The sequence below is a fragment of the Caproiciproducens sp. NJN-50 genome (assembly GCF_004103755.1).
GTDB lineage: Bacteria > Bacillota > Clostridia > Oscillospirales > Acutalibacteraceae > Caproicibacter.
The window spans coordinates 623,911-680,981 of record NZ_CP035283.1; the positions used below are offsets into that span (position 1 = coordinate 623,911).

The 57,071-nt window shown below is 55.7% G+C and carries 53 protein-coding genes (1 of these 53 running past the window's edge); 22 read left to right on the top strand and 31 right to left on the bottom strand.

Going from position 1 to position 57,071, the window contains the following annotated elements; translation table 11 throughout:
• Positions 1–1,538 carry the 5' portion of an MFS transporter gene (locus EQM14_RS03105; protein WP_128741573.1) on the bottom strand. The gene continues 178 nt to the left of window position 1, outside the view, so only the first 1,538 of its 1,716 coding nucleotides appear in the window; its start codon is at positions 1,536–1,538; its stop codon lies beyond the left edge, outside the window.
• A 172-nt stretch (positions 1,539–1,710) separates the two neighbouring features.
• On the opposite strand from EQM14_RS03105, the gene EQM14_RS03110 reads away from it, so the two are divergent.
• The 5 genes from EQM14_RS03110 to EQM14_RS03130 all read left to right on the top strand — a co-directional run bounded on the left by EQM14_RS03110 (position 1,711) and on the right by EQM14_RS03130 (position 7,444).
• Positions 1,711–2,187: a MarR family winged helix-turn-helix transcriptional regulator gene (locus EQM14_RS03110; RefSeq protein WP_128741574.1), complete on the top strand. Its 477-nt coding sequence runs from the start codon at positions 1,711–1,713 to the stop codon at positions 2,185–2,187.
• 36 nt (positions 2,188–2,223) lie between these two features.
• Positions 2,224–3,972: an ABC transporter ATP-binding protein gene (locus tag EQM14_RS03115; protein WP_128741575.1), complete on the top strand. Its 1,749-nt coding sequence runs from the start codon at positions 2,224–2,226 to the stop codon at positions 3,970–3,972.
• Positions 3,960–5,786 (top strand): ABC transporter ATP-binding protein, encoded by a 1,827-nt coding sequence (locus tag EQM14_RS03120; protein ID WP_128741576.1) that lies wholly within the window; start codon positions 3,960–3,962, stop codon positions 5,784–5,786. Before EQM14_RS03115 ends, EQM14_RS03120 begins: the two co-directional genes overlap by 13 nt.
• Before the next feature lie 234 nt (positions 5,787–6,020).
• Positions 6,021–7,046 (top strand): aldo/keto reductase, encoded by a 1,026-nt coding sequence (locus EQM14_RS03125; RefSeq protein ID WP_128741577.1) that lies wholly within the window; start codon positions 6,021–6,023, stop codon positions 7,044–7,046.
• A gap of 14 nt (positions 7,047–7,060) precedes the next feature.
• The gene (locus EQM14_RS03130; protein WP_128741578.1) at positions 7,061–7,444 is read left to right on the top strand and encodes an OsmC family protein; all 384 of its coding nucleotides are present in this window, start codon (positions 7,061–7,063) and stop codon (positions 7,442–7,444) included.
• Positions 7,445–7,519: 75 nt separating this feature from the next.
• On the opposite strand, the gene EQM14_RS03135 is transcribed toward EQM14_RS03130, so the two are convergent.
• From EQM14_RS03135 to EQM14_RS03150, 4 genes are all read right to left on the bottom strand, one after another.
• Positions 7,520–8,437, bottom strand: a complete 918-nt coding sequence (locus EQM14_RS03135; RefSeq protein WP_128741579.1) for a ketopantoate reductase family protein — start codon at positions 8,435–8,437, stop codon at positions 7,520–7,522.
• A gap of 173 nt (positions 8,438–8,610) precedes the next feature.
• On the bottom strand, positions 8,611–10,611 hold the full coding sequence (locus EQM14_RS03140) for a methyl-accepting chemotaxis protein (RefSeq protein WP_243112602.1): 2,001 nt from the start codon (positions 10,609–10,611) through the stop codon (positions 8,611–8,613).
• 287 nt (positions 10,612–10,898) lie between these two features.
• Positions 10,899–12,155, bottom strand: coding sequence for a diaminopimelate decarboxylase (locus tag EQM14_RS03145; protein ID WP_128741581.1), 1,257 nt, complete (start codon positions 12,153–12,155; stop codon positions 10,899–10,901).
• A 5-nt stretch (positions 12,156–12,160) separates the two neighbouring features.
• Positions 12,161–12,874: a TrmB family transcriptional regulator gene (locus tag EQM14_RS03150; protein WP_128741582.1), complete on the bottom strand. Its 714-nt coding sequence runs from the start codon at positions 12,872–12,874 to the stop codon at positions 12,161–12,163.
• A 167-nt stretch (positions 12,875–13,041) separates the two neighbouring features.
• Here EQM14_RS03150 and trxA point away from each other — a divergent pair, with 167 nt between their 5' ends.
• Entirely contained in the window at positions 13,042–13,353 is a 312-nt protein-coding gene (gene trxA / locus EQM14_RS03155) for a thioredoxin (RefSeq protein WP_128741583.1), read from the top strand.
• Positions 13,354–13,447: 94 nt separating this feature from the next.
• Positions 13,448–13,957: an O-acetyl-ADP-ribose deacetylase gene (locus EQM14_RS03160; protein ID WP_128741584.1), complete on the top strand. Its 510-nt coding sequence runs from the start codon at positions 13,448–13,450 to the stop codon at positions 13,955–13,957.
• A 394-nt stretch (positions 13,958–14,351) separates the two neighbouring features.
• On the opposite strand, the gene EQM14_RS16505 is transcribed toward EQM14_RS03160, so the two are convergent.
• Entirely contained in the window at positions 14,352–15,692 is a 1,341-nt protein-coding gene (locus tag EQM14_RS16505; RefSeq protein WP_205703194.1) for a copper amine oxidase N-terminal domain-containing protein, read from the bottom strand.
• A gap of 548 nt (positions 15,693–16,240) precedes the next feature.
• Between EQM14_RS16505 and EQM14_RS03170 the strand changes: the two genes are divergently transcribed.
• The 4 genes from EQM14_RS03170 (at position 16,241) to EQM14_RS03185 (ending at position 21,308) form a co-directional block, all read left to right on the top strand.
• Positions 16,241–18,361: a sodium-translocating pyrophosphatase gene (locus tag EQM14_RS03170; protein WP_128741585.1), complete on the top strand. Its 2,121-nt coding sequence runs from the start codon at positions 16,241–16,243 to the stop codon at positions 18,359–18,361.
• A gap of 358 nt (positions 18,362–18,719) precedes the next feature.
• Positions 18,720–19,433, top strand: coding sequence for an HAD family hydrolase (locus EQM14_RS03175; RefSeq protein WP_164918944.1), 714 nt, complete (start codon positions 18,720–18,722; stop codon positions 19,431–19,433).
• Positions 19,430–19,903 (top strand): YaiI/YqxD family protein, encoded by a 474-nt coding sequence (locus EQM14_RS03180; RefSeq protein WP_128741587.1) that lies wholly within the window; start codon positions 19,430–19,432, stop codon positions 19,901–19,903. The genes EQM14_RS03175 and EQM14_RS03180 overlap by 4 nt, the downstream gene beginning before the upstream one ends.
• A complete protein-coding gene (locus EQM14_RS03185) occupies positions 19,887–21,308 on the top strand; it encodes an NAD(P)/FAD-dependent oxidoreductase (RefSeq protein ID WP_128741588.1) in 1,422 nt (473 codons plus the stop codon). The genes EQM14_RS03180 and EQM14_RS03185 overlap by 17 nt, the downstream gene beginning before the upstream one ends.
• A 51-nt stretch (positions 21,309–21,359) precedes the next feature.
• Here the strand turns inward: EQM14_RS03185 and EQM14_RS03190 are convergent, their stop codons facing one another.
• The gene (locus EQM14_RS03190) at positions 21,360–22,055 is read right to left on the bottom strand and encodes an SGNH/GDSL hydrolase family protein (protein WP_205703195.1); all 696 of its coding nucleotides are present in this window, start codon (positions 22,053–22,055) and stop codon (positions 21,360–21,362) included.
• Between the two features lie 304 nt (positions 22,056–22,359).
• Between EQM14_RS03190 and EQM14_RS03195 the strand changes: the two genes are divergently transcribed.
• From EQM14_RS03195 to EQM14_RS03210, 4 genes are read left to right on the top strand one after another with little or no spacing between them, the layout of a single operon-like run.
• Positions 22,360–22,605 (top strand): FeoA family protein, encoded by a 246-nt coding sequence (locus tag EQM14_RS03195; RefSeq protein WP_128741590.1) that lies wholly within the window; start codon positions 22,360–22,362, stop codon positions 22,603–22,605.
• Between the two features lie 4 nt (positions 22,606–22,609).
• Positions 22,610–24,616 carry a ferrous iron transport protein B gene (feoB, locus tag EQM14_RS03200; protein ID WP_128741591.1) on the top strand — a complete coding sequence of 669 codons (2,007 nt, stop codon included), beginning with the start codon at positions 22,610–22,612 and terminating at the stop codon, positions 24,614–24,616.
• Between the two features lie 19 nt (positions 24,617–24,635).
• Positions 24,636–24,788: a FeoB-associated Cys-rich membrane protein gene (locus EQM14_RS03205; RefSeq protein WP_128741592.1), complete on the top strand. Its 153-nt coding sequence runs from the start codon at positions 24,636–24,638 to the stop codon at positions 24,786–24,788.
• 51 nt (positions 24,789–24,839) lie between these two features.
• A complete protein-coding gene (locus tag EQM14_RS03210; RefSeq protein ID WP_128741593.1) occupies positions 24,840–25,448 on the top strand; it encodes an HAD family hydrolase in 609 nt (202 codons plus the stop codon).
• A gap of 146 nt (positions 25,449–25,594) precedes the next feature.
• Here the strand turns inward: EQM14_RS03210 and EQM14_RS03215 are convergent, their stop codons facing one another.
• From EQM14_RS03215 to EQM14_RS03235, 5 genes are all read right to left on the bottom strand, one after another.
• Entirely contained in the window at positions 25,595–26,359 is a 765-nt protein-coding gene (locus EQM14_RS03215; RefSeq protein ID WP_128741594.1) for an amino acid ABC transporter ATP-binding protein, read from the bottom strand.
• A 13-nt stretch (positions 26,360–26,372) separates the two neighbouring features.
• Complete coding sequence (locus EQM14_RS03220; protein ID WP_128741595.1) at positions 26,373–27,014, bottom strand: amino acid ABC transporter permease; 642 nt, start codon at positions 27,012–27,014, stop codon at positions 26,373–26,375.
• A gap of 75 nt (positions 27,015–27,089) precedes the next feature.
• Entirely contained in the window at positions 27,090–27,965 is an 876-nt protein-coding gene (locus EQM14_RS03225; protein ID WP_128741596.1) for an amino acid ABC transporter substrate-binding protein, read from the bottom strand.
• A gap of 498 nt (positions 27,966–28,463) precedes the next feature.
• Entirely contained in the window at positions 28,464–28,814 is a 351-nt protein-coding gene (locus EQM14_RS03230; RefSeq protein ID WP_128741597.1) for a cupin domain-containing protein, read from the bottom strand.
• A gap of 14 nt (positions 28,815–28,828) precedes the next feature.
• Entirely contained in the window at positions 28,829–29,530 is a 702-nt protein-coding gene (locus EQM14_RS03235) for an ATP-binding protein (RefSeq protein WP_128741598.1), read from the bottom strand.
• 106 nt (positions 29,531–29,636) lie between these two features.
• Here EQM14_RS03235 and EQM14_RS03240 point away from each other — a divergent pair, with 106 nt between their 5' ends.
• On the top strand, positions 29,637–30,311 hold the full coding sequence (locus EQM14_RS03240; protein WP_128741599.1) for a Crp/Fnr family transcriptional regulator: 675 nt from the start codon (positions 29,637–29,639) through the stop codon (positions 30,309–30,311).
• A gap of 36 nt (positions 30,312–30,347) precedes the next feature.
• Positions 30,348–30,842 (top strand): GAF domain-containing protein, encoded by a 495-nt coding sequence (locus EQM14_RS03245; RefSeq protein ID WP_128741600.1) that lies wholly within the window; start codon positions 30,348–30,350, stop codon positions 30,840–30,842.
• Between the two features lie 59 nt (positions 30,843–30,901).
• Here the strand turns inward: EQM14_RS03245 and EQM14_RS03250 are convergent, their stop codons facing one another.
• From EQM14_RS03250 to EQM14_RS03275, 6 genes are all read right to left on the bottom strand, one after another.
• Positions 30,902–31,927 carry an ABC transporter ATP-binding protein gene (locus EQM14_RS03250; protein ID WP_128741601.1) on the bottom strand — a complete coding sequence of 342 codons (1,026 nt, stop codon included), beginning with the start codon at positions 31,925–31,927 and terminating at the stop codon, positions 30,902–30,904.
• 10 nt (positions 31,928–31,937) lie between these two features.
• Positions 31,938–32,948, bottom strand: coding sequence for an ABC transporter ATP-binding protein (locus EQM14_RS03255; protein WP_128741602.1), 1,011 nt, complete (start codon positions 32,946–32,948; stop codon positions 31,938–31,940).
• Between the two features lie 12 nt (positions 32,949–32,960).
• On the bottom strand, positions 32,961–33,866 hold the full coding sequence (locus EQM14_RS03260) for an ABC transporter permease (protein WP_128741603.1): 906 nt from the start codon (positions 33,864–33,866) through the stop codon (positions 32,961–32,963).
• A 12-nt stretch (positions 33,867–33,878) separates the two neighbouring features.
• On the bottom strand, positions 33,879–34,826 hold the full coding sequence (locus tag EQM14_RS03265; RefSeq protein ID WP_128741604.1) for an ABC transporter permease: 948 nt from the start codon (positions 34,824–34,826) through the stop codon (positions 33,879–33,881).
• A 104-nt stretch (positions 34,827–34,930) separates the two neighbouring features.
• A complete protein-coding gene (locus EQM14_RS03270) occupies positions 34,931–36,550 on the bottom strand; it encodes an ABC transporter substrate-binding protein (RefSeq protein WP_128741605.1) in 1,620 nt (539 codons plus the stop codon).
• Positions 36,551–36,676: 126 nt separating this feature from the next.
• A complete protein-coding gene (locus EQM14_RS03275; RefSeq protein ID WP_128741606.1) occupies positions 36,677–37,018 on the bottom strand; it encodes a P-II family nitrogen regulator in 342 nt (113 codons plus the stop codon).
• Positions 37,019–37,397: 379 nt separating this feature from the next.
• On the opposite strand from EQM14_RS03275, the gene EQM14_RS03280 reads away from it, so the two are divergent.
• The 4 genes from EQM14_RS03280 (at position 37,398) to EQM14_RS03295 (ending at position 43,093) form a co-directional block, all read left to right on the top strand.
• The gene (locus tag EQM14_RS03280) at positions 37,398–38,996 is read left to right on the top strand and encodes an N-acyl-D-amino-acid deacylase family protein (protein ID WP_128741607.1); all 1,599 of its coding nucleotides are present in this window, start codon (positions 37,398–37,400) and stop codon (positions 38,994–38,996) included.
• Between the two features lie 114 nt (positions 38,997–39,110).
• Positions 39,111–40,316 carry a diaminopropionate ammonia-lyase gene (gene dpaL / locus EQM14_RS03285; RefSeq protein WP_128741608.1) on the top strand — a complete coding sequence of 402 codons (1,206 nt, stop codon included), beginning with the start codon at positions 39,111–39,113 and terminating at the stop codon, positions 40,314–40,316.
• Positions 40,309–41,484: a YgeY family selenium metabolism-linked hydrolase gene (locus tag EQM14_RS03290; RefSeq protein ID WP_128744214.1), complete on the top strand. Its 1,176-nt coding sequence runs from the start codon at positions 40,309–40,311 to the stop codon at positions 41,482–41,484. The genes dpaL and EQM14_RS03290 overlap by 8 nt, the downstream gene beginning before the upstream one ends.
• A 34-nt stretch (positions 41,485–41,518) precedes the next feature.
• Complete coding sequence (locus EQM14_RS03295) at positions 41,519–43,093, top strand: N-acyl-D-amino-acid deacylase family protein (protein ID WP_128741609.1); 1,575 nt, start codon at positions 41,519–41,521, stop codon at positions 43,091–43,093.
• Between the two features lie 68 nt (positions 43,094–43,161).
• Here EQM14_RS03295 and EQM14_RS03300 read toward each other — a convergent pair whose 3' ends face one another.
• From EQM14_RS03300 to EQM14_RS03360, 13 genes are all read right to left on the bottom strand, one after another.
• The gene (locus tag EQM14_RS03300) at positions 43,162–44,172 is read right to left on the bottom strand and encodes a GGDEF domain-containing protein (RefSeq protein ID WP_128741610.1); all 1,011 of its coding nucleotides are present in this window, start codon (positions 44,170–44,172) and stop codon (positions 43,162–43,164) included.
• A gap of 243 nt (positions 44,173–44,415) precedes the next feature.
• Entirely contained in the window at positions 44,416–44,769 is a 354-nt protein-coding gene (locus EQM14_RS03305) for a DUF4183 domain-containing protein (protein WP_164918945.1), read from the bottom strand.
• A 191-nt stretch (positions 44,770–44,960) separates the two neighbouring features.
• Complete coding sequence (locus EQM14_RS03310; protein WP_164918946.1) at positions 44,961–45,944, bottom strand: glycosyltransferase; 984 nt, start codon at positions 45,942–45,944, stop codon at positions 44,961–44,963.
• Positions 45,941–47,869, bottom strand: coding sequence for a motility associated factor glycosyltransferase family protein (locus EQM14_RS03315; RefSeq protein WP_128741613.1), 1,929 nt, complete (start codon positions 47,867–47,869; stop codon positions 45,941–45,943). Before EQM14_RS03315 ends, EQM14_RS03310 begins: the two co-directional genes overlap by 4 nt.
• On the bottom strand, positions 47,866–48,204 hold the full coding sequence (locus EQM14_RS16270) for a hypothetical protein (protein ID WP_164918947.1): 339 nt from the start codon (positions 48,202–48,204) through the stop codon (positions 47,866–47,868). Before EQM14_RS16270 ends, EQM14_RS03315 begins: the two co-directional genes overlap by 4 nt.
• Positions 48,149–48,421 carry a hypothetical protein gene (locus tag EQM14_RS03325; RefSeq protein ID WP_128741615.1) on the bottom strand — a complete coding sequence of 91 codons (273 nt, stop codon included), beginning with the start codon at positions 48,419–48,421 and terminating at the stop codon, positions 48,149–48,151. Before EQM14_RS03325 ends, EQM14_RS16270 begins: the two co-directional genes overlap by 56 nt.
• 66 nt (positions 48,422–48,487) lie before the next feature.
• Positions 48,488–49,207 carry an acylneuraminate cytidylyltransferase family protein gene (locus EQM14_RS03330; RefSeq protein WP_128741616.1) on the bottom strand — a complete coding sequence of 240 codons (720 nt, stop codon included), beginning with the start codon at positions 49,205–49,207 and terminating at the stop codon, positions 48,488–48,490.
• Positions 49,204–50,274, bottom strand: a complete 1,071-nt coding sequence (locus tag EQM14_RS03335) for a nucleotidyltransferase family protein (RefSeq protein WP_128741617.1) — start codon at positions 50,272–50,274, stop codon at positions 49,204–49,206. The genes EQM14_RS03330 and EQM14_RS03335 overlap by 4 nt, the downstream gene beginning before the upstream one ends.
• Before the next feature lie 45 nt (positions 50,275–50,319).
• Positions 50,320–50,943, bottom strand: a complete 624-nt coding sequence (locus tag EQM14_RS03340; protein WP_128741618.1) for a PglD-related sugar-binding protein — start codon at positions 50,941–50,943, stop codon at positions 50,320–50,322.
• Positions 50,940–52,022 (bottom strand): N-acetylneuraminate synthase, encoded by a 1,083-nt coding sequence (neuB, locus tag EQM14_RS03345; RefSeq protein WP_128741619.1) that lies wholly within the window; start codon positions 52,020–52,022, stop codon positions 50,940–50,942. The genes EQM14_RS03340 and neuB overlap by 4 nt, the downstream gene beginning before the upstream one ends.
• A complete protein-coding gene (neuC, locus tag EQM14_RS03350; RefSeq protein ID WP_128741620.1) occupies positions 52,019–53,182 on the bottom strand; it encodes a UDP-N-acetylglucosamine 2-epimerase in 1,164 nt (387 codons plus the stop codon). Before neuC ends, neuB begins: the two co-directional genes overlap by 4 nt.
• Positions 53,179–54,390 (bottom strand): LegC family aminotransferase, encoded by a 1,212-nt coding sequence (locus EQM14_RS03355; protein ID WP_128741621.1) that lies wholly within the window; start codon positions 54,388–54,390, stop codon positions 53,179–53,181. The genes neuC and EQM14_RS03355 overlap by 4 nt, the downstream gene beginning before the upstream one ends.
• Positions 54,387–55,397, bottom strand: coding sequence for an NAD-dependent 4,6-dehydratase LegB (locus EQM14_RS03360; RefSeq protein ID WP_128741622.1), 1,011 nt, complete (start codon positions 55,395–55,397; stop codon positions 54,387–54,389). Before EQM14_RS03360 ends, EQM14_RS03355 begins: the two co-directional genes overlap by 4 nt.
• Positions 55,398–55,541: 144 nt before the next feature.
• Between EQM14_RS03360 and EQM14_RS03365 the strand changes: the two genes are divergently transcribed.
• Positions 55,542–57,017, top strand: coding sequence for a DUF4183 domain-containing protein (locus EQM14_RS03365; RefSeq protein ID WP_128741623.1), 1,476 nt, complete (start codon positions 55,542–55,544; stop codon positions 57,015–57,017).
• Positions 57,018–57,071: the final 54 nt, after the last annotated feature.

Here is a 57,071-nt window from a genome sequence, read left to right on the forward strand (position 1 = left end):
GCCAGAGTCGCCGGGTCCACCAGGGAACCCATGGGATTGTAACCGAGAAAGGCGGCGAACAGGGCGGAAGTGGGCGGAAGGGAAGCGATCTGCCGCGCGATTGCCTGCGGAACCCCCGCGCCCACCAGGCCCTGATAGAGAATGGGAGGCAGGTTATGCGCCAGGCCGACAATGATAATCGCAAAGTACAGCGTCATGCTCAGGGCCATTCCGGTATTCTGAAAAGTGGCCCGCATTCCGGACGTTGCGCCGCGCTGAGCGGGGGGGACGGAGTTCATGATCGCAGTGGTGTTCGGCGCGGCGAACATGCCCATCCCACAGCCTAAAAGGACAAGGATCACGGCGAAGGAGGCATATCCGAAGTTCGCCGGAAGAAGGGTGAGAAGCAGAAAGCCCGCTACGGAAAGCAGCATTCCGCCGGTTGAGAACCATCTGGCGCCGTAGCGGTCGGAAAGCTTCCCGCTGAGCGGCCCCATCACAAAGAACCCCGCCATCATAGGAATCATGTAGATACCGGCCCAAAGAGGCGTTTCCTCAAAGCTGAAGCCGTGAAGAGGCAGCCAGATACCCTGGAGCCAGATGATCAGCATGAACTGCAGGCCGCCGCGGGCGACGGAGGAAAGGAACAGGCTGATATTGCCGAACGCAAAGGCCCGGATGCGGAACAGCTCCAGGTGAAGCATGGGCATCTTGACCCGAAGCTCAATAAAAACAAAGGCCACAAGCAGAAGTACGCCGAGAGCGAGGCCGAGGAGGACGAGAGGGTTGGCCCAGCCCATGTTGGAGCTGCCGTAGGGCATAATTCCGTAGGTCAACGCCAGAAGCAAAAGAGTCAGTCCCACGGCAAAGGTCCCGTTCCCCAGCCAGTCGATCTTCTGGGTCTTGTCCGGCATGGTCTGCTCTTTCAGCTTCACGTAGGCCCAGACGGTGCCAAACAGGCCGACGGGCACGCTGACCAAAAAGACCAGCCTCCAATTGATGTCCGCGAGCAGCCCGCCCAGGATCAGTCCCAGCAGAGAGCCGCCGATCCCGGCAATCTGATTGAGCCCCATGGCCGCGCCGCGCTCGTTGGCGGAAAAGGCATCCGTCAGGATGGCCGTGCTGTTGGAAAACAGGAATCCGGCGCCGACGCCCTGAAGCAGCCGGAAAATAATCATGATGAAGATGCCGGACGAACCGCTGCTGGGGGTGAAATAGAGCAGGATAGAGGCCCCGGTAAAGACGGCAAAGCCCAGGTTGTACAGGCGCACCCGCCCGAAAATATCGGAGATTCTTCCAAAAGAGACCAGCAGCGTGGCGGTCACCACGGTGTAGCCCATCAGCATCCAGAGCATGTAGGAGACCCCGCCCGGGGCCATGGGGTCCACGTTCATCCCGCGAAAGATGGCGGGGAGCGAAATCAGAATGATATTGCTGTTCAGAGCGGCCATCAGAACTCCCAGCGTCGTATTGGAGAGCGCGACCCACTTATAGGGGAAATTTTTCTTCCCTTTTCTTCCGGCTTCTTCGGCCGTCTGGTTTTCCGTTGCATCCGACATATTGAAACATCCTTTCACCTTATTGCTGAAGCGGGCTGATTCGCCCGGCCCGGCTCAGCCGACTTCCTATTGACAAAAAGCGCTGGAAAGCGCAAGATATATTATAAAATGAAATAGTTGAGTATTCAACTTATTTTTCGATTTTTTTCATCGGCGGAAAGGATAAGGAAGATTGCATAAGGGAGTCAGTTCAATTGGGAAATGGATCTCTGTTCTCTATCGCTGCAGAAAAAGCTTTGCCGGCAGAACGCTGGAACCCTGCGGGATCGCGGGATGCCAGTATCTCTTTTTGCTGACGCTGAACTGTGAGGACGGGGCAAGTCAGGAAAAAATCTCCGACGATTTGAAGATCGATAAGACCACGACGGCAAAATCCATCAAAGTACTGGAAAAGAACGGATTCGTCACGCGGGTGACCGACCCCGGGGACAGGCGGGCTTACCAGGTGTTTCTGACTCAAAAAGCAAAAGAGATTCTGCCGCGCATCCAGGAGGCCATGGCCCAGTGGGATGAGTTTATTCAGGCTGATCTGACGGAGGAAGAACGCCGCCTGTTGGAGGGTGTTCTGGCAAAAATGGCCGCAAAGGCATACCAGAGCGAGTATCACCGCAATTCCGCCGCGTCCCGTTGCCGGGGCAAGAGCAAGTAAAAACTGCGAAGAATCCGGAAAGCGGGAAAATTTGGAATGAGCATTTACGGCAAATACTTTCAGAAATATAAGCTTCTGTTTCTTACAGGTGTGAGCTGCGTCGTCATGGAGGCTTTTTGCGACTTGATGCAGCCTGCGATGATGGCCCGCATCATCGACGACGGAGTAAAGAACGGCAAATTTGACACCGTCGTGAGATTCGGGCTGCTGATGCTTTTGATCACGGCGTTCGGGGCGTGCTTTGCGACTGCGAGGAATGTTCTGGCGAGCCGCGTTTCCCAAAACATGGGCGCCGACCTCAGAAGCGATCTGTTCGGGAAGATCATGAGATTTTCCGAAACGAGCGCCGACAAGATCCAGAGCGGTTCGCTCATCACCAGAATGACCAACGACACTTCACAGGTGACGCAGTTTGTCAACGGGCTGATGAGGATCTATGTGAAAGCGCCGATTACCTGCGTCGGCAGCATTGTTCTTGCGGTCATGCTCAGCCCGAACCTCAGCGTGATTTTACTTTTTGTCGTTGCGATTGTCACCGCTCTGATTGTAATCAGCATGAAAATGAGCTATGCCCGCTTTGCCAAGGTGCAGTACGCGATCGATCAGGTCAATACCGTCGTTCAGGAGTACCTGATGGGAGTGCGGCTCGTAAAGGCCTTCGGGCGCTTTCGGAACGAAGAGGGCAAATTTGAGGCGGCAAACGACAATCTGGCGGGCAGAACGGTGTCGTCCCAGCTTGTCATCTCCTATTTTTCACCGCTGATGTCGCTCACCGTTAATATCGGGGTCACAGTGATTATTTACTTAGGCAGCGTGCTTTTCCAGCAGGGAAATGTCGAGGTCGGCAGGGTTTCCGCGTTTATCAACTATATGGCGCAGATCCTTTCCTCGCTGATCATGATCACGAATATATTCAATACGCTTGTCCGCACGAAGGCTTCCACCGAGCGGATCAGGGAGATCCTGGCGAGTGAAGAGGATTTAACGGCACAGGGGCTTTCCGACGGGAAAACGGAGCCGGCCGCCGGATTGAGATTCGAAAATGTGACTTTTGCCTATCCGAACGGGAGCGGGCTTCCCGCTTTGAAAAATATCTCTTTTCAGGTAAACGCAGGGGAGACGCTGGCGGTCATCGGCCCGACAGGCTCCGGAAAATCGACCCTTGCGTGGCTGTGCCTTAGGTTTTACGACCCGGATTCGGGCAGAATCTTCATAGACGGCCGCGACGTCAAAGCGCTCGACAGCGGTTCGCTCCGGCAAAAAATTGCCCTGGCTCCGCAGAAAAGCATGCTGTTCGGCGGAACGGTCATGGAGAATATCTCCTGGGGAAATCCCGGGGCTTCCCGGGAAGAAATAATCGCGGCGGCCCGGGCGGCCCAGGCGGACGGCTTTATCAGTGAAATGTCCCGGAGCTATGACAGCGTGCTCGACCAGGGCGCGATCAATCTTTCCGGCGGGCAGAAGCAGCGCATTTCCATCGCAAGGGCGCTGGTGAGCCATGCGCGGATCCTGATTCTTGACGATTGTACGAGCGCTCTGGACGCGGTCACGGAAGCGAAGGTCCGGCAGGCAATATCGGCCAAGGGGGGCGGAGAGGGCAGAACGGTTGTTCTCATCACGCAGAGGATCGGGACGGCAAGGGGCGCCGATCGGATTCTGGTGCTTCAAAACGGGGAGAAAGCCGGTTTCGGGACGCACGACGAATTGATGTCCTCCTGTGGAATTTATAAGGAGATATACGACTCGCAAATCGGCGGCGACGGGGAGCGGAAATGGCGGAAATAAAAAGCAGTTCGACCATGCCCACTCTGGGCCGCCGGCCCGGCGGCGGCGCGCGGCGCTTCGCCCCGAAGGAAAAAGCCAAGAACGCGAAGGGCGTGCTGAAAAGGCTGCTCAGGCTGATGCTGCGGTTTCGAAAATCGCTGGTTATCGCCATGCTGTTAACGATCGCCACCTCATCGATTGCCGTTGTGGGGCCGCTGCTGATCGGGAACGCGATCAACACGTTTGACACAAAAACCGCAAGTGTGAATTCGCGGCTTCTTTTTGTCATCCTCGTTTCACTCGTCTCGTGTTATCTGGCCGGCTGGGTCATCGATACGGTCAACGGCGTTTTAATGACGAGGCTGACGCAGAGATTCATAAAGGATCTCCGCCGTCAGTTTTTTGCGAAACTCCAGAAGCTGCCGCTCAATTTCTATGATACGCGCCCGCACGGCGACACCATGAGCCGGATTACGAACGACGTGGACAATGTCAGCAGCACCATATCCCAGGCGACTACTCAGCTGATCGCGAGCGTTTTCACGATCTGCGGGACGTTTGTGATGATGCTTGTCCTCAGTCCTTTGCTGACCGCCGTCGCGATGGTCGCGATCCCGCTTTTTACCCTGCTTTCCAAAACGATCGCCGGCAGAAGCAGGCGGTATTTTCTCGCGCAGCAGCGGGAGCTTGGAACGCTCAACGCGATGATCGAGGAGAGCGTCGTCGGGCTTAAAATGGTGAAGGCTTTCAACCGGCAGGAAACGGTGCTGTCCGAGTTCCAAACCGTCAACGGCAGGCTCCGCGACGATTCCGCCAAAGCGCAGACCTGGGCGGGCTTCATGATGCCGTTCATGAACGTGATCAACAATCTGAATTTCGCGCTGATTGCGGGCGTGGGCGGCGTTCTGACGATCAAAGGGATGGCGACGGTCGGCCTCGTCGTGAGCTTTCTCACGTATTCCAAACAGTTTGGAACCCCGCTGAACAATCTTGCGGGTATGTTCAACAACATTCAATCCGCCCTGGCAGGCGCGGAAAGGGTCTTTGAAATCATCGACGAGACCGAGGAGCCGCCTGACCAGGAAACGGCGAAAAATCTGGAAAACGTGCGCGGAGCGGTCGAGTTTCAGAATGTGTCGTTTTCCTATCTGCCCGGGAAGCCGGTTTTGAAAGACGTCAGCTTTTCCATACAGCCCGGCGAGGTGGTTGCGCTTGTGGGAGAGACCGGAGCAGGCAAGACGACGGTCGTCAACCTGCTGACCCGCTTTTACGAGCTTGACAGCGGAAGGATCCTGATCGACGGAAACGATATTGCCGGCGTCGCGCGGGGGTCGCTGCACGACTGCTTTTCCGTTGTCCTGCAGGATACCTGCCTGTTCACGGGAACAATTTTTGACAATATCAGGTACTCCAAGCCAGCGGCGGCGGATGAAGAAGTCGTCCGGGCCGCGAAGCTCGCCCACGCGGACGAGTTTATTACCCGGCTGCCGCAGGGATACCAAACGGCTGTGACCGGCAGCGCAGATAATCTCAGCCTCGGCCAGCGCCAGCTGATCGCGATCGCGCGGGCTGTTTTATGCGGCGCGCCGATTCTGATCCTGGACGAGGCCACAAGCAGCGTGGATACGAAAACGGAAAAAGAAATACAGAAAGCGCTGCTTACACTGATGAGGAACCGGACCAGCTTCCTGATCGCCCACCGGCTTTCGACCATACGCGACGCAGACCGGATCATGGTCATAGACCATGGCAAAATCCTGGAAATGGGCAACCACAGCGAGCTGATGAGAAGGAGAGGCTTATATTATGATATGGTGATAAGCCAGCTTGGGTAACATGGCCTGCGGATCGCTTTTTAAGCCGTCAGCGCCCGCTGTCCCCGAAGTCCTGACCAAACGGCAGTCTCTCTGAGGATACCGGCTTTATGGATGATCGAAAAGAAAATTCCGTATTTTCGCCATTGGGAACTTGACTTGCAGCCGGCTCATAGTATTATACTTTTTGGAGGGGAACAAGAAAGCCGCGTTCTTTTCAGAAACAAAAAAATCGTGGGGCAGGGAGAAAAATATATGAATACCGTAAAATTGGGAAAAACAAATCTTGTTGTCAATAAAAACGGATTCGGGGCGCTCCCCATCCAGCGGGTGGACAAAAAGAATGCCGTCCGTATCCTGCGGAAGGCATTCGACGGCGGCATCAACTATTACGACTCGGCGCGGGCGTATTCCGACAGCGAGGAAAAGCTCGGCGCCGCCTTTTCCTGGGTCAGGGACCAGATTGTCATCAGCACAAAAACGGCGGCTGGCAATGCGGAAGGGTTCTGGAAGGATCTGGAGCAGAGCCTTAGGGATCTTCGGACGGATTACATCGACATCTATCAGTTCCACAACCCGGATTTCTGTCCGAGGCCGGGCGATGAATCCGGTCTCTACGATGCCATGCTCAAAGCGCAGGCACAGGGAAAAATACGGTTTATCGGCATTACAAACCACAGGCTGTCGGTTGCGAAGGAGGCGGCGGACTCCGGCCTGTATGATACGATCCAGTTCCCTTTCAGCTATCTTTCCACCGGCGCGGACCTGAAAATCGTGGAAGCCTGCAGGGACAACGGGATCGGCTTTATTGCCATGAAAGCCCTGTCGGGCGGCCTGATCACGGATTCCGCAATGGCTTACGCCTATCTGGAGCAATTTGACAATGTCGAGCCGATCTGGGGGATCCAGCGCGGAAGCGAATTGGATGAATTCCTTTCCTATCAGGACCGTCCTCCGGTCCTGTCGGAGGAGATGAAGCGGCGGGTCGAGTCCGACAGAAAAGAGCTTGCCGGAGAGTTCTGCCGCGGATGCGGCTATTGCATGCCGTGCCCGGCGGAAATATCCATCAATACCTGCGCAAGGATGAGCCTTCTGCTTCGGCGCGCTCCGCAGGAATCGTATCTGTCGGAAAAATGGCAGAAGGAAATGAAAAAAATTGAAAACTGTCTCCACTGCAACCAATGCATGAGCAAGTGCCCTTACGGATTAAATACACCGGATCTGCTGAAAAAGAATTATGAGGATTATCAGACATTTTTAAAGCCTGTTTGTCAGGAGTAAAGGAGAAAGCGGATATGGTTATTTCCAAAAGCAGAAGCGAAAATTACTGTACAGAAATTTCGAATCAGACCGCGATAATCTTCTCGGATGTCAAAGAGGACAAGGGCGGAAGCGGGCGGTACTTCCGGCCGGATGAACTGCTGTGTTCGTCGCTGGCCTCCTGCCTCAATATGACGATCCGGATGGGGCTGGATCACCGGAAAATAGAATATGATCAGATCGTCGTCAAAGTCGATTTGGACCAAAGCGACGAAAATAAAACGAAATTTCTGATCGATGTGGATGTTACCGGCGGCATTTCGGAAGAGACAAGACAGCTTGTCAAAAGACTGGCCGGCGCATGCCCGATCAGAAAGGCCCTGTCAAAGCAGATCGAATTTGAAGCGATGCAAAAATAATACAAAAGACCTCCCGCCGCATTATGACTGTGGCGGGAGGTCTTCTCGTTCTGGAAATCCCGCTTTTCCAGGGGTTCAGCATCCGTACATTGCCTCAATGGAACGCAGAAGCAAAAGCAGCACATGGTTGACCGGGGTCGGGACGTTCAGCTTTTTCCCCAACTCTTCCACTGTCCCGGCGAAATAGTCAACCTCCGTGCGGCGTCCCGCTTCCACATCCTGCAGCATGGAGGTTTTTCCCTGCGGTGAAAAATTCCCCATTGCCCCCTCGAATTCCAGGACGTCCTTTTCATCCAGATGAATGCCGGAAGCCTTCGCCAGCGCGACGACTTCCATCATCGCTTCGCGGAACAAGGCCAGGGTGGAGGGGACCGTGGTGATCTTTCCATAGGGGGAACGGGTTGCCGCGGATACCTGGTTGACGCCGACGTTCAGCATCCACTTTTTCCAGACCGCGCGCACCATATCCTCGCAAACCTCCGCCTGAATCCCCGCGTTGACCAAATAGCTGCGCACGGCGGCAACCTCGGGCGAAAGCGCGGCGTTCGCGGCTTCCCCGAACTGAATGACGCCGTCTTTGGTATGTGCGACTCCGTCTTCCGTGCGAACGGCGTCGATATAAATGGCAAGCCCGTAAAAAACCCTGTTCTTCGGAAAAGCTTCCTTCAGACGCTCCCGCGCGGTCACGCCGTTCAGGAGCGGAAGCAGCACCGTCCCGGGGCCGACAAATCCGCGGATATCGCGGATTGCCTCGTCAAGCTGGTAGTTTTTGACACACACAAGAATCAAATCGGCTGCAAAGTCCATGCCGGGTTCTTTGACCTGCGGAAAAAAAGGAACGCCGTTGACCTTTACGCCGCTTTTTCTCAGGCGCTCCGCGCGCGCGCCGCCGGCGACGGCCGCGAAATTCCGGCCGTAAGCCCGGTGAAGCAGATTGCCATAGACCGACCCGATCGCTCCCAGGCCGATAATTGCGGCATTTTTGATTTCCATAGTAACCCTCCATAGCAGTACTTCGCCGGGCTGAAGGCAGGCCCGCCCGGATGCTTTTCAACGTGGCCGCCTGAAATTTTCACTGCATCCATTATATCCCGATTTTCGAAGCGATGCAATGCGAAAAGACCGGCCCGGACCGCATCGACTCATCTCATCCGCATCCAGCCGGATTAAGCGCCCTGGCCTTCGCCGCTTTGGATGTTCAGCTGGAATTTGCCGACCAGCGATTTCAGAACCTGAGCCTGCCCGGACAGTTCCTCGCTTGCGGCGGCGCTTTCCTCCGCCGTGGCGGAATTGGTCTGTACCACATCCGAAATCTGCGTGACGCCTGAGGATACCTGGCCGACCGCGTCGGACTGCTGCAGGGTAGCGCCGGAGATACTGTCGACCCTCTCCGAAACAGTCTGGATGCTTTCGACAACGGCGGACAACGATTCCGCGGTCTGGTTCGCAATCTTTGAACCTTCTTCCACCAAATGCATGGTGTTCTCGATCAATACGGTTGTGTCTTTAGCCGCCTCCGAGCTTTTGCCGGCCAGATTTCTGACTTCATCCGCCACGACCGCAAACCCTTTGCCCGCATCGCCGGCCCTGGCGGCCTCGACCGCGGCATTCAGGGCCAGAATGTTGGTCTGGAAAGCGATATTCTGAATAGTTTTGATGATCTTTCCGATTTGATTGGAGGATTCGCTGATCCGGTCCATGGCGGAGACCATCTCCCCCATGTGCCCGTTGCTCGCTTCGATCTCAGACCTGACACGGCCCATATTGCCGCTTGCCTCCGCGGCGTCCCGCGCGTTTTGTTTCACATGGTTCGAGATTTCGGCAATCGTCTTTGACAGCTCCTCAATGGAACCCGCCTGTTCCGAGGAACCCTGAGCCAGCGCCTGCGCCCCGGCGGAAACCTGTTGGGAGCCGCTCGCAATCTGATCGGAGGAACCGTTGATCTCGGACAGGATGCCGTTCAGAGCTTCTATGATAAAGGCAAGGGATTTCTGGATGGGAATAAAATCCCCCTCAAAATTTTTTTGGGCCTGCACGCACATGTTCCCGTAAGCGACCTCGTGAAGCACGTGAGAGATTTCCTCAATGTAGCCGCGCAGCCCCAATACGGTTTTGTTCAGCGAAGAAGCCAGAACCGCCGTTTCATCCCTGGCTTTGACTTCGACGGTGTCAGTATGCAGATCTCCGGCCGACAAAAGCTTCAGCCTGTCGCATACGGTCAGAATCGGGTTGGCGATCGACCTTGAGAGCACAGTGGAGAGGATGACCCCAAGAACGATGCACAGCAGCGACGCCAAGCCGAGGCCGAAAACGGACAGCCAGATCGGCGAAGTCATTTCTACGATCGGCGCCACAACGCCGAAAGCCCAGCCGTCCGTATCCTTGATGGGGGCATAATAGCAGATCCGGTCTCCCGTCTCGTATGAATAGACTTCCACTCCGCTTTTGCCCTGAGCCATATGCTGGTAAACGACGGCGGCGGTGGCATACGTGGAGTCGGTCTTGGCCATTTGAATGAAGTTCGTCCGGCTTTCCACCAGCGCGGGCCGGATGTTTGCGATCAGGGTCCCTTCCTTGTCGGTGATAAAGACATTCCCGGTTGTTCCGATCACGATATTTTTGATAATGCTGCTGTAAACCTGCGGGTCGAGGGTGGCCATGACGATCCCCTGATAATCATTGTCGTTGGAAACCGGGGCGCAGGCGATTACGCAGAGTTTTTTGTTGATATCGTACGTGGTTCCGGAAAGATAGGTTTCCCCTGAGAGCGCCTTTTTGAAATATTCCTGATCGGCGATGTTTTTGCCGTTCAGCGAAGCGTCGTCGCTGAAAATTGTTCCGCTGCCGTTCACAAGGCTCAGGGTCTGGTAGCCCATCTGCTGTTTTTTGGTGTCGAGCATCTTCAGGAGATCGGACGGGGAGACACCCGATTTTCCGATTTCGCTGGATTCCGCGACGGACCGGATGTTGAGCTTCATATTGTTCAGAGAGGTATCGATTGCGATGTTTGCCGTCTGGCCGATGGATTTCAGGTCGCTCTCCACGTTTTTCGTGATGCCTTTGTAACTTGCGTAGATTCCGACGGCGAGATTCAGTACGGAAGTCACAAATATAATTCCAACAATGCATACAATCAGCTTTTTCTTCAGCGATTTAAACCTTTTCATACAGATACTTCCTTTGATTAGATTTTGCAGCGCTGCTCCTGCTTGGAATTTCATTGCTGAAAATAACCCTATATTTCCTATATCGTCAGAATTTTACAATAATTTAATATTTCTTCGACAAATACTACAATTAATTTTACGAATAAGTTTGATATTTATTTAAATTTTCCAGACGCCATCGGACATAATAAATACATATTTGCCTCCGGCGCGGCGGCAGACAAAAAGCCGCCCCGTCATGAATTCGTCATGGCGGAGCGGCCGAGCCGGATCGTACTATGGAAAAATTATTTTTTCGGCAGACCGGGGAAATCGAGCGTCGCGAAATAGTCGGCGGGGGTTTCGGCGCGGCGGATCAGGTCAAAGGAACCGTCTTCGTGAAGAAGAACCTCCGCGCTGCGGAGCTTTCCATTGTAGTTGTAGCCCATGGAATGCCCGTGCGCGCCCGCGTCGTGGATGACGAGCAGATCGCCCATGTCGATTTTCGGCAGCATCCGGTCTACGGCGAATTTATCGTTGTTTTCGCACAGGCCGCCCGTCACATCGTACTTGTGGTCGCAGGGCGCGTCCTCCTTGCCCATGACCGTGATGTGGTGGTAAGCCCCGTACATCGCGGGGCGCATCAGGTTGGCCGCGCAGGCGTCCAGCCCGATATATTCCTTGTAGATGTGCTTTTCCCGGATGGCTTTTGCGGCTAAAATACCGTAGGGGCCCAGCATGAAACGGCCCATTTCCGTGTAAATCGAGACGTCGCCCATGCCCGCGGGCACCAGGATCTGCTCGTAGACCTTTTTGACCTGGCGTCCGATTTTCAGAATGTCCGGAGGGGTCTGGTCCGGGCGGTAGGCAACGCCGACGCCGCCGGACAGATTGATGAAGGAAATATGAGCGCCGGTTTCCCGGTGCAGGTCGACCGCCAGCTGAAACAGGATCCCGGCGAGGGCGGGATAGTATTCGTCCCCGGTCGTGTTGCTGGCGAGGAATGCGTGGATACCGAAATGCTCTGCCCCCAGCCGCATCAGCTTTTTGAACCCTTCCGCCATCTGCTCGCGGGTGAAACCGTATTTCGCCTCGCCGGGGTTGTCCATGATCGCGTTGCTCGCCTTGAAGACCCCGCCGGGGTTGTAGCGGCAGCTGATGGTTTCCGGGATGCCGGCGAGACGGTCCAGAATGTCGATGTGGGTGAAATCGTCCAGATTGATGGTCGCGCCCAGCTTCGCGGCGAGGAGAAAGTCCTCGTCCGGCGTGTCGTTGGAGGAAAACATGATTTCCCGCCCTTTCAGGCCGGCCGCGTCGGACAGCATCAATTCGGTCAGGGAGGAACAGTCCGCGCCGCAGCCCTCTTTTTTCAGCAGCCGGAGCAGATAGGGATTCGGGGTGGCCTTGACCGCGAAATATTCCCGGTAACCCGGATTCCAGGAAAACGCCTTCCTGATTTTTCTCGCGTTTTCCCGGATGCCCTTCTCATCGTACAGATAAAAAGGGGTTGGGAACTCCTTCTCGATTTCTTTCAGCTTTTCCAGTGTGACAAAAGGCTTTTTCATCCTGTTTACTCCCTTCCCTTGGTCAATTCGATCAGCCTGATCTCGTTTTTCAGGTCTTCCTTGAACAGGCTGACCAGGTTATCTTTGCTGGAATAGAGACAGGTCGAGTTTTCGCCGTCGTCCAGGTCCCCGGTCAGGACGCTGCCCGAATCCACGATCAGCCGGATCTGTCTCTGCTTTCGCTCCGTGCAGTAAACGGTGGCGCCGGGCAGGTCGAGAGGCCGGTCGGTGATGACGACGACTTTCAGTCCGCGCCCCGCCATATCGCGCAGCTCCGGCAGAATCCGTTCCGTCAGTTCCGCGGACATGGAGGCGTAGACCCGCTCCCTTGCCCCATGCAGAAGGTTCCTCATTTTCAGCAGAATCTGTTTTTCGCCTGCGATGGTGATGTATCCTCCGGAGTCCTTCCTGCGCTTCGGCTGCATTTGGCCCAGTTCTCCGGCGTCTTTCTGCAGGTTGTAAATGCAGTTGCCGCAGAATTCCTCAAGGGGAACCGGCGCGTACCGGGTCGCGGCGCCTTCCACCAATCTGGCCGCCCCTTTTTCCACCAGCCCGGACAGCGCCGAATAAGTGTTGGAGCGGGAGATTCCCGTGACCTTTGCGGCTTCATAGCCGGTCAGGTCGCCCTGCGAGAGCAGAGCCAGGTAAATTTTTGCCTCCTGCTGCGTCAGGCCGAAATGGGTCAGAAGTGAAACCGATTCCGTATCGTCGCCCCCTATAGTATTCCTTTATAGGAACACTATAGTTAAATATGAGGCGATTGTCAAGCCAAGTGTGGAAAATAAGGAAAGATTTTTTCATTTTGTGTGATTTTGTCACATACAAATTCTGCGGGAGTGGTTATAATAATACCAACAAAGAGTAAAAGAGGAAAGGAAGAATCCAAATGGCAGTTGTAACAGTGACACAGGACAATTTCGAATCCGAAGTTTTAAAATCCGATAAGCCGGTCCTTGTGGATTTTTGGGCGTCATGGTGCGGCCCCTGCCGCATGGTTTCCCCAATTGTCGACGAAATCGGCAACGAATCCGATGGAAGATACATGGTGGGGAAAGTCAATGTGGACGAACAGCCGGATATCGCGGCAAAGTACAATATTATGAGCATTCCGACGCTGATTGTATTCAAAGACGGCACGCCCTCGCAGACCTCGGTCGGAGTGCGCAGCAAACAGGACATTCTGTCCATGCTGGATTAAAGCTCCCGCTGACGGAATGAAAGATCCGAAGGAACCGGAAACCGCCGGCTCTTGCGGGTCTTTTCCCTTTTTACGACGAAACGGAGGGATTGCCATGCTGAACGTCATCCTGGGGGATATCACAAAACAGAAAGCCGACGCGATCGTCAACGCCGCCAACTGTTCGCTGCTGGGCGGCGGGGGAGTGGACGGGGCGATTCACCGGGCGGCCGGGCCAGGGCTGCTGGACGAATGCCGCGCGCTTCACGGCTGCGAAACGGGGAAGGCGAAGATCACCGGCGGATGCCGTCTTCCCGCGAAATACGTCATTCATACCCCGGGACCGGTCTGGCGGGGCGGAACCGCCGGGGAGGAGGAGCTGCTGGCGGGATGTTACCGCGAAAGTCTGTCCCTGGCCTCACAGTACGGCTGCAGGACCGTCGCTTTCCCCTCGATCAGCACGGGTATTTACCGTTTTCCCCTGGAACGCGCAGCCCGGATCGCGGTCCGGGAGATCCTGTCCTTTCTGCGGTCGGACCGGGTGGTGAGCTCTGTTACCATGGTCTGCTTTGACGCGGGCACCAGGGCGGCCTACGACGCGGCGCTGACGGAGCAAAACGGCTGAACCTTTCCGCCCGCAAAGGCGCCGGAGCCCTGCCTTCCTGTAAAAAATCTGCTTTCTTTTGGAACGGTGTCCGAAAGGAAAGGCCGGATGCGCTTGCCGCCGTCGAGGACGGACGGCTCATCGACCTAAGCTAAATCTCTGCCACATCGTCTAGTGGTGAATTCGAATTTATCTGCAATCCGTATGAAAAGAGCTGTGCCCTGTACCTGGACGCAGCTCTTTTCAATTTCTTTCAGCAATTCCATTTCAATTTGCGAAACAAGACGTGTTCCTCCCCCCCCCCCCCCGATGGCGGGGGAGGAACACAATCACACTTGCATAATCAACTGAGATGCTGCAATATCTAATTTCTAATTCGTTTTTATGATCAATATTTCTGTTCTTATCGTCATAATCAGCTCGCAAAGTAATAAAGCATAAACGTTTCCGGATCATTCATGTTTGCTTGCCAAATACGCCAACCGGAACCGGAGCCAACCGTGTAAAAATAGATCGTTTTTGAATTTACGTCGACCAGTGTGGGATATGGACCCTGATACAGTGCGTAACGCCCGACATTGCCGACATAATAAGTGTTATTGATATCATCGGCGATTTGCGAAAAGGCCGGGTCGTTTGGGCCGGTATCTTCCAGAATCGCACCCCGATACTTTTTCAGGCTTGTCAATGCCTGATTCATCTGAGCCTTAAGCCATGTCAGCGTTGCGTCCGTGGGCTTGGCAGCATTAGTTTTTTCAGAGTCGTCGACCCAAACAATTGGGTTAAAGGCCAAACTTTTGGCGGATTTCGGGTCGCCGGCATCTTGGCCCGCGGGCAGAGAACCGATCACTTTACCGAAGCAGTCACAGACAAAGCGAAGCGGAACATACGCCGTGTTGTTCGCAATCACCGGCGGGGTATCAAGCGTTTCCGTCTTGCCATTTACATCGGCCGAGGTCTGCCCCACGGTCATCTTGATGTCCATGCTTCCGTCTTTGTTATGGATTTTTATAATCGGAGGCAGATTCGATGAACCGTTATTGGAGCCATAAGAAATGATATCGCCGTTGCCGGCCTGATAGCCCCAGAGAACGTCTGCTCCGCAGGTCTGCCGGATCACACTCACCGGTACAAGCGCACGGTCGTTCTTCATGATCACGTGGGCGTCTGAAAACTCCCCGTTTAACATCAATAAATAATCCCCCGGCGCCGCATCCACGGAACCGTCCGCAAATGTATAGATGTGATTATCCGTGAGTCCGTTTTCATCGAATTTCGAAAAGGCTTTGTAGGTCGGGTCGGTCGTATTGATAATGGGAAAGACCGTCTTGCCGATCTTGTCTATATCGGCTGCTAATTTCTGATATCCGGCCTTCGACGTGTCGGTGTATTCGACGCCGGACGGATAGGCCAAAACATAAGAATATTCGTTCGTCTGCGCAGCCAAATACCTTTTTCCGGCGCCAACCACATCCTTCGCCGCTGATTTTCCGTCATATCTTATGATGCTGAACAGCACACCCGTTTTGCTCCCGTCCTCCTCAGATTCCCTGTGAAGAAACGAGACGGAGGCTGCTGAGGAGATGATACGGTATTGCCCCGCCCATGATGCGGGCAGGGTCAGGGAAAAGCGCACCTCGCTGTTTGTATAACCGATTTCATCCGCTGACTCGGGCGAAGCCGCGGCCGACGCCATCGTTTGGGGGCCAAGAATGGTTGTTGCTAAAATCAATAATAGGGACAGTGCTTTTTTCATGTAGACCTCTCCTCGTTTTCGTTAACATAAAGATCTATTACAAATCGTTCATTGGTGGAGAAAGTGATTCGGCTCACCTTCAGATGATGATCCTTATAGTCATACGTTTCAAATCCTAAAAATCTTTCGGGCGTAATCTGTTCATCGGCTTTTGCCGTGATGTTATTGCCTGCGGCGTGGATCGGCCTAAATTAGCCTATACCACGGAAAATAGCTAAATGAATGGTGGAATCGGCCATCCGAGGGCGATTTGGCTGATCCTTCAATCAATATTATTATACTAGCACGATAGCTTCCTAATGTCACGCTATGCGTATTACATACCGCGCCTGCGGCGGCGTTCCCACCTGAGAGGCAATCTGACCGACCTGGCTGTCCATGTTGTCGAACATACCCGACAGATTATTCATGATGCCGCCGCCCGCCATGAGCTGTTGAATCCCTTGCGATTTCCCGGAGGGCTTCCGGTATGAAAACATGCGATTGAAATTTAACTGATTTTGGTCTATAATGAAAATAATGGAAAATATGGAAAAGGGGGATCCTATATGGAAGCAACCATTTTCGCACCGATCGGGGCGGTCGCAGCGCTGGTTTTCGCGTGGTTTCTTGCGGCCGGCGTGCTGAAGGCGGATGAGGGCAGCGAACAGATGAAAAAGATTTCGCTGGCGGTGCGCAGAGGGGCGAATGCTTACCTGAAACGGCAGTACACCGGCGTCGCGCTGTTTTTCGGCATTATGTTCGTCATCCTGCTGGCAATGTCCATCGGCGGTTACCTGACGATCTTCGTACCGTTTGCCTTCATCACGGGCGGTTTTTTTTCCGGGCTCTCGGGCTTTATCGGGATGAAGATCGCGACGAACGCGAACGACCGCACGGCCAACGCCGCGCAGCATAGCCTGAACTCCGGCCTGCACGTCGCGTTTTCAGCCGGGGCCGTGATGGGCTTCGTGGTTGTCGGCCTCGGCATCGTACATATTTCTCTGTGGTATTATCTTTTGAAATTCTGGTTTTCCGATCCGGCGCACCTGACCCTTGCGGCGGGGCAGACGCTTGAGAACGCGCAGATCGAAGCGATTACTTCAGCGCTTCTGACCTCCGGCATGGGCGCCTCCTCGATGGCGCTGTTCGCGCGCGTGGGCGGAGGGATTTTCACCAAGGCCGCCGATGTCGGGGCGGACCTGGTCGGCAAGGTGGAGGCGGGCATCCCGGAGGACGACCCGCGCAACCCCGCCGTGATTGCAGACAACGTCGGAGACAATGTTGGCGACGTGGCAGGGATGGGCGCAGATCTGTTTGAATCCTATGTCGGTTCCATCGTCTCCACCGCCTCCCTTGCGGTTGCGGCCGGTCTGGGCTTCGCGGGCGTGGGGCTGCCGATGATTCTTGCCGCAATCGGAATTTTCGCCTCCATCATCGGCTCCTTCTTTGTCCGGACGAAAGAGGGCGCGACTCAGAAGAACCTGCTCTCCGCGCTGCGGCGCGGAACCTGGATCAGCGCGCTGCTGATTGCGGTGGCGTCCTATCCGCTGATCCGGTACAGTCTTGGAAGCGGCCAGACGGGCCTGTACTTCGCCATCCTGTCCGGGCTGCTGGCCGGGATTCTGATCGGCATTTCCACCGAATATTTCACTTCCGACACCTACCGGCCGACGCGCGCGCTGGCGGAGGACTCCTCCGGCGGCCCGGCCACGGTGATCATCGGCGGGCTCGCGCTCGGAATGCAGTCCACCGTCCTTCCGGTCGTCATCGTCGGCGCCTCGGTGCTTGTCAGCTACTTTGCCTCGGGCGGAGCCGCCGACTTTAACCACGGCCTGTACGGGATCGGCCTTTCCGCGGTGGGCATGCTCTCCACCCTGGGCATCACGCTTGCGACCGACGCCTACGGCCCCGTCGCGGACAACGCCGGCGGCATCGCGGAAATGTCGGGATTGGGCGAAGAAGTGCGGGAGAGGACCGATGCGCTCGATTCCCTGGGAAATACGACGGCTGCGACCGGCAAGGGATTTGCCATCGGCTCCGCCGCGCTGACAGCCCTGGCGCTCATCGCATCCTTTATCAACCAGGTCAAGATCCTGAAGCCGGACTACGCGTTTGACCTCAGCATTACGAATCCGACGGTGCTGACCGGCCTGTTCATCGGCGGCGCGCTTCCGTTCCTGTTTTCCGCGTTTACCATGAACGCGGTGGGGAGGTCCGCGCAGAGCATCGTCAACGAAGTCCGGCGGCAGTTCCATGAGATCACCGGCCTGATGGAGGGAGAGGCCGAGCCGGATTACGAGACCTGCGTCGATATCTGCACGCGCTCCGCCCAGAGGGAAATGATCCTTCCCGCCGTGATCGGCATTCTGTCGCCGATTGTCGTGGGGCTGGTTCTGGGCGTTAACGGCGTGGCCGGGATGCTGGCCGGCGCCACGGTGACGGGCTTTGTGATGGCGGTCATGATGGCGAACGCCGGCGGAGCCTGGGACAACGCGAAGAAGTACATCGAGAGCGGGCAGCTTGGGGGAAAGGGCAGCAGCGCGCACAAAGCCGCCGTGGTCGGCGACACGGTCGGCGATCCGTTCAAGGATACGTCCGGGCCTTCGCTGAACATCCTGATCAAGCTGACCTCCATGGTGGCCATCGTGTTCGCGGGCCTGATCCTCTCTGTTTCCGTATTTCATTGAAAAAACGGGACCTTCCGTGTTGACATTCCGTTTTAGAATGTTATAATACAATCGTTTTGGCGGATTTACGGAGACCGCGGAAGATTCCGATGCGTAGGATAACGGTCTGCTTGAAAAGCAGAGGCCATTTTCCATTCCCCGGCCCGGTTCGGTGGCATTGACGATTAATGTCGGCCGGCGATGCGGGTCGGAAGACGACGAACCGTGATTTCCAAGTGCCGTGGACGCCACAGCAGCGCGAACCGGATGGATAAAATTCCAATCCTGTTTTTTCCGCGCAGCCGGCATGGCGTCCACGATTTTGCTTATTTTGTATCTCCGGGCGGGGAAACCCGAAGCCCGGACAGGAATCTTTGCAATGCTGCTGACAGATGAAAATTTGCTTTTGGAAAGGTTGGAATTCATGATCCGGGCGGTCATTTTTGATATGGACGGTTTGATGTTCGACACCGAGCGGCTGACTCACGTTGCCACGGCGCAGGCGGGAAGGGAATTGGGGTATCCGGGTATAGCGGATTTCGCCCGTGAAATGATAGGGAGGAACGAAAAGGAATGCAGCGGGCTGTACACTCGGTATCTCGGCGGCGATTTTTCCTATCGGGGCTTTTCCGCCCGCAGGCAGGAGATCATCGGCGCCTTGATCCGGGAGAACGGCGTGCCGGTGAAGCCCGGCCTGTTTGAGCTGCTGAGTTTTCTGAAACGGGAGGGATTCCTTCTGGCGGTCGCCACGTCAACTTCCCGGCGGCACGCGCTTCCCTATCTGGAGCAGGCCGGCGCCGCCCGGTATTTTGACCGGATGGTTTTCGGCGACATGCTGGAAAAGAGCAAGCCGGCCCCGGATATTTATTTAAAAGCCGCGTCGGAGCTTGGAATTCCTCCCTCGGATTGCATGGCGCTGGAGGATTCGCCGCTCGGGATCCGGTCCGCCCACGACGCGGGGATGAAAACCGTGATGGTTCCCGACCTTCTGGAGCCGGACGAGGCGCTGAAAAAAATCGTCGATTTCTGCGTGCCTTCGCTCTTCGAAGTGATCGAACTCATCCGGAGCGAACGAAAGGAGAGCGGAACTTGAAGATCCTGGTCGACGCGGACGCCTGCCCCGTGAAGGAGATCATTGTGAGAATCGCGAAAAGTCATGGGATTCCGGTGACGATGCTGATGGACACCTGCCATGTTTTGGACGACGGGTACAGCACGGTCATCATCGTCGACAAAGGCAGGGACAGCGCGGATCTCCGGCTTGTCAACCTGATCGAGCCGGGGGATCTGGTCGTGACGCAGGACTACGGCGTCGCGGCGATGTCGCTCGGCCGCGGCGCGGCGGCGCTGAACCAGAACGGTATGGTTTACGGCGCGGATAATATGGACCGGCTGCTGTTTGAGCGCGCCCTGGGGCAGAAGATCCGGCGCGCGGGCGGCAGAGCGGGAAAAAACAGAAAACGGACCGGGGAAGACGATCAGTCGTTTGAACGGGAACTGGAAAAAATGATTCGGAAAACGGAGAAATCGGAGGAAAAGTTTTCATATGGACCGGATTTATGATGTCATCGTTGTGGGGGCAGGTCCCGCCGGGATTTTCACCGCGCTGGAACTTGACCGGCTGGCGCCGGAAATGAGCGTCCTTGTGGTTGACTCCGGCAGTTCGCTGGAGCGCCGCACCTGTCCCGCGCGCACGGGCGGCCGGTGCGCGCACTGCCCGACGTGCAGCATTATGAACGGCTGGGCGGGCGCGGGGGCGTTTTCCGACGGGAAACTCTCCCTTTCGGAGGAAGTCGGCGGCAACATCACCGATTACATGACGGTCGATCAGGCGAGGGAACTCATCCGTTACGTCGACGGCGTCTACCTTCATTACGGCGCGCCCGATCAGGTCTACGGAAAAAGCGATAAGTTCGCGGACAAGATCGCCTACGAGGCGCGCCGGGAGAATATCCGCCTGATCCCGTGCCCCGTGCGGCACATGGGGACGGAGTACTCCTATAAAGTTTTGATGGGGATGTACCGTTACCTCAGCTCGCGCCCGAATTTTGAATTCCGCGAGCAGACCACCGCAGAATCCGTTCTGATCGAAAACGGGAAGGCCGGCGGGGTCCGCCTTTCCGGACCGGACGGCGGCCGGCTGGTCAGGGGGCGGCATGTGGTGCTGGCGCCGGGACGCGGCGGCGCGGAATGGCTTTCCCGCGTCGCGCAGGAAACGGGACTGAACATTACGAACAACGAAGTGGATATCGGCGTCCGGGTCGAGGTGCCGAACGCGGTGATGGACCCGCTGACCAAACACCTTTACGAGGCCAAGCTGGTTTATTATTCGGATACGTTTGAAAACCGCGTGCGCACCTTCTGCATGAATCCGGGGGGCATCGTCAGCGAGGAGCATTACGACGTGGGCTCCGGGATTGCCGTCGTCAACGGGCATTCCTATGCGGAGGAGGAGCGGCACACGGAGAACACGAATTTCGCCCTGCTGGTCTCCACCAAGTTTACGGAGCCGTTTCATCAGCCGATCGAGTACGGGCGCTACATCGCGCAGCTCGGCAACATGCTGACCGGCGGCGGGATCATGGTTCAGCGGCTCGGCGATTTGCTGCTGGGCCGCCGGACCGACGCGGCAAGGCTCGGCAAATCGACGACGATTCCGACTTTGAAGAACGCGGTGCCGGGGGACCTGTCGTTTGTCCTTCCGCACCGGCATCTGACCAGCATCGTCGAATCGCTGCGCGCGTTCGACAAGCTGGCGCCGGGGCTTTACTCCAAAAACACGCTGCTCTATGGGGTGGAGGTCAAATTCTATTCCTCCAAAGTTTCGGTTCAGCCCAATTTTGAGACCGCAGTCGGACATCTTTACGCCATCGGCGACGGCGCGGGCATCACGCGGGGATTGATGCAGTCCTCCGTTACCGGCGTCGTGGTGGCGCGGGACATCGCGGGGGAAAAGGATTCCGTCTGAGCGTGATTGAAAAGGCCGCTGTGGATTTTCCACAGCGGCCTTTCGCCGTTTTTACGCCGTAGCGGTTTGAAGCTGTTTGATGGTGTTGCCGATCACGGCGGAAATCAGGCGGTGCCCTTTTTCGTTCGGGTGAATGCCGTCGTCGCAGAGAAGGTCCTGATAATGGTGCCGTTCCAGAAACGCGCTGCTGATATCGATCAGCGGAACGCCGCATTCTTTGGCGACCCGGCAGACGGCCAGATTGTACCGCTCGTGCCAGCGGTAAATGTGTTCAATATCCCCCAGCCATTCCAGAATCGCACCCGGATTCAGCCCCTTTGAAATCCATTCGAAATACCGCTTTGCGTCGATCGGCGGGAGAGTGAGGAGGACCGGCCGGCTTCCGCATTTTTTAACCTGCTCAATCAATTCTTCGTATTTCTGCTCAAATACTCCGACCGGGGTTTTCGGTTGATGATCCTGCTCCGGATCCGCGGAAACCTCAGCCCAGTCAAAGTCGCAGTCGTTTCCGCCGAACTCCAGAACGGTGTAATCGTAACCGGATAATTCGTTCTTGTGCCGGCGCAGCAATTCCATTCCTCTGGTGACGGTGCAGCCGAATTTGGAATAATTCTTGATGATGACCGGGAAGTTGCCTCTGATTCTGTTGGCAAAGCAGTCCCGCAGCAGGATGTATTTTTTCAGTACGCTGTCGAAAACCACGCCTTTCGACACGGAATCGCCGAATACGCAAACGGACAGATTCATTTTATATCTCTCTTTCCTGCTATTCATAAACATCTCATTATCTGCTTATTAAAACTATATCGCGTAATTTTTGATATGTCAATAGGATATGCAGAAAAGAAAAAAAGATACCACACCGCCCACGGCTTTGCGCGATAAAAGTTTGGATCCGGGAGGAAAGCAGGCGGGCGAAATGTCGGAAAATGAAAAGGAAACGGGCGTCAAAAACATTTCAAATGTCTATTGACAAAAGACCTGTGGAGGCATACACTATTATTGTTAGCATAGACTAACTTATCGGACGCCCGCCGCATGAGGGGGATTCATGGAGAAAGGAGGGGCAAATTTGACGCTTGACCAGTTGAAAATCGGGAAAAATTCCAAAATTCTGGAGGTTCGGGGAGAGGGGGCCCTGCGCCGCCGCCTGCTGGATATGGGACTGACGCCGAACACGGACGTGATGGTCCGGAAGATGGCGCCGATGGGGGACCCGATTGAAATTCATTTGAGGGGCTATGAGCTGACGCTTCGTATGGAAGACGCGAAAAACATTGTGATCGAGGAGGTCTAAGTCTATGATTCTGGGGCTTGCGGGTAACCAGAACTGCGGCAAAACAACGCTTTTCAACCAACTGACCGGCTCCAACCAGCACGTCGGGAATTTTCCGGGAGTCACGGTCGCGAGGAAGGACGGGCAGATTCGCGGGCACAGGGACGTGACGGTTGTCGACCTGCCGGGCATCTATTCTCTTTCTCCCTATTCGAGTGAAGAAATCGTGACGCGCGATTTCCTGCTGAACAGCAATCCGGACGCGATTATCAACATTGTGGATGCGACCAATATTGAGCGAAATCTCTATTTGAGTATGCAGCTCATCGAACTGGATATTCCAATGGTGATTGCTCTCAACATGATGGATGAGGTGCGCGCAAACGGCGGAACCATCAAGATCAAAGAATTTCAGAAGCAGCTCGGCGTTCCGGTCGTCCCGATTTCCGCGAGTAAAAACGAGGGCGTGGGCGAGCTGATCGATACCGTGCTGGAGGTTGCCGAGGCCAAACGCCGGCCCGTGCGGCAGGACTTTTGCTCCGGGGCGGTACACCGCACGATTCATTCCATCGCTCACCTGGTGGAGGACCACGCGCAGCGCATCCATGTTCCGCCCCGGTTCGCCGCCACAAAGCTGGTGGAGGGCGACGAGCCGATGATGGAGGCGCTCCGGCTTTCGGACAATGAAAAAGATATGGTGATGCACGACGTGACGGAGATGGAGCGGGAGCTTGGCACCGACCGCGAAGCCGCGCTTGCCGACATGCGCTATTCCTTTATTGAAGGCCTCTGCGCGTCCACCGTTGTCAAAATGGGAGAGTCCAGAGAACATAGAAGGAGCGTCGCGATCGACAGCGTGCTCACCGGAAAATATCTGGCGATTCCGATTTTTCTTTTGATCATGATGCTGATCTTCTGGCTGACGTTCGGCGTACTGGGCAATGTGCTGAGCAATCTGCTTTCCGATGGAATCACATTTGTAACCGATGCGGCGCAAGCAGGGTTGACCGCTTACGGGATCAATCCGATCGTCGAATCTCTGATTATCGACGGCGTGTTCGCCGGTGTGGGGAGTGTTCTCCAGTTTCTGCCGATTATCGTGGTATTGTTCTTTTTCCTCTCTATTCTGGAGGACAGCGGCTACATGGCGCGGGTCGCGTTCGTCATGGACAAACTTCTGCGCCGGATCGGCCTTTCCGGCCGGAGCTTCGTTCCGATGCTGATCGGCTTCGGCTGCTCCGTGCCCGCCATCATGTCAACCCGCACCCTGTCGAGCGAGCGGGACCGCAAGATGACGATCCTCCTGACGCCGTTCATGAGCTGCAGCGCAAAGCTGCCGATCTACGCCGTGTTTACCGCTGCGTTTTTCCCGCGTCACGCCGCGCTGGTCATGATCCTTTTGTATGTCATGGGAATCCTGATGGGGATCGGAAGCGGTTTTCTGATGAGGGGGACGGTCTTTCACGGCAATCCCGTCCCGTTTGTAATGGAACTGCCGAACTACCGTCTGCCGAGCGCGAAAAGCGTGCTGCTGCTGATTTGGGATAAAGCGCGCGACTTTCTGGTCCGCGCGTTTACCGTGATTTTTGTGGCCACGATCATCATCTGGTTCCTGCAGACGTTTGATTTGAGATTTAACCCCGTTTCCGACAGCTCTGACAGCATGCTGGCGCTGATCGGCCGCTGGATCGCGCCGATTTTCGCGCCGCTGGGCTTCGGGGACTGGCGGTCTTCCACCGCGCTGATCACCGGCTTCACCGCGAAGGAGGCGGTCATCAGCACGCTGGCGGTTTTGACGGGAACGGATGTTTCCGGATTGCCGCAGGCGCTTGCCGGAATGTTCACCCCGCTGACGGCCTTCACCTTCCTGACGTTCACGCTGCTGTACACGCCCTGCGTCGCCGCCGTCAACGCGGTCCGGCAGGAGATGAACAGTGCCCGCAGCGCGGCCGGGGTCGTCCTTTACCAGTGCGGGGTCGCTTGGCTTGCTTCCTTTTTGGTGTATCAGGTCGGCCGTCTGATCGTCGGCTGACGGAAAAGGAGATGATTTCATGGGCCCGCTGGACCTTGTACTGGTACTGGTTGTGGCGCTGCTTTTTTTCCTTGCCGCACGCTATGCCTGGCGTCACAGGAATCATTCCTGCGGAGGGGACTGTTCCGCGTGTCCGTATCACGGGCAGTGCGGCAGAAAAGAGAAAAAATAAAGACGTCCCCGGTTTGCAGCGGTGCATTCCGGGGACGTTGAAGGAGAAGCCATGATACGAAATATTGTGTTTGATATGGCGTGGGTGCTGTTTCGCTATGAGCCGATGCGTTTCACCAGAAAATATGTGCCGGACGAATCGGACGCGGAGCTGGTTCACCGGGAGCTTTTCTGCGCGCCGGAATGGTTGGAAACGGACCGCGGAACCTTGAGCGACGAGGACTATTTTGCGCTGGTCTCGGAAAGAATTCCATCGCGGCTGCATGAAACGGCGCGTTACCTGTACGAGCATTGGCACGACGTGCTGGTCCCGATCGACGAAATGGAGCCGGTCGTATCCCGTTTGAAGGAAAACGGCTATGGGATTTATCTGCTTTCCAACATGAGCCGGCGATTCTACCGGTTCTATCAGAACATTCCCGCGATGCGGTATTTTGACGGGATGGTTGTTTCCGCGGATGAACGCTGTGTGAAGCCGGAAAAAGAAATCTATCTCGCGCTGTTCCGGAATTACGGCCTTTTGCCGGAGGAGTGCTTCTTTATCGACGACCGGCCGGAAAATGTGGAAACGGGCCGGATGCTGGGGATGAGCGGGTTCTGCTTTGAGCAAAATGTTCCGGCGCTTTGCGCCGCGCTGAAGAAAACGGGCGTGCGGATCTGAATCCGCACGCCCCAGACTGTCGATAAAGTCGCGCAACCGCAAAATTGTAGGGCAATTTTGCTTTCTGCGTTGGCTGCGCCTTGACTTGCACGACTTTCGACAGCCTGCCTGTTTTTCGACAAGCCCGGCCGGTCCGGCAAAGAGCTTCAGGACTCGTTGAAACGGGACAGAAAACTCTTGGCCCTCTCGCTCTGCGTATTGCCGAACACCTGGTCCGGCGTACCCTGTTCGACGATGACGCCGTCCGCCATAAAGACCACGCGGTCGGCCACGTCGCGTGCAAAGGCCATTTCGTGCGTGACGACCACCATGGTCCTGTGTTCCGCGGCAAGTTCCCGGATGACCTTCAGAATTTCTCCGGTCAGTTCCGGGTCCAGCGCGCTGGTGGGCTCGTCGAAAAGCAGGAGATCCGGATTCATGGCAAGCGCCCTCGCGATGGAGACGCGCTGCTGCTGACCGCCGGAGAGCTGGCAGGGATAAGCGTCGGCTTTGTCGGAAAGCTCCATCTTTTTCAGCAGTTCTCTGGCGGAGGCTTCGGCCTCCGCTTTCTTTTTGCCCAGTACGTGGACCGGCGCCTCCGTGATATTTCTCAGGACGGTAAAATGCGGGAACAGATTGAAATTCTGAAAAACCAGCCCCAGATGCAGGGCGATCCGGTTGCAGGCCGCCCGGTCGGAGTAGACGGCGGCACCGCTTTTCCCATTGCTGACCAGTGTTTCTCCGCAGATGGAAACCTCGCCCCGGTCAATATCCTCCAACTGCGTGATGCAGCGCAGGAGCGTGCTTTTACCCGATCCGGACGGGCCGATGACGGTCAGGACCTCGCCTTTCTCCACATCGAGGGAAATCCCTTTCAGTACTTCGGTACCGTCAAAGCTTTTATAAAGATTGTTTGCGGTCAGGACCGGCATAAGATTTCCCTCCTTAACGGTAATAATTCAAACGGTTTTCCGCTACGGTGAAGCAGCGGGTGACGACGGCGTTCATCGCCAGGTAGAAGACGGCGGCGACGGCGAACGGCGCCATGCTGACGGCGGAGGAGACCCAGTCCGACGTGACGCGCAGCAGCTCCGTCACGCCGATCACCTGCGCCAGCGACGTGTCCTTCACCAGATTGATAAATTCGTTGCTCATGGGCGGCAGGATCATTTTGCAGACCTGCGGCAGAATGATGCGGAAAAACGTCTGCCGTCTGGAAAAGCCAAGCACCTTGGCCGCTTCCTGCTGACCCCGCGGCACCGCGTCGATTCCTCCACGGAATATTTCAGCAAAATATGCCGCATAGTTTAGAATAAAGGCGACCTGAGCCGCAATAACACGATCCAACTGAATTCCGGTCAGCGGCTTGAGACCATAAAAGATGAAGAGGAGTTGAAGCATCAGCGGGGTTCCGCGCATCAGCAGGATGTAGAACCGCACGGGCAGCTGGATAAACTTTACTTTTGTCCGGCGCCCCGCCGCGACGAGCAGCCCCAAAGGGAGCGAAAACAGCAGGGTTGAAATGAAAATGCGCAGAGACATCAGGGTTGCCTGCAGCATTTGCGAAAGCAGCACGGAGTAATTCATGAGGGAGCATTCCTCCATTGTGATTGAAAAGGCGGAAGTAAAGTATGAATTTTGCGAATCGGCAATGCCGGCCTATTATTTGCCGATGATCGTAACGTCGGTGTCGAACCATTTTTTGGAGATGTCCGCCATGGTTCCGTCTTTTGCCATGTCCTTTAAAGCACCTTCAATCTTTTCCCTGAGGGAAAGATCGGATTTGCGGAACGCAACCACATAGTCCTCGGTCGCCAGCGACGCGTCCTTCCCGTCCTTGTCCTGAAGGATGGCATAGGCACCCGGATTTTTCGTCAGGTAGTAGCGCGCCACGATTTCGTCGATAGCGATGGCATCGGTTGTGCCGTTTTGAATTTCCAGAACCGCTTTGCTGTAGTCGTCGATCTTCACGACGCTTTTCAGCGAATTTTTGAAATCCGCGTTGCCGTTCAGCGCCGTTTCGGCGCTGGAATCCGCCTGCACGCCTACGGTTTTGCCTTTCAGATCGTCGAGGCCCCGATAGTCTGATCCGGATTTCACCAGAATGATCTGGTTGTTTTTCATGTAAGGAATGCTCAGGGCAAATTCCTGATCCCGCTCCGGCGTTTTGGAAAAGCCGTTCCAAAGGCAGTCCACATTGCCGTTGTTCAGCTCCGCGGTTTTGTTGTCCCAGTCGATCGGCTGGAGCGACAGCTCAACGCCCAGGCGTTTGCAGGCTTCCTTCGCCAGGTCGATATCGAAACCGACCAGCTCGCCGGTCTGCGTGTCGACATAGCCCATGGGCGGAAAAGCCTTGTCAAGGCCCAGAACCATTTTTCCGGCGGATTTCACTTTGTCCCAGGAGCCGTCCGGCGCGGAGGAAGCGCTTTGAGAGGAGCCGCCGGAGGCGGCGGAAGACGTCTGCTGTGCGGCGGAAGAACAGCCGGCCAATGAAACAGCCATCGCGGCGGTGAGCAACAGGCTCAAAATCTTTTTCATGGTGATCCATCCTTTATCTTGCTTTTTACGTTACAGTATAGTAATATATTAACGAATTAGCAGAATAAAGTAAAGGGGCGCCGGGAACTTTTTTATGCTATTTTTTATAAAATGGACTGATCTATCCCGTCCCGAGATTTTTCAGACAAAGGAAAACCGCTGTGGAATTTCACTTTGGCACGGGGTCCGCGGCGCTGTTCAAAATAATTTCACAGATTTTTCCTGTATTCTTCATCAACCCGTAATGTTTTGTCAACATCGCCCGGGTATGATAAAGCCATAGAAACAAAAACACTGCGTTACTTCCGGCGGAAACGACGGAATACCGAACCGCCGGACGGCAGACTAATTACAAGCTCCTCGGGATGAGGATTTTCATAAACTTTTTCATAACACTTCCCCTTCCGGGCTGTCTGGAAACAGTGCGGCCCGACAAAGAAGCCCGGCTTTCGCCGGGCTTCTTTGTCGGATTGAACTGATTCTTAAAGAACTGTTTTTTCATGTTTCCAACGGTGGGAATACAACCAGCAGCAGCATCTTAAAGGCATCCTGCGCAAAAACGGCATGGGGCTTTCGGGAAGGCATAAGAAGAGACTCGCCGGCCTTCAGCACATGTTCCGCGCCGTTTATGGTAAAACGGCCGGTCCCTTCCAGCACCGTTACAAGCGCGTCGCCTTCGGACACGTGGGTGCCGATTTCCTCTCCTTTGTCAAAGGCGAACAGCGTGACGCTCAGTGCCGCGTTTTGCGACAGTGTTTTGCTCACAACCTGACCCGGCAGAACTTCCACCTGTTCCGTCAGCCTGAAAACCGTTTCCTGCGCAATGTTTTTTATCAGAGAATTCTGCATGGCTTTTCTCCTTTCTATTCTTCCAGGACGCGGCCGTCCGTGGAAAGAACCACGACCTGCCAGGGGATCATTTTTCCGCTGTTGAGGAGAGCCTGCCGGACCGCGTTTTCGATTCCTCCGCAGCAGGGGACCTCCATCCGGACAACTTTTACGCTCCGAATGCGGTTCTCCTTAAGTATTTCCGTTAGCTTCTCCGAATAATCTCCTTCGTCCAGCTTGGGGCAGCCAATCAGCGTGACGCGGTTTTTCATAAACTTGCGGTGAAAACCGGCGAACGCATAAGCAGTGCAGTCCGCCGCCACCAAAAGATCGGCGCCGTCAAAATAAGGGGCTTTGACCGGGACCAGCTTGATCTGTACGGGCCACTGCATCAGCTCGCTTCCGGCCGGCTCAGCCTCCTCGGGTCGCGCGGCGATAGGAGCCGGATGTTTCAGCATTTTCGCCATGCTTCCGGGGCATCCCTGTGGAATCGCTTGTTTGAGTTCGGAATGTTTGGAGGCGGCCTCCGCGTCAAAAGCGGGGGCTTCCCGCTCTTCAAACGAAATGGCGCCGGCGGGACACGCCGGAAGACAGTTCCCGAGCCCGTCGCAATAGTCCTCGCGGACCAGTTTTGCCTTGCCGTTTACCATCGCGATCGCCCCTTCCTGACAGGCGTCCGCGCAAAGTCCGCAGCCGTTGCATTTTTTCTCGTCTATTTGAATCAATCTGCGTATCATCTGTTTTTTCCTCCCATATCTTGTGTTTCTTGATTTTCTGTTTTGATTGTACTATACTGATCCCAACAAGTCTGTTGCTTTTGCAACATAAAAAGAGTTAATAAAAATGAAAAGCTATTTTCCATTGCTGAAAAATTCTCCGCTGTTTTCTGGAATAGGGGAGGAAGATTTAACAGAAATGCTTCAATGCCTGAACGCTAGGACCTCCGCTTACCGAAAGCAGGAGATTCTCCTGCTGGAAGGGCGGGAAATCTCCATGGTGGGTATCGTGCTGGAGGGAAAAGTCCAGATCATCAAAGAGGATTATGAGGGCGGCCGGACCATCCTGACGGAAATCGGGCCGGGGAATCTGTTCGCCGAGGCGTTTGCCTGCGTGCCCGCACAGCGCCTTCCCGTCACGGTGGTCAGCGTGGAAGAAAGCAGAGTGATGTGGCTGGATTATCGCCGAGTGACGTCCGTCTGTTCTTCCGCCTGCCGGTTTCATACAAAGCTGATTGAAAACATGCTGACAGTCCTGGCCTCCAAAAACATCCTTCTGAATCAAAAGATCGAGCATCTCTCGAAACGCTCGACCCGCGAAAAGCTGCTTTCCTATCTGTCCGATCAGGCGGCGGAGAACGGATCGAACGAATTCGATCTTCCGTTTAACCGGCAGGAGCTGTCCGATTATCTCTGTGTGGACCGCAGCGCGATGTCCGGCGAACTTTCCCGGATGCAGAAGGAAGGAATCCTGAGCTTTCACTTGAATCACTTTGTGCTTCACAGAGAGAACAGGCCGTGACGGATGGGCAATATTCTGAGATTCGGAGGAACTCAAATGGAACCGGACAGACAAATCTATCCTGAAGATCCCTGCGAACGGTACCGGCTGCTGCACCGGCAGATGGAAGCCCTGCTGGACGGGGAGGCCGGCTGGACCGCAAATCTTGCGAATGCCGCCGCGCTGCTGAACGGCGCGCTTCCACAGATCAACTGGGTCGGTTTTTACCGGCTGAAAAACGGGGAGCTTCTGCTCGGCCCGTTTCAGGGCAAGCCGGCCTGCGTGCATATTGCGGTGGGCAGGGGCGTGTGCGGCGCGGCTGTCTTGCAAAACGCGACGCAGATTGTCCGGGACGTGCATCGCTTTCCCGGGCATATCGCCTGCGACTGCGATTCTGCGTCCGAGCTGGTGATTCCTCTGCGCGAGGGCGGGAAAATCATCGGCGTGCTGGACATCGACAGTCCCGTTCCCGCCAGATTCTCCGAAGAGGATGCGTACGCGCTGGAGAGAATAGCGGAACTGATTTCTCAGACCTGCGCGCGGACGGACTAGAACAAAAAACAGCGTGTCCGTGCGGATTGCATGGACACGCTGTTTTTTGATGCCCGTCCTTACGCCGGGGTGGAAACGCCGTTTATTTTGGCAAAATTTTGTGCGGATGAACCGTCGTCATACATATGGCAGGAAACGCAGTGCCCGGGCATGATCTCCCGTTTTTCCGGCGCCTGCTCCGCGCAGATTTTCATCGCGTAGGGACACCGCTCGTGAAACGTGCAGCCGGAAGGAGGATTGATCGGGGAGGGCAGATCGCCCTGCAGAATGATTCTCTCTTTTCTGGTGTGCGGGTCCGGAGACGGGACCGCCGACAGAAGCGCCTGCGAATAGGGATGCAGCGGCATTCCGAAAAGGTCGTCGGTCGCGGATTCCTCCACCAGGTGCCCGAGGTACATGACGCCGACGCGGTTGGAAATGTAGCGGATCACGCTCATGTCGTGAGAAATGAAGAGATAAGTCAGATTTTTTTCTTTTTGAAGGTCCAGGAGCAGATTGATGATCTGCGACTGGATGGATACGTCCAGCGCGGAAACCGGTTCGTCGCAGACGATCAGCTTCGGGTCCAGGATCAATGCCCTGGCCAGCCCGATTCGCTGCCGCTGCCCGCCGGAGAACTCGTGCGGATACCGGTAAAAATGCTCCGGGCGGAGCCCGACCTTGGACAGAATTTTCATGGTCCGGTCCATCCGTTCGGTCTTATCCTTCACGCCCTGAATCTCGAGCGCCTCCATCAGGATGGAGCCGATTTTTTTACGCGGATTCAGCGCCGTGTACGGGTCCTGAAACACCATCTGGATTTTCTGCCGCATGGTGTTCATGTCTCTGTTATTCAGTCCCATCAGATTCTGGCCGTCGACCAGGATTTCTCCGGAGGTCGGCTCCAGAAGGCGCAGCAGGCTTCTGCCCAATGTGCTTTTGCCGCAGCCGGTTTCGCCGACGAGGCCGTAGGTTTCGCCCTCGTACAGGGAAAGGGAAATGTCGTCCACCGCCTTGACGGTGTTGACCACTTTGCCCAGTGTCCCTTTGACCGGAAAGTATTTTTTCACATGGCTGGCTTGTAAAAAGACGTTTTTTTCCGCCATTGCGAAGATTTCACCCCACTTCGGACGCCGCAGGAACGGATTCGCTTGAAACCGCGTGCCAGCATCGCACTTTCTGTTTTTCGTTGACCGGAATCAGGTCCGGCATTTCCCTGGTGCATTGTTCCGTCGCGTAAGGACACCGGGGCGCGAAGCGGCACCCGTTCGGGATCTGGCTGAGGAGGGGAACCATGCCTTTGATCATATACAGCCGCTCATCGCGTTTCCCGCTGATTTTCGGTATGGATTTCATCAGTCCCAGCGTGTAGGGATGGGACGGGTGGTCGAAAATCTGATTGACTTCCGCTTCCTCCACAATCTGGCCCAAATACATCACCACAACGCGGCTGCAGGTTTCGGCCACTACCGAAAGGTCGTGGGTAATCAGGATGACCCCCATGTTCAGTTCACGGTTCAATTCCACAATCAGGTCCATGATCTGGGCCTGAATGGTCACGTCCAGCGCCGTGGTCGGTTCATCCGCAATCAGCAGCTTCGGCCGGCAGGCCAGCGCGATGGCGATCATCACCCTTTGCCTCATTCCGCCGGAAAGTTCGTGCGGGTACTGGTCGATCCGTTTTTCCGCCGCTGGGATTCCCACAAGCCGGAGCATCTCCAACGCTTTTTCGCGGGCCTGCCGTTTTGTCATTTTCTGATGGATGCGGAGCGGCTCCATGATCTGGTCACCGATTTTCAGAACGGGATTCAACGAGCTGAGCGCGTCCTGAAAAACCATGGAAATCTGGCCGCCGCGGATGTTCTGCATCAGGGACTGCGGGAGCTTCAGAATATCCCGGCCGTCAAACAGAATCTCGCCTTCGTAGCTCGCCGTGTATTTTTCATCGTACAGCCGGAGTATGGATTGGGAGGTGACGCTTTTCCCGCAGCCGGACTCTCCCACAACGCCCACAATCTCGCCCTTGTTCACGGAGAAGCTGACTCCGTCCACGGCTTTCATCTTTCCGCGCTCCGTGTTAAAACTGGTGCATAAATTTTTCACTTCAAGTATTTGATTCTGCCGCATGATCAGTCCCCCTTAATTGGAAAGCGGATCGAGAACGTCCCGGAGACCGTCGCCCAGAAGATTCAGGCCCAAGACGGCCAGCGCCATGAAGATGCCCGGAAAAACGATCATCCACCACGCCTTGTAAATGACGGTCGCGCCCTCGTAGAGGATATTTCCCCAGCTCGGTGTGGGAACGGGAACTCCGGCTCCCAGAAAACTGAGAGCCGCTTCCGTGACGATTGCCGTGGCGAAGATGAAGGAAACCTGAACGATGACCGGGGAAAGCACGTTGGGCGCGATGTGCCTCCAGATAATTCTGGTGGAGCCCGCGCCAAGAGAATGCATGGCTTCGATATAAGTCTGCTCTTTAACGCTCAGGGCGGCGGAACGGGCAATTCTGGCGATGTCCGGCGTGTAGACGATGGCGAGGCTGACGATCACGTTCTGAATGCTTGGGCCGAGTACGGCCATCAGCGCGATGGCGAGCAGAATGGCGGGAATCGTTTTCAGGCCGTCGCAGACGCGCATCAGCACGTTGTCGAGAAATCTGTAATAGCTGGCGTACAGGCCGATGACCATGCCAAAAACCAGAACCAGCGCGCCGACGCCTGCGCCGACTCCCATCGAAATTCGTGTTCCGTAGACCACGCGGCTGAACAGGTCGCGGCCAAACGTGTCCGTTCCCAGCAGATGGGCGGCGGAGGGGGCCATGAGCCGCTGGTCGACCACCATGGAGTAAGGGCCCTGGTTTGAAATGACCGGCGCGAAAACGGCGAAAATCACCATGATCAGGGTGATGGCCGTTCCGGTCAGGGCAAGCTTGTTTTTTAAAAACTTTCTTATCTTAAGCTGCCGCTGCTCTTTCAGGAGGCTTTTCCGAATCTGCCTCATTCCCTCCGGGTTTGCGGCGGAAGTCAAAACTGTAGTATTTTCCATCGTGAAATTCTCCTATTCTTCCAGTCTGACGCGGGGATCCGCAATTCCGTAAAGAATATCCATGATCAGAGTGACCGCGACATTGATGACGGCGATGACCAGAATGACAGCCTGAATGACCTCGTAGTCTCTTCGGCCCACGGAGTTCACCACGAGCTGGCCGGCGCCCGGGATGTTGAAAACCGTTTCCGTTACCGTTGCTCCGGACAGCAGCGCGATGAAGCTTTGGCCGACGGTGGTGATGATCGGCAGCAGGGAATTTTTCAGCGCGTGCTTGAACACAATCCAGAAATTCCGCACTCCCTTTGCCTTGGCCATTTTAATGTAGTCGCTGCTGAGGACCTCCAGAAGGGAGGACCGCGTCATGCGGGTGATCAGCGCCGCCTGCATCAGGCCGAGCGAAATCGCGGGAAGCGTCAGGTACCGGATGAAATTGCCGATCCCCTGGCCGGGGTCTTTGTATCCGGCGGCGGGCAGCCATCGCAGCTTTACCGCGAACAGCAGGATCAGCAGAAGGCCCATCAGAAAGCTTGGAATCGCGATGCCGCTCATGGAAAATCCCATGATGGTCTGGTCGGCAATCGTCCCTCTTTTCCTTGCCGCCAGAATTCCCATCGGAATGGAAAACAGGACGGCGAGCACCAGCGCATAAACCGTCAGTGCGAGCGTCGGTCCAAGGTGGCTCCTGATGATTTGGGACATCGGTTCGTTCATGAAGATGGACTGGCCCAGATCGCCGTGAAAAACATTGCCCATCCAGATAAAGTACTGCATGTAAATCGGCTGATCCAGTCCCATCGTCGTTCTCAGCGCCTGAATATCCTGCTCGGTCGCCTGGTCGCCCAGCATGGCCCGCGCGGGGTCGCCCGGAGTCAGATGGACGATAAAAAATGCGACAAAGGAGACGATCAGCAAGACCGGGATGAGCGATAGGATTCTCTTGATGATATATTTCTTCATCCGTTCCCCCTGCTCTCTGAAATAGAAGGAGGGAAAGCACCCAAATCCGTGAAAAGCTTGGATGCTTCCCCGATTTCCCTGATTACCGTACCGTGCGTTTCGGCTTATTCATAGATTTTCGTGTTCCAGATGAAGGGTCCCTGGAAATAACCGAGATTTTCCACTTTTGTGGTGGCCGCGCTGTAGATGTAGTAGTCGCCGAACTTGCTCCAGGGCAGTTCGTCTTCCCAGCTGTACTGCTGGAGTTCCTTCCAGGCCGCGACCGCTTCATCGGTGGAAGTGGAGCCGTTGATCTTCTGGAGTCCTTCCTCGATTTTGGGATCGGTTTCCCAGCCGGGCCATGTGGAAGTCATATAAAGAAGCATGGTCGGCGTTACAATGGGAGTAAAGCTGGTGATGAACGCGCTGTATTTGCTGGGATCGCTGCGGTAGGTCAGGAAGGTCGCCCAGTCGGAGACCAGCAGATCGCACTTGATGCCGACCGCTTCCAGCTCGCTCTTGATGACGACGGCCGCATTGTAGAATTCCGTGTAATCGGACGATACCAGAATCGTGAAGGACTCGCCGTTGTAGCCCGCCTGCTTCAGCAGATCTTTTACCTTGTCGGCATTGTGCTGGTTGTAGCTGGAGCTGCCGGCGTCCGTGTACCATGTGGGCTGCTCCTTATACATGTAGCTGGAATCCAGCCGGTAAAAGTCCGCGCTGACGTAGCTGGCTTTCATGATGTCTTCCATGTTGAGCGCCGCGTTGACGGCCTGACGCATGAATTTATTGGCGCCCAGACCGGACTTTTTGTTGTAAATCAGCCCCGGGGAACCGCTCATTTCGTTGTAGACCTTCAGGTCGCCGTCGTTTTTGAACATGTCGTAGTCGTCGATGGGGAGTTTGTAGGCGACATCGTACTGGCCGGACTGAATGCCAGAAACGCGGGTGGAGTCATCCGTGACGAAATCGTAATACACATCTTTGATATAGGCATGCTTGTAGCCGGACCAGCCGTCGGTCTGCCCGTCGGTTCCGTAAGGCTGGTAGTCGCCGTACGCCGTAAGTTCAATGTACTGGTCCTTCGCCCATTTTTCAAATTTGTACGGACCGGTTCCGATGTAGTCCTTGACAAGACCCGTCGACGGGTCGGCGGCATCAATGACGGATTTCGGCATGACCGCCGCGGACTGTCCGGCGCCGGCAATCAGTTCGTTCAGGTAAAGGGCCGGTGCGGAAAGCGTGATTTTAACGGTGTAATCGTCGACTTTTTCGAATCTCGATTTGCCAACCATTGCGCCCGCGTTGCCGTAGCTTTCGATCCAGCGGTTCATGGAAGCGACGACGTCGTCAGCCTTCATTTCCTGACCGTTGTGGAATTTGACGCCTTTGCGAAGATGGTAGGTGTATTCCGTGTGCTTATCATTTACGTCAAAGGAAGAGCAGAGTTCCGGCGTGGCGCTGTAATCCGATTTTAACGCCATCAGACTTTCGTAGATGCTGCCGAACGCGATCTGTCTCGCGACGACGGCGCTGGTTTTCTGGACGTCCAGCGAGGGCGGGGCCGCGTTCATGGCGATATGGATTTCGTCTTTCAGGCTGCCTTCCTGCTGAGCGGAACCGGTCTGTCCGGAAGAGGCCGGTCCGGATGAAGCGGAACCACCGGAACATCCGGTTACAGCGGACAGGCCGAGCGAGACTGCAAGGCAGACCGCCGCAAGTTTCATGGTGAATTTTTTCATGATTTCCCTCCTTGAGGATAATAAAAAACACACAGTCTTTTCCCGGGCTTCATCGCCCTGTCGAAAACCGCATGCTTCAGTAAATGAATGCTTGCATTTAATTTTTTCCGCGGATGGGAAAGAAATCTAAATCGCTCCGGTGCCGCGCTCCTGCGTTCGGATTCGAATGACATCCTCCACGTTTTTAATGATAATTTTCCCGTCCCCGACAATCCCGGTTGCGATTTTACTGCAAATGTCCGTGACGATCGGTTCCACATCCTTGTCGTCGACGATTACTTCCACTTTCAGCTTGGGCAGCAGGTTCACATTGGTCCGGGTGCCCCGGTACTCGTCCGTAAAACCCTTTTGGTTTCCGCATCCCATCGAGTTCAGCACGGTCATGCCGCCGCAGCTGTAATCGTCCACAAGGATTGTTTTTACGGTTTCCAGTTTTTCCGGTCTGATAAACAGGTTGATTTCCTTCATCGGCTTCACCTCCACGGATCACGAACGATTTTGAATAATTTTTAAAATATGCTGCAAAAATCGCCGCGAATTAAATTGACTAATACGATACCGGATATCGCGCTTTTTGTCAACTCAATTTCATTATAAAAGATATTGTTAAAAATAATCTGAAAAAACTTAATTTAATTCAGGTAAAAACGGATAATATGTTAATAAAATTAATTGTTTGCTCAGAGGCTTGACATCATACTTTTACAATTTTATAATGCAAATTATGAAGCGAAGGCGTGGATTTACAATCATCCATGAAACTTCGCTTTTTTTAAATTCATTATTAGGCTGCTAAACAGTTAAGATCCGCCCTGCGGCGGCATCTGAATAAGGAGGCTTTCATTTCATGTTGGACACATTGATCCGGAACGCAACCATTGTCGATGGATCGGGCAGGCCGGGATATGCCGGTTCGCTTGGAATTCAAAATGGGAAAATCGTGTTGGACCCTTCGGAAGAGGCCGGTTCCGTTGTCGACGGGTCGGGCTTGACCCTCTGCCCCGGGTTTATCGACAGCCACTCTCACCATGACCAGGTTTTCGACCCGGCGGTGGAAATCTATAACCTCTGTAAAATTTCGCAGGGGGTCACCACGGATGTGGTCGGCCAGTGCGGAATGTCGCCGTTTCCCGTTGCGCCGGAAAATCTGGAAACGATCCGCGGCCTTCTCGCCTCGTTCGATACGGAAGAGCAATTGGACCGGTTAAAGTATTTCACGGATTTCCAGCATTTTCTGGCTTACGCGGAGTCCCTTCCGAAAGCCTCCAACTTTGCGTTCAACTGCGGGCACTCGGTCCTGCGCGCGGCGGTAATGGGCACGGAAAACCGCAGGGCGACTCCGGCGGAACTTGAAAAAATGAAGGCCTATCTGAAAGAAGCGATGGAGCATGGCTGTTTCGGGCTGACGAGCGGGCTGATCTACATTCCGGGCGTGTATTCCGACACGCAGGAGCTGATCGAGCTGTGCAAGGTGATCCAGCCGTACGGCGGGGTTTACGCGACCCATATGAGAAACGAATCGGACGTTCTGGCGGACGCCGTGAAGGAGGCGATCTATATCGCCGAAACCGCGGGAGTGCCGCTGTTTATCTCCCACCACAAGGCGATGGGCGTGGCCAACTGGGGGCTTTCCAAAGAAACGCTGCGCCTGGTTCACGCCGCGATCGGCCGGGGGGTCAAAGTCACCATCGACCAGTATCCCTATCTGGCGACGCAGACGATCCTGAACGTCTGTCTGCCGCCGCAGCTGTTCGCACAGGGCAAGGATCGGTTGGTCGAACAGTTAAAGGACCCGGCCGAGCGGAAAAAGATTGAAGCGGAAATGAGGAAAACGCCCGCTACCTACGAAAACAACTATATCAATTGTCAGGGCTTTTCCGGCATTGTGGTTCTTTCCAGCCCCAACGTGCCGGAGGCGATCGGTCTGAGCGTAGCGGACTACGCGAAAAAGGTCGGGAAGAGCGACTTCGACGCTTTCTTCGATTTAATGGTTGAGAACCACTGCGAGGGTCTGGCGGCGTATTTCGCCATGGACGAAAAGGACCTTCAGGCAATTTATATGGACGAAAACACCGTCGTCGGCTCGGACGGCATCATCACGGCGGATACTCCGGTTCATCCCCGAACTTACGGCACGTTCGCAAAGGCGATCGCTTACTTCTGCAAGGACAAAAAACTGCTGCCGTTTGAGCAGGCGGTCCGCAAGCAGACCTCTTTGACGGCGGAGCGCTGGGGCCTGAAAAACAAGGGTCTGATTGCCGACGGCTATGACGCGGACCTGGTTCTTTTAGATTTTGACGAGTACCGCGATTCTTCCGATTTCGTTCATACGCGCGAGCTTGCCAAAGGGGTCAAAAAGGTGTTTGTCAATGGGGAGGTCGTGTTTGAGGACGGAAAGCTGACGCAGGCCCGCCCCGGCAAATGTATCCTTCGAAGCCCCAAATAACGATTTACGCCGCTGTTGTGAGAAGAAAGGCGCATATCCGGGGGATATGCACCTTTCTTGCTCTGACCGGGACTCGGGGTCCCGGATGAAACAGAGAGGAAAGGGGAATATTCATTGGATTTTCAATGGATCACCAATGAACAGGAAAAAGCCCGGCTTGACGGCGGGCTTGAATTTTTATCGGCGCAGGCCGTGAAGCCGGTCCGGGATTTTCACGCTGAATTTTCCGAATACCGTCCTACACCGCTCGTCCCGCTGAAAAATCTCTCCGCGGAGCTTGGACTGAAAAGCATCTCGGTAAAAGACGAATCCCTGCGCATGGGCCTGAATTCTTTTAAAATGCTGGGCAGCTCTTACGCGGTCGGACGGCTGATCGCGCAGAAGCTGGGCAGAGACTTTGAGAAAATGAAGTTCGAAGAGTTCTGCGCGGAGAAAACACGCGAAAGGCTTGGAAATCTGGTATTCGCGACGGCGACGGACGGAAACCACGGGCGCGGCCTGGCCTGGACCGCCAACCGCCTCGGCTATTCTTCCGTCGTGTTTCTTCCGAAGGGCTCCTCGGAAGAGCGCGTCCGCAATATTGCGAACAACGGAGCGCAGACTTTCGTCACGGACCGAAACTATGACGATACCGTGCGGCTGATGATCGGAGAGGCTTCGCGGAACGGATGGCAGATCGTCCAGGACACATCGTGGGAAGGGTACGGCGAGGTTCCGCGGTGGATCATGCAGGGCTATACCACCATTGCGTCTGAATTTCTGAGTCAGGCCGCCGAAGAAGGAATTCCAGCCCCGACGCATCTTTTCCTGCAGGCGGGCGTCGGATCGTTTGCCGTCGCAATGGCCGCTTTTTTCCGGGCCGCTTTCCCTTCTGCTCCGCCCCGAGTGATCGTTGTGGAGCCGAACAAGGCGGACTGTTTTTACCGGTCGGCGGAACAGGGGGGAATGACGGCGGTCGGCGGCGATCTGGATTCGATCATGGCCGGGCTTTCCTGCGGCGAGCCCAGTCCCATCGCGTGGTCCGTCTTAAAGGACAGCGCGGCGTTCCTTTCGGTTCCGGATTGGGTGACCGCCCGGGGCATGAGAATGTACTCCGCTCCCTGCGGCGATGACCGGCGCGTCGTCTCCGGCGAATCCGGCGCCGTCACCCTCGGGGCGCTCAGCCTGATCATGCAGCGCGGAGAATACGCGCCGCTGAAGGAGGCGCTGGGCCTGGACGGGACTTCCTCCGTGCTTCTGGTCAGCACGGAAGGCGACACCTGCCGGGAGATGTACCGGAGGATCGTGTGGGAGGGGGAATACGGCAGTGCGGCTGAGTGAGGAAAGGAAAACAGAGCTGATTGCGCTTTGCAGGGATTTGATCCGGATCAGGAGCGATTCCGGCTGCGAGGGACAGATGGTGGAAAAGCTGAAGCAGGTTTTCACCGGATTCGGATTCGAGTTTCAGGTGGATCGGTTCGGCAGCATCACGGCCCATAAAAAAGGGCGGGACGGGGGGCCGAAGCTCCTGTTCGACGGGCATGTCGACACGGTTCCGGCGCAGCCCGCGGACTGGGAGCATGACCCCTGGGGCGCGGAGATGGAAAACGGAAAAATCTACGGGCGCGGCGCCTCCGATATGAAAGGTGCGGTTGCGGCGATGATCTGCGCCGCAAAGTATTTCGCGGAGGATCACCCCGGTTTTGCCGGGGACCTGTACCTGAGCTGCACCGTGCAGGAGGAGAGCTTTGAGGGCGTCGCCGCGGGCGAGGTGGCGCGGACGGTACGGCCGGACTTTGTCGTAATCGGAGAGGCGACGGAACTGGCGCTGAACATCGGACAGCGCGGCCGGGCGGAAATCGTCGCTGAGGCATTCGGCAGGGCCGCGCATTCCGCGAATCCGGAAAAGGGAATCAATGCCGTTTCCCTGATGTGCGAGCTTCTGAAGGAATTTGAAGATCTTCCGGAGGTCCGGGATGAATTTCTCGGAAAAGGGATTCTGGTCCCGACGGATATCGCTTCAAAGCCTTATCCGGGTCTGTCGGTGGTTCCCGAATACTGCCGTGTGACGTTTGACAGAAGACTGCTGACCGGGGAGACGGAGGAGTCAGTTCTGCTCCCCCTGCGGGCCGCCGCGGACCGGCTGGCCGCGTCTTACCCCGGAGCGGGCGTGAAAATTTTCTATGCCTATGGGAAAATGCCGTGCTACACGGGAGAGACCATCGAGGGCCTTCGCTTTTTCCCCGCCTGGAAATTCGGGGCGGAGGAGGACTTTGTCTCCGCCATGCGGAAAAGCCTTCAGAACGCGGGGATTCCGGCGCCGCTTTCCCATTACAGCTTTTGCACGAACGGGAGCCGGTTTGCCGGGCAGGCCGGCATTCGGACGGTCGGGTTCGGTCCGTCGCCGGAAAACCTGGCCCATACTGTCGACGAATTTATCGGGCTGGAACAGCTCTGCGGCGCGTGTGCCGGATATTCGGCCCTGTCCAAAGCGGTACTCTGCCGTTAAAAGCGGCCCGTTCTAAAGAAAAGGGGGAATCTGTTTGGGACTTCTGGTTCGCGGAGGCATGATCGTGGACGGCTCTGGGGGACCGCCTTTCAAGGGTGACCTTCTGATTCGGGAGGATAAAGTCGCGGAAATCGGACGGCGGATTGACCGGGAGAATGTCCCTGTCCTGGACGCCGAGAACAAAGTGGTTTGTCCGGGATTCATCGATACACACAGTCATTCCGACCTGCGCGTCCTGACGGAACCGGACCTGCCGCCGAAAATTTCGCAGGGCATCACCACCGAAATCTACGGGCAGGACGGCGTTTCACTGGCTCCTTTGCCGAAGCCGTATCGCAGCGGTTGGTCGAAAAACATCTCCGGACTGCTTGGCGATCTGAACTCCGCCTGGCGCGGGGAAAGTGTTCCGGACTATTTTGAGGCGGTCAGACGGGCCGGGCCGGTCAACAATATTCTCTATCTAGTTCCCCACGGCAACATCCGGATGCAGGCGATGGGCCTGGAAGGGCGCGCTGCCGAAGCCGGGGAGATCGGGCGGATGAAGGACCTGCTTTCGGAAAATCTGGACGCGGGCTGTCCGGGCATGTCCACCGGGTTGATTTACCCGCCCTGCGCGTTCGCGGAGACCGGGGAGCTGGAGGCGCTGTGCGTGGTTTTGGCGGAAAAAGGGAAGCCGCTTGTCGTCCATCAGCGCAGCGAGGCCGGCCGGATTCTGGAATCCATGCAGGAATTGATTTGGATCGCCCGGCGGACCGGTGTGAAGGTTCATATCTCCCATTTCAAGCTGGCCGGAAAAAATAACTGGCACCTGCTTGACCACCTGCTCGAAACGCTGGAAGGCGCAAGGCGGGAGGGCCTTGATTTCAGCTTCGACCTGTATCCCTATACCGCGGGCAGCACCATGTTTTCCGCGATTCTGCCGCCGTGGGCACTTTCCGGCGGGACCGAGCGGATGCTGGAGCGCCTGAAAAACGCGCGGACGCGGGAAAAGATCAGGGACTGCATTCTCCACCCGGACGGAAGCTGGGACAATTTCATCGAGTTCGCGGGAGTGGAAAACATTTATATCACGGATGCGGCGCGGCATCCGGAGGCGGTGGGGAAAAATCTGGTTCAAATCGGCGGCCTGTACGGCTGCGATCCGATGGAGGCGTCGTTCCGCCTCCTGGCGGAGGAGGAAAATCGGGTCGGCATGGTTGATTATTACGGCAATGAGGAAACTTTGGTTCGCATGATGCAGTCGGAAGGCCAGAATTTCTGTACGGACGGGCTTTTGGGAGGAACGCCCCACCCCCGCGTTTACGGCTCCTTTCCCCGTGTGATCGCCCGATATGTCCGGGAAAAAAAGGTCATGAGCCTGGAACAGGCGGTCCATAAAATGGCGGAAGTTCCCGCCCGGCGCTTCGGCATCGAGGGAAGAGGCTCCATCCGGAAAGGCTGCTTTGCCGACCTGGTCGTATTCGACCCCCTTACGATCCGCGACACCGCAACCTATCTGGAACCGCGCAGCCTCAGTGAGGGAATCGAGGCGGTTCTGGTCAACGGCAGGATTTGCTACCTTGCGGGGAGGGGAGTCCTGGGCCGCGGCGGCCGTGTCTTGCACGGATAACCAAAAAGGAAGTGGAATCGCGGACGTTCAAAGGGCATGAAGGAAATTGGACGAAGAAAAAGCGCGCGTCAGGAGGAGTGCTTTTTCTGTTTATCCTGGTACAGGGAGTGGTCCGCCTGCGTCAGGACCTGGCCCACCGTGCCGTCCACCCGGACGGACGCGGAGCTGAAGCTGATGTCCGCGGCTCCATTGTACGGCGTAATAAAATCCTGAAAAGAGTTTTTTATTCCCTCCAGACGCTGCGACAGCTCGTTTTTGTCCCCATAGTAAATGACGGCGAATTCATCCCCGCCCCAGCGGCTGACGTTGTTGCGGCCGTATCCGAAAGATTCCTGGAGCAGGTCGGCCAGTTTTTGAAGGACCTTGTCTCCGACGGAGTGGCCGTACGTGTCGTTTGCCCTTTTGAAGTTGTCCACGTCGATCAGTACGAGGTACGCCGGATTCTCCCGGTCCAGGGCGGCCTCTTCGATCGCTTTGTTGAACATCCTCCGGTTGTAAAGGCCCGTCAGGGCGTCGATATTGGCATATTCATCCAGCTTGGCGTTGACCCGTTCGTATTCCTTGGCAAAGTGAAGGATAATGAAAAATGAAACCAGCAGCAGGATGGGAATCTGAATCATGCGGTCGACAAATTGGCTCCGCTCCGAGTAAACCATGACCAGATCGGGGTGAAAGTATTCGGCGGCGTGCAGCGCCATGAATACCACAACCAACCCGAACGCCAGAAAAATGCGCCGCCAGCCGGAAAAAAGATAGGTGGTGCTGATCAGCAGGAGGAACACATATCCGACGGCGTTGTTATTGCTTCCGCCCGAATCTAGGAAGGCAAAGGGGAGAAAAAGAAAAATCAGGAACACGAACGCCGAAAACATCATATGAACGCGATATTTTTCGCGCTTTAGCAAAAAAAGCGCTGTCGTACAGATCAAAAAAAGGACAACCCATTTTATGCTGAGCCGAAGCGGAAATGCGCAGAGACCGTTGCCGATGATGCAGACCACGGACAGGCCGGCCCCCGCGATTGCGGTTGCCCTGTAGAAACGGACCTGAATACCGGACCGGTCCATTTTCCTCACCATTCTTTCCCTTTCGCCGAAAAAATCGAATTGCGGTGTTGATACGACAGCTTTTTTATATTATATCAAAAAATGGAAAGCAAATCAAAAGGACTTCAGGGAGCACGGCGCTTCTTCATTTTCCACAATCGCGTGGGAGGCGGCAATGGGAAAGGCTGTCCACATCCTGATCCTGCCAGGTTTCCCCGCGCCGAATCTTTTGACCGGGTTGATGAAAGGGCCGTCCCTTCGGGCGGCCCTTTGAGGTCAAGGAATCACTACGCTGTTCTGATCGATTTTTGCAAGGCCGAGAGTAATAGGGGCGCTGCGGGGAATCGTGTAGCTGCTGGTCCCGGGGTTCAGAAGATGAATGTTGGAAGCGGTGTTGACGGAATAGAAAACGCTCTGCTGCAGTACGCCGTTGACGACCAGATTGTAGTATCCGTTCGATTTTGCGGGGAAGGACGCGGGCGTGCCGCCGCTGCCCGTGGACCATTTTGTCCTTGAAAGCTGGAAACTGGCGCCGGATGCCACAGTGATCGCCGCGGTTGCCGTATAGTAGTAGTTGGTGTCCGTGATGGCCGGAGCTGTGGCCGCGAGCTTAAATAATTTAAGTGCCATTTTATTGTCTCCCTCTCTTACCATAACAACTTTAATACGGGATGGTTCTTTTTCCCGGGCGGAACGAGTGAATCGGTCCGTTGCCGCCGGTTCATTGGAAACAAAAGTACGCCGTATTAAGTTACTCTATTCTATGTTACAGCCACTATTCATGACAATCGGGGAGCCGCTTATTTATTGGCGGAATTCCGCTATGGAGCCGGACCCATTTCCTCCCACATCTCCTGAAGAACGGAGGGGGGAATCTCCGGACCGGGCACGTAGGCGTTCGGCCTTTTCCGGAGGGCCAGGCAGGTTTCCAGATCTTCTACCGCTTCCCGGCTCCTGCCAAGCCTTCGGTAAAGTTCGGCGCGCAATGCGAGAAGGTCGTTATAGAAGGTGAAAGCCTGGATCCCCTCCGTTAGGACCTGCTCCGCTTCTTCATACCGCTCCAGTGTCAGAAGGGAATAGCCGTAACATTTATAAAGGTGCGGGACGTACAGGCAGCCGCCGGTGACCGCCTGACGCGCCAGCTCAAACTGGCCGGCGCTCTCTTCATACTTTTCCAGGTTGAGAAGTTCGATCCCTTCCAGGTACCGCACGTAGCCGTCCTGCGGGCGTTCCTTTTGGTCTTCTTTCAGCAGCCGGATCCGCTCCTTTAGCTGCCAGCCCGCGGTTCTTTCCCCGCGGTGCGCAATCCGGAGGCGGGAATCCTGTAGGGAGTATAAAATTTCATCTGGAATATATTCAAAGGAGCGGTACTGAAAACGATATTCTTTTCGGTTCCGGATCAGCCGGAGAAATTGCGCGGGGGAGGAGATTCCCCTTTCATCCTGACGGTAGTCCACATAGATAAGATAACCCTCGGCGTTGGGATTCCTCAGAAGGAGTCTCAATTCCGCCCGCTGCTTCGGTGAGATCATCTCATCCGCCTGCAGGAACAGGACCCATTTTCCGGCTGCGCGTTCCATGCAGAAGTTTTTGATTTTGCTGAAATCATTTTCCCATTGGGGCTGATATACTGTGGCTCCCGCCCGGCTTGCCAGTTCGCGGGTGCGGTCGCCGGAACCGAGGTCCGCGACTAAAATCTCGTCGGCTGTTTCTTTCATCTCATTCAGGCAGTCCGGCAAAAACAGTTCGTCGTTTTTTGTAATCACGCACAGGCTTAGCTGCTTGATTGCCTCCATCCTTTTCATTCCCCCCTCTCGCCCGCTTCCTTCCGGAGCGCCGCTTTCATGTCTTCCGCAGACTCCTCCAAGGAGACGGACAGGCTCTGGCTGACTGCGCGCAGATCGTGGAAAAACTGGCTCTGGATGCCGAACGCGCGCGCAATTTTTTCCGTTGTGTCGATCGGGCCCAGCCGGTCCAGAAGATAAAAATAGACGCAGTTCAGCTGCTGGAAGAAACTGCGGCACAGGCTGTCTTCCGCGTACTGGTAAAATGAGGCGATATTTCTCTGATAAACTTCCTCCAAAGCCTGGCGGCCTTCCGATGTTTTCCTGACGCACAAAAGAATCATTCTTTCGCATTCCAGCTTTTTTTGGTTCATTTCCCCCGCCAGACTGCGGAAACGAACGGCGCAGCGTTCCACCTCCGAAGAAAATTTTTCAAGCAGGATTCTGCGGCTTTCCGGGGAGATTTTCCGCTTGTTCATCGCGATGATCTCATTGACTCTGCGGGGGATCGGAATGGTGCAGTACCGGCGGATCAGCCCGTCGAGTTCCGCCCGTTCGGTTCCCCGTATTTTTGCCCCGCCCGCCGTGGCATTATAGAAGTGATGCTCCGGGTATCCTTCGATGATATGTTCCATTCCAAACCGGAAATTTTCCCAAAGCCGGTTGGAAGGGATCATTTTGCCGTTGTTTCCCTCCACGTAGACAGTGGGAATGGAGTGAAGCACCTCCCTTGCCCGCTTTCCTTTTTCCTGCGAGGCAACCGCGTCCCTGCTGTGCGTCGCCCCGCCCGGACCGTAGGCAAAATCCTGCCCGACGAGGATAATGGGGTCGGCCCCGAGGTAAACGGCCAGATTCAGCGCAAGATGCGAAACATTTGCACCCGCGTCCACCTCGCTGCCATCGCCCAAATTCCGGTTGAACCACCGGTTCAGTTCTTCTCCCTGACGGAAAATCGGAATTTTTTCGCCGCGGAAGGAGGGGAATACCCTTGGGTCAATCAGCGCGAGCGCAAGCAGCGCGATTTCCGGCGAATAGGTTCTGTCTTTAAAATGATACAGATAAGTGTATTTTGTCCGTTCCTGAACGGTGAGGATGTCCGGGTTGATTCCGTTTTTGGTGAGCGGAACGATGGCCGATTCCACCGCGATCATCAGCCCCCTGCCCCGAATTTTTTTCAGGAGCGGCATGCTGCGGTCGAGCGAAGGCCCATTGGAGATGAGGAAGGCCGGAACATTCCGGTATCTTTCCTTCAGACAGCTTACATAGGGATTCGTCAGAATCTCCCCGGCGTTTGCCATCAGATTGTTCAGGCCGATCATATTGTCTTTGTGGTCGTTGCCAAGGTAGGAAGTCAGCAGAGTCAGTTCCTGGAAGGCAAAACGGTGAATTTCCAGATATTCCTTTTTGAAATTTCTTACCGCCGGCAGGGTGAATGCCGTCGTCGGATAGGTCGTGCTGAAAAACAGCATGCTGAAAAACAGCTCTTCAAACGCCTTTTTAAAATAAGAGCTGTCTCCCGGAAGAAAGATGATTTTCCGGGTTTGAATAATCGGGGATAAATCGAAATAGAAAAGCATGGCTTTGAACAGGAAGAGGTCCTGCTCAAACGCGACGACGAGCGTGTGGGGCATTTTATGCGCGAAAACTTCGAACAAAGCGTATCCGAATCCGGTTCCGTAGAGAAAAATTTCTGCTGAGCCAACCTGCGGGATCGATTGATACCATGCTTCCGCTTCCCGGACCGGATGCTCGCCGGTAATATGAAAACAGACTCCGTCCCTGTGATACCGGCACACGGGATATCCCTCGGAATTGTAGCTGACTTCGATTCTCTTTTTGAATTCCTCCTCTGAAATTCCGGATACGGATTCCCGGAGCCACGGCGTCAGCAGCGCGAGGTTTTTTTCATACATCGCCTCGGTTTCGCCCGGTCCTGCAATTTTCATGTGTCCCCGGCCTCCTTCAGCCAGTTTTCGGCAAGGGGTGCGACCGCGTCCTCCAATAAATCCGCGATACCGGTGATATCCTGATTCTGCATATAAAAATACAGCCCTCTTACAGAAGGCAGCAGCAGATTCAGGTCGATTTTCGGGTATGGTGAGTTCCGGTCGGTTTTGACGACAAGCTCCAGTTCCTCCATGGCGCTTAAAAAATTCTCCATTCCTTCGGCGTCTTCACCGATTCGAAAACAGCCGATGGCCGAGTGCAGGAAAGCAAGGAAATGCTTAATCTGCCGATTGAGCAGGGTCGGTCGCGTCCCCGCCGTCATCTCCTCCATCAATTGATTCCCTCCATCCTTTTAACTGATAGGATGATAAATGGTCGATTGTGCTGAAAACCTGGGCCTGGATGGTATTGTCGAATTCAGTCAAAATGGTTTCCCTTTCTTTTTTTTCCTCCGGTGTCAGAACCGATTTTTTCAGAGAATCGCACTGAGCGCGTATTGCGCCGGTCAGTTGGTAAAACTCCGCGGCTTCCCGGTCCGTTGCCTGTTCCATCCGTAACCCTCCTGTCTCCAATCTTTTTTCTGCTTGAAGCCGCCGGCGGGATCCGTTGAAGACCTCTCATAAAACATCGGATTCCTGCGGCCCGGCTCTCTTTTTCATCAGGTATGCAACAAATTCAAAGTCCAGCTCGGAATCAATATCGGCGGCGCGTTCCGGCGGCATCTCGAAAAGCCGCGTGCCCTCCTCAAGAACCGACCGGCATTTCAGGAGCGATTCGCGCCTCCAAACATATACGGAACCGTTCAGGTCATAGCATTTCGGAGAACTCTGCCGGCAGAAAACCGGTGCGTCCGGTGATTTGCATAGCCGGACCGTGCCTCCTTCCCCGATTTCCACCAAATTGAAATAGGGCGAATGGCGGGCTGCGGCCCCAGTGACCACATTGGGCGCTCCCGTGCCTTCAAGCAGTGCGACCGCCCCGGAGATATCCGATACAAGACGCAGGGGAGCAGTGGCGTCCAGATCCGCGATGAGATCGAATTCATGCCCCGCCAGCTTTTCCGCCTCCGTCAGGCAGTGGCGGATGGCCGGAATCTTGGGCGCGCTGTCCGAGGCGAGAGACAGGGGCCTTGGGATGCAGAAATCCGCTCCCCATTCCCGCGCGGACCTCAGCAGAGCCTCCCCGTCGCTGCTGACCGCAACCGCTTCAAACAGCCCGGATTGTTTTGCCTGCAAAATGCTGTATGCGAGCAGGGGCTTTCCCAACAGGCTGCGCAGATTTTTGCCCGGCACGCCTTTGGAGCCGCTGCGGACGCAAACGGTGCATAACCTTCTCACGAATTTTCTTCCCTCCCTGTTAAAAACTCGTTTTCGTAATCTCTGCCCGCCTGATCAAAATCACGGAGTCCCCCGATATCGATCCAGTATTCCCGGATCGGAAAAATACAGACCGGCTCATCGTTTCGCAGCATGCTTTCAAACAGGCTGTTCATTTCAAAACGGGAATCCTTGGGGATACGGCTCAGAACCCCGGGATTCAGGACATAAACTCCCGCGTTGATAAAACTGGCATAGACTGGCTTTTCCTCGAATCCGGCCAGCCGGCCGCGGTTCACTTTTATGACCCCGTAGGGAACCTGATAGTCGTAGGTGGTCACGGCAATGGTGGCCTTGGCCTGATGCTCAAGATGAAAGTCCAGCAGCTGCCCGAAGCTCAGCCTGGTCAGAATATCGCCGTTGATCACAAGGATCGGTTCCGTCGTTTCAAACGGAAGCAGGCTGAGGGAACCGGCGGTTCCCAACCGCTTGCTTTCGCTGATGTAATGGATTTCCGCGCCCCATCTGGTGCCGTCGCCGAAATATTCCGTGACCTGCTCCGCCTTATAATTGACGGAAATGCAAAACCGGGAGAATCCCTGCCGGAGAAACTGTTTCAGAATCGTTTCCAGCACCGGCTTTCCCCCGACTTTCAGCATGGGTTTGGGGCAGTGGTCGGTCAATGCGCCCAGCCGTCTGCCCGGACCGCCTGCCATCACCACGACCCAGTTTCTCCGTCGGGATTCCGCGAGCAGTTCATCCAGCCGCTCAATCCCGACGACATGACCCTCGCCGTCTACCACCGGAAGGTGGCGGACCTGATTGACCCGCAGAAGGCTGAGAATGCTTTTCCGGTCGGTCAGCTCCGGAATTATAATCGGATGAGGATTCATGATCCGGCTGACGGGACTGTCCATGGGAATTCCCTTTAGAATGCCCCGGCGGATATCGCCGTCCGTTACGGTGCCGAGCAGCTTTCCCTTTTCGTCCGCCACGACGGCGATCTGCTGGGAGTTCCGGTCAATGAGTTCGATTGTCTCATGAATTTTTACATTTGGAAGAATCAATGCCTTTTTCCAGTTGTCCATGGCATGCCCCCGTATTCCGGATTATGCCTCCGCAACCGAAAGCTTTTATTTCGCCGGAATGCCTTTCACTATCCTATGATCGGGGACATTTTTTGTTACGACGGCGCCCGCGCCCACAGTGGCAAAGCGGCCGACCGTCATTTTTTCCGCCTCTGAGCCGCCCTGGATCACGCAGGAATTCACGCCGAGGTAAGCGCCCTCTTTCAGTCGGACGTTTCCGGACAGATTGGCTCCGGGGCAGACGGTGACAAAATCCTCCATCACGCAGTCGTGCGCGACGGTGCAGTTAAAGTAGAAAACCCCATGATTTCCCATGCGAATCCGATTGCTGAACCTCGCGCCTGCGAAAATAATGTTTCCGATCCTTTTTTGGACCTCTTCCAGCTGACCGGAACCGAAAGTCGCCGAGGGATGAATCAGGTTTACGTAGTTCAATTCTGGGAATCTGCTCCAAACCGACTTTCGGGCCGCCGGGCTGCCGATCCCGATGATAAACGAAAAGCCCCCGCGCACGAGGGAAGGGACCTTCTCCTCGAGGATGACCGGATGCCCCTGAATGGGGTTTTCCGCCGTTTTTCCGATGAAAAAAATTTCGTCGTACCCGGTCCGCTCCGCAATGTCGCTAGTTTCCCGGGCAAAGCCGGAAGCCCCGAAAATGGCGAGTTTCAACGGATCGCCTCGTTTTCCAGATAGGACCGGCCGGCTTTTTTGCCCAGAAGGTCAAAATACTCCATGGGCGAGCGGCCGCCCGCCGGCCGCTTTACCGTCAGATTCCGGTCTGTGAATAATTCGCCCTGTTCGATCCGGCATGCCGCGACAATGCTTTTCCGGGCGACGGCCTGATTCCTCAGCTCGGAAGGGGAGGGCCGCTTTACCGAAGTTCCGAGCGATTGTTCCACCTGGCGGATTCCCTGTACCATCCGGGCGAATTCCTGAGGCTCCAGAGAAGCCTTGTGATCCGGGCCGGGCAGACCGCGGTCCAGCGTCAGATGTTTCTCCAGAACCGAAACGCCCAGCGCCGCCGCCGCGACGGGGACCGCGATCCCCGCCGTGTGGTCGGAGTATCCGACCGGCAGGGCGAAGCACTGGCGAAGAGTTCGCAGAGCGCGCAGATTTACATCCGGAAACGGAGCAGGGTATTCCGTGGTGCAGTGCAGCAGGCTCACATGGTATTTCAGGGCCTTCTGCCCCTCTTCGGAATCGTAAGCCCGCCGGAAAGACGAGAGGCAGGGAACCTCTTTTTCTCCGCCGTACTCCAGATAGCCGAAGGCAAGAACGCCGAGGGCAGCCTCGATCTCTCCCAGATCCGCCATTCCCGTGGAGAGCAGCACATCCTTCCCGGAGCGCGCCGCCTTTCGCAGCAGGGGCGCGTTTTCAATTTCCCCGGAAGCGATTTTCAGCAGGGGAACGCCGATCGAAAGAAGAAAATCGAGGCTTTCCGGGTCAAAGGCGGTGGAAAGAAACAGGATTCCCGATTCCTCCGCGTGTTTCTGCAAAGTCAGATCATCTGATTCGCCGAGCTCAAGTTTTCGGATCATTTCGTACTGCGTTTCCCCCGAACATGAATTTTCCAGCTGATAGGCGGCTTTTGGAGCGTCGGGGACGGCAATCCGCTCCGCGCGGTAGGTTTGGAATTTGACCGCGTCCGCTCCCGCTTCGGCGGCGGCGTCAACCAGTTCCATCGCCGTTTTGAGCGAACCGTTGTGATTGACGCCCGCTTCGGCGATAATGAGGATCTTCGGGCTCATTTGTCATCGCTCCGTATCGGATCAAATTGTTTCTTTAATAATGCGCGGTAATCGGGGATCGATTTTAAAACCGAGAGAATTTTTTCCGCGCTGTCTCCCGCTCCGTAAGGGTTCACCGCTTTGGAACAATCCGTTTCCAGCGCCCTGCGGATGGCTTTCAGAATCTCCGTTTTTTGCGGCGCGCAGCTGATTACGGAAGAAGCGAACAGACGCCCCTGCTGGCGGTCCCCGACGTTCACCGCCGGCTTTCGGAACGACGGCGCCTCATAGATTCCGCTCGAGGAGTTTCCCACCACCGCGTCCGTTTCCCGGATCAGGCTGAAATACCGCGTTTGGCCGAGGGAGGAAAACACGGCCGCGTTCGGGTGTTCCGCCGCGAATTCCCGCGTCAGCCGGGTCAACTCCCGGCTCTGCGGGTCCGCGTTGGGCCCGGTGAAAATCAATCCGTATTCCTCTCCAAGCGCGTCCAGGGCCGCGAGCAGTTCCTGAAACTGCTTTCCGGACGGTTCCCGGTCGAGTGTGACCGGATGGAATGTCACGAGCAGATTCCGGCTGCGAAAAGAAAAACCAAGGGATCGTTCCAGTTCCTCCCGGCTCAGGTGCGGAAGACTCAGGATCCGGTCGATTCCAAGGCTTCCCACATTGTAAATATGCCGGGGATTCTCCCCAAGCTGCCGGACCCTTCGGGCGGATTCCCCGTTGGTCACAAAATGCAGGTGGGCCATTTTGGTGACGCTGTGGCGGATTGCCTCGTCAAACGCGCCCAGAGTCGTGTCTCCGCCGCCGATGTGGGCAATTGGAATCTTCATGACCAGAGCCGCCTGCGCCGCCGCCAGAATTTCATACCGGTCCCCGAGCAGAAGGAGAAGATCCGGACGAAGCTGATCGAATGCCTCCGCGAATCCGATCACGCCGAGGCCAATGGACTTCGCGATTCCGACGGGGGTGTCGCTGGAAAGAAGCGTTTCGATTTTCCGGTCGATCTGAAAGCCGTCCTGTTCGATTTCCCGATAGGTCAGGCCGAATTCCGGCGAAAGGTGCGCGCCCGTCGCCGTGAGCTGAAGCGTGAAATCCGGCTCCCGCTCCACCGCTTTCAGCAGGGGAACCAGAAGACCGTACTCGGAGCGGGTTCCCGTCACCGCGCACAGTTTCCGCTTCATGACGAACCGCTGCTTTCCGGTTTGGCATACGGTTCTCCAAGGGCTGCGCTGCTTGGAAGATTGATGATCCGTTTTTCCAGGCTTTCCGCTGTGGACAGGTCCATCCGCGGACTGTCCCGGAACATGGGAAGGCGGCTCATCAAAGTCCATACGGGGCGCGTCTGAATTCCATGGTCGTTGGTGTCCTCCAATATGGGGTCGCGCAGGGACGCGTTCTCCTCCGACAAAATCAGCGTGTTCAGCCAGTAATTGCTCCTTGCGTAAGAAGGCTCCGGAAAGAAGCGAATCCCCGGCATGCCCGCGAAGGCGCTGCGGTATTCTTCCGCCAGAGCCCGCTTCAGGCGGAGAAATTTTTCCATCTGTTCCAGCTGGGCGCACCCAAGCGCGGCGTTGAGGTTCGGCATCCGGTAGTTGTAGCCGACCTCGTCGTGAAGGAAAGCCCAGCGGTGCGGCAGCTTTGCGGTTGTCGTCAGGTGCTTCGCCTCCCGGTACAGCGCTTCGTCGTTGGTAAGGATCGCGCCGCCTCCGCCGGTCGTCACGATTTTATTCCCGTTAAAGCTGAGGGCCGAGAGCTTCCCGAAATTTCCGGTGTGCAGATTCTTGTAATACGAACCCAGGGATTCCGCCGCGTCTTCCACCAGCGCAAGCCCGTAGTCCCCGCAGACCCGCGAGATCAGGTCAAGCTGAACGGGATGCCCGAACGTGTGCATCGCCACCAGCGCGCGGATCGGCCGGTCCGTTCGTCTGTTCCAGCAGACTCCATTGCGGAGCCGGGTTGTTTCTTTCAGGTATCCGGCCAGCTTTTCCCCGTCGATTCCGAGCGATTCCGTTTCGCTGTCCGCCAGATGCGGAATTGCCCCGCAGTAGCACACGGCGTTTGCCGTGGCGACAAATGTCAGCGCCGGGACGATCACTTCGTCCCCCGCCCGCACCCCTGCCAGCTTCAGGCAGATCTGAAGGGCGGATGTTCCGTTCACCACCGCCGCCGCGTACTTTGCCCCCGTGAACCGGGCCAGTTCCCTCTCGAATCGTTCGACATACGGGCCGACGGAGGAAACATAGCCGGAGTCCAGGCAGTCCTTTACGTAGTCCCATTCGCGCCCCGCAAAGCAGGGCTCGTGCAGGGGAACCGGCTCGTTCCCCTTGCGGAGAACGGTCTTCAGGGCCTCCGTGATTTCCGTCGGATCGACTTGATTGCGGTGATTCATAGCACATACCTGTCGGCTCTGTACCGCTTCTGGTTTTCCGGGTCGCGGAACCAGTCCGCGGTCAGCGCCAGCCCCTTTTGTAAACCGTCTTTCCCTCCAAACTCCGGCTTCCATCCGAACAGCCGCTCCGCTTTGGAGGTGTCGGCGCACAGCCGGCGGACCTCGCTCTGCTCCGGCCGGATTCTTTCGGTCTCTGTTTCCGTCTCGACCTCCGCATGCATGACCCGTGCAATCATCCGCACCGTATCGCCGATGGAAATTTCAAAATTGCTGCCGATGTTGACCACTTCTCCCACCGCCTCGTCGCAGCATGCGGTTTCCCGGAATCCCCGGACCGTATCGCTTACATAGCTGAAATCCCGGGTCGGCGTCAGGGACCCGAGCCGGATCTTTCGATTTCCCCGTGCAATCTGAGTCATTACCGTGGGAATCACCGCCCGGTTTGACTGCCGGGGCCCATAGGTGTTGAAGGGGCGGACGACGGTGACCGGGGTGGCGAACGAGCGGAAAAACGAAAGCGCAAGCTGGTCCGCCGCGATTTTTGAAGCGGCGTAGGGGGACTGCGCCCGGAGCGGGTGCGTCTCCGGAATCGGAACGTATTCCGCCGTTCCGTACACCTCGCTGGTGGAGGTTTGCACAACGCGCTCCGTCCCCAGTTCCCGTGCGGCCTGCAGAACATGGAGCGTCCCTTTCAGATTCGTGTCAAGATAGGATTCGGGGGAATAATATGAATAGGGAATCGCGACCAGTGCGGCCAGGTGGAATACGGCGCTGCATCCCTCCAGAGCGGTTCTGACCCGGTAGGGGTCTCGGATGTCCCCCTGAAACACTTCCAGACTGTTTTGGATCTCCTTCGGGGACTGGTCCAGCCACCCCCATGAATTGAACGAATTGTAACAGACGAAAGCGCGGACGGAGCATCCGCTGCGGACCAGTTCTTCCGCCAGGTGGGAGCCGATAAACCCGTCCGCGCCCGTGACCAGTACTTTCTTTCCTGATAAATTCATTCTGCGCCCCCGATGTGGAAACAGTGTTGGGAAGAAAAACGGATCATCCTTCTTCCCAGCATTCATATTCTACCGCGTGGAAAAATAGAAGTAGTCCTATTTTTCAGGCCTGATCGGAGCGATTGATTTTCCGAGGTGAACGCCATGACAGGATTCTGTCCACTGATTACCTGCCGATTAACCGATCAGTGCGGTAATGAGGTGGACCCTTACGGCTTAGGCAATGTTACATATACGGTATTGCCTTCGCCGGAGAACCGGAAAAAGAACGCGTATGGCTTTCCACCTGTTTCAGTTGCTGTGGAAGGCTATGTTGCCGTGTATTCGGATAAGACGAGAATTTCGCCTCCGATTCCTTTCTGTATTTTGCAATCGCTTCACGTGTCCCTTCCCAGGGAAGGCTTTTTGACCTTTCGGCTGAGAGATTTTCATTGCTGGGCGCTTCCCAAGTGGAGCGGCAGCCCCCCCGCGCCGGGACAGATTGAACTGCTGATCAGTATTGAAACGTCCGCCTTTTCCAAAACGGCCGTCAACCTGCTGGTTCCGCAGGTTGATTCCGGCTTGCAGGTCGTCGGCCGGGTCTGTATCTACACGAATATGCTGAATGACAGTGTCCGCTTTCACAGCGGATGCCGCATCCGTTATCAGAGCGCCGCTCTCCGCGCGGAAGTATCTCACTACTATACCATTGCCGACGGGGGAAAGCGGACTTACCGGAACAGCGACGGGATGAAAAAGTACGGGGACCGGGGGCTGCTCTCTCCCCAAGAGGTTTCTTATTACAATGTGTTTGTAAACGGCGTTTTGCAGCCGAGAACGAATTACATTCTTGAAAAAGACGAACTGACGTTCACAACACAGGACATTCCGGCGGAAGGGCGGCCCATCGTCGTTTTGTTCACCACATGGAAGGATTTTGAGGGCCGGATCATGGATGTGACCAACCGGCAGTATAATGCCGTGTCGGACGGCGCAAAAAAACAATATACCGACAGCGACGAAATCAAAGAATATGGAAACTGCGGAATCCCCTCCCCAAACGACGTATCCTATTTCAACCTTTATATTAACGGCGTTCTTCAGCCCAAGAGAAATTATATAGTGAAAAAGGGAATTTTAAGGCTGACTACGTCCGACGCCCCCGTAAAGGGAGCGCCCGTGATTCTGGAATCCATTGTGATCCGGGATTCGGCCGGACAGCTTTACCGGACGGAAATTTACGCCTACAACGCATATTCCAACGGCGGCAAGATTTATACCGATCAGGACGAGATCAAGATGTATGGGACGGACGGGATTCCCGATCCGAGAGGGAGCTCCTATCAGAATCTGTTTATCAACGGCGTTCTCCAGCCTCCGGTGGACTATCGGGTTCGGGAGGGGTACCTTGTTCTGGATACGGTGAATGATCCGGCCGTCGGCGCCCCGATCATTCTTCAGTCCGTCAACGGCGTCCCGGCGGAATCCTGCTGCAGGGTCCAAATGTCGGACGCGGCTCTCGCCCAATGGAAAAAGGTGTATACGCGGATTCAAGGTCCCTGCGCTCCCGCCCCGTCCGTCCAGGATGCGGTTCCTCCGGACCGCAGTTCTCCGCCGGCGTCGGGTGACGGCGCAGAATAGGCGCGGGGATTTTTCAACCGCCGTTCACTACAGCGCAAAAGAAGAAGGCTGCAA

What these genes read in the sequence shown, in the direction of transcription:
- EQM14_RS03115 (WP_128741575.1), top strand. Translation starts at nt 2,224, where the DNA reads ATGAGCATTTACGGCAAATACTTTCAGAAATATAAGCTTCTGTTTCTT.
- EQM14_RS03120 (WP_128741576.1), top strand. Translation starts at nt 3,960, where the DNA reads ATGGCGGAAATAAAAAGCAGTTCGACCATGCCCACTCTGGGCCGCCGG.
- EQM14_RS03125 (WP_128741577.1), top strand. Translation starts at nt 6,021, where the DNA reads ATGAATACCGTAAAATTGGGAAAAACAAATCTTGTTGTCAATAAAAAC.
- EQM14_RS03130 (WP_128741578.1), top strand. Translation starts at nt 7,061, where the DNA reads ATGGTTATTTCCAAAAGCAGAAGCGAAAATTACTGTACAGAAATTTCG.
- EQM14_RS03135 (WP_128741579.1), bottom strand. Translation starts at nt 8,437, where the DNA reads ATGGAAATCAAAAATGCCGCAATTATCGGCCTGGGAGCGATCGGGTCG.
- EQM14_RS03140 (WP_243112602.1), bottom strand. Translation starts at nt 10,611, where the DNA reads ATGAAAAGGTTTAAATCGCTGAAGAAAAAGCTGATTGTATGCATTGTT.
- EQM14_RS03145 (WP_128741581.1), bottom strand. Translation starts at nt 12,155, where the DNA reads ATGAAAAAGCCTTTTGTCACACTGGAAAAGCTGAAAGAAATCGAGAAG.
- trxA (WP_128741583.1), top strand. Translation starts at nt 13,042, where the DNA reads ATGGCAGTTGTAACAGTGACACAGGACAATTTCGAATCCGAAGTTTTA.
- EQM14_RS03160 (WP_128741584.1), top strand. Translation starts at nt 13,448, where the DNA reads ATGCTGAACGTCATCCTGGGGGATATCACAAAACAGAAAGCCGACGCG.
- EQM14_RS16505 (WP_205703194.1), bottom strand. Translation starts at nt 15,692, where the DNA reads ATGAAAAAAGCACTGTCCCTATTATTGATTTTAGCAACAACCATTCTT.
- EQM14_RS03170 (WP_128741585.1), top strand. Translation starts at nt 16,241, where the DNA reads ATGGAAGCAACCATTTTCGCACCGATCGGGGCGGTCGCAGCGCTGGTT.
- EQM14_RS03175 (WP_164918944.1), top strand. Translation starts at nt 18,720, where the DNA reads ATGCTGCTGACAGATGAAAATTTGCTTTTGGAAAGGTTGGAATTCATG.
- EQM14_RS03185 (WP_128741588.1), top strand. Translation starts at nt 19,887, where the DNA reads ATGGACCGGATTTATGATGTCATCGTTGTGGGGGCAGGTCCCGCCGGG.
- EQM14_RS03190 (WP_205703195.1), bottom strand. Translation starts at nt 22,055, where the DNA reads ATGAATCTGTCCGTTTGCGTATTCGGCGATTCCGTGTCGAAAGGCGTG.
- EQM14_RS03195 (WP_128741590.1), top strand. Translation starts at nt 22,360, where the DNA reads ATGGAGAAAGGAGGGGCAAATTTGACGCTTGACCAGTTGAAAATCGGG.
- feoB (WP_128741591.1), top strand. Translation starts at nt 22,610, where the DNA reads ATGATTCTGGGGCTTGCGGGTAACCAGAACTGCGGCAAAACAACGCTT.
- EQM14_RS03205 (WP_128741592.1), top strand. Translation starts at nt 24,636, where the DNA reads ATGGGCCCGCTGGACCTTGTACTGGTACTGGTTGTGGCGCTGCTTTTT.
- EQM14_RS03210 (WP_128741593.1), top strand. Translation starts at nt 24,840, where the DNA reads ATGATACGAAATATTGTGTTTGATATGGCGTGGGTGCTGTTTCGCTAT.
- EQM14_RS03215 (WP_128741594.1), bottom strand. Translation starts at nt 26,359, where the DNA reads ATGCCGGTCCTGACCGCAAACAATCTTTATAAAAGCTTTGACGGTACC.
- EQM14_RS03220 (WP_128741595.1), bottom strand. Translation starts at nt 27,014, where the DNA reads ATGAATTACTCCGTGCTGCTTTCGCAAATGCTGCAGGCAACCCTGATG.
- EQM14_RS03225 (WP_128741596.1), bottom strand. Translation starts at nt 27,965, where the DNA reads ATGAAAAAGATTTTGAGCCTGTTGCTCACCGCCGCGATGGCTGTTTCA.
- EQM14_RS03230 (WP_128741597.1), bottom strand. Translation starts at nt 28,814, where the DNA reads ATGCAGAATTCTCTGATAAAAAACATTGCGCAGGAAACGGTTTTCAGG.
- EQM14_RS03235 (WP_128741598.1), bottom strand. Translation starts at nt 29,530, where the DNA reads ATGATACGCAGATTGATTCAAATAGACGAGAAAAAATGCAACGGCTGC.
- EQM14_RS03240 (WP_128741599.1), top strand. Translation starts at nt 29,637, where the DNA reads ATGAAAAGCTATTTTCCATTGCTGAAAAATTCTCCGCTGTTTTCTGGA.
- EQM14_RS03245 (WP_128741600.1), top strand. Translation starts at nt 30,348, where the DNA reads ATGGAACCGGACAGACAAATCTATCCTGAAGATCCCTGCGAACGGTAC.
- EQM14_RS03250 (WP_128741601.1), bottom strand. Translation starts at nt 31,927, where the DNA reads ATGGCGGAAAAAAACGTCTTTTTACAAGCCAGCCATGTGAAAAAATAC.
- EQM14_RS03255 (WP_128741602.1), bottom strand. Translation starts at nt 32,948, where the DNA reads ATGCGGCAGAATCAAATACTTGAAGTGAAAAATTTATGCACCAGTTTT.
- EQM14_RS03260 (WP_128741603.1), bottom strand. Translation starts at nt 33,866, where the DNA reads ATGGAAAATACTACAGTTTTGACTTCCGCCGCAAACCCGGAGGGAATG.
- EQM14_RS03265 (WP_128741604.1), bottom strand. Translation starts at nt 34,826, where the DNA reads ATGAAGAAATATATCATCAAGAGAATCCTATCGCTCATCCCGGTCTTG.
- EQM14_RS03270 (WP_128741605.1), bottom strand. Translation starts at nt 36,550, where the DNA reads ATGAAAAAATTCACCATGAAACTTGCGGCGGTCTGCCTTGCAGTCTCG.
- EQM14_RS03275 (WP_128741606.1), bottom strand. Translation starts at nt 37,018, where the DNA reads ATGAAGGAAATCAACCTGTTTATCAGACCGGAAAAACTGGAAACCGTA.
- EQM14_RS03280 (WP_128741607.1), top strand. Translation starts at nt 37,398, where the DNA reads ATGTTGGACACATTGATCCGGAACGCAACCATTGTCGATGGATCGGGC.
- EQM14_RS03300 (WP_128741610.1), bottom strand. Translation starts at nt 44,172, where the DNA reads ATGGTGAGGAAAATGGACCGGTCCGGTATTCAGGTCCGTTTCTACAGG.
- EQM14_RS03305 (WP_164918945.1), bottom strand. Translation starts at nt 44,769, where the DNA reads ATGGCACTTAAATTATTTAAGCTCGCGGCCACAGCTCCGGCCATCACG.
- EQM14_RS03310 (WP_164918946.1), bottom strand. Translation starts at nt 45,944, where the DNA reads ATGAAAAGGATGGAGGCAATCAAGCAGCTAAGCCTGTGCGTGATTACA.
- EQM14_RS03315 (WP_128741613.1), bottom strand. Translation starts at nt 47,869, where the DNA reads ATGAAAATTGCAGGACCGGGCGAAACCGAGGCGATGTATGAAAAAAAC.
- EQM14_RS03325 (WP_128741615.1), bottom strand. Translation starts at nt 48,421, where the DNA reads ATGGAACAGGCAACGGACCGGGAAGCCGCGGAGTTTTACCAACTGACC.
- EQM14_RS03335 (WP_128741617.1), bottom strand. Translation starts at nt 50,274, where the DNA reads ATGGACAACTGGAAAAAGGCATTGATTCTTCCAAATGTAAAAATTCAT.
- neuB (WP_128741619.1), bottom strand. Translation starts at nt 52,022, where the DNA reads ATGAGCCCGAAGATCCTCATTATCGCCGAAGCGGGCGTCAATCACAAC.
- neuC (WP_128741620.1), bottom strand. Translation starts at nt 53,182, where the DNA reads ATGAAGCGGAAACTGTGCGCGGTGACGGGAACCCGCTCCGAGTACGGT.
- EQM14_RS03355 (WP_128741621.1), bottom strand. Translation starts at nt 54,390, where the DNA reads ATGAATCACCGCAATCAAGTCGATCCGACGGAAATCACGGAGGCCCTG.
- EQM14_RS03360 (WP_128741622.1), bottom strand. Translation starts at nt 55,397, where the DNA reads ATGAATTTATCAGGAAAGAAAGTACTGGTCACGGGCGCGGACGGGTTT.
- EQM14_RS03365 (WP_128741623.1), top strand. Translation starts at nt 55,542, where the DNA reads ATGACAGGATTCTGTCCACTGATTACCTGCCGATTAACCGATCAGTGC.